Genomic DNA, 55,063 nt, shown 5'->3' on the forward strand with positions numbered 1-55,063 from the left:
ATGTCGTCGGCCACCGAAGCACACGTGCCTCGCCGAAGACGAGCCCACCGAAGGCAGGCAGCGTGTTTGCCGAGCGGGGCGCCAAGGCCGGCATCGCCCGCGCGGCGGAGAAAGGCCGCCCGTCAGTCGCGGGTCTGGATGGTGCCCCGGATGTCGCGCAGCAGCGCCGCGGACTCGTCCACGGGCCGCCCGGGGAACATCGCCATCACCACACTGCCGTGGTCGGCCCAGCCGCAGACCGCCATGTCGGCGCCCTGGCCCCCGCTGACCGTCCCGCACTTCATGACCCCGCCCAGCGCGCCGGCCTCCACCTCGCGCAGCCCGGTGACCGTACCCTCGCCGTCGGCGACCAGCGCGAACAGCCGGTCCAGGTCGCGCTCGGGCTGCCAGACCAGGGCGGTGCCGCCGAAGAGCAGCACACTGCGCTCCGCGGCGGCCGGGTCGGCGTACACGACACCGATGCTCTGTTCGGCGTTGATGTCGGCGGCGAACCCCGTCCGGAGGTAGTCCGCCGTGCTCACCGCCCGCTCGCTGTCGTCCCGGGTCAGTCCCGCCACCTCGGGCGGAGTCCCCAGGCTGGCGTCCTTCTCCTGCGCGATCCGCCACCCGACGGTGCCGAAGACCGCGCCGCCGGCGAGCGCCACCGCCAGCACGGAACCGAGCACGATCACCCGGCGGCGTGACGGCCGGCCGCCCGGCGTACCGGACGAGTCGGGCTCGGGGGTGATGTCGACCGGGGACTCACCCGGGCCACCCGGCCCGCCGAGCGTGATCGGCTCCGAGCTGACCTCGATGGGCCGGGAATCGGCCGAGGAGGGCCGATCTGAGAGGTGCGCGTCCGACATGCCGGCCACCGTACGCGAACAGGCCGGTGGCGGACGACGGGCCCGGCAGCGTGGCTCGTAAGATTTACCGGTGACCGAGACACTGGATGCCCGAACCGGGCCCGCCGCGTCCCCGACCCTCCCCGCCCAGTACCAGCCGGGCGAGGTAGAGGGCCGCCGGTACGAGCAGTGGGTGTCGGCGGGGCGCTTCCGGGCCTCGGCCGACAGCGACAAGCCGCCGTTCACCATCGTCATCCCCCCGCCGAACGTCACCGGTTCGCTGCACATGGGGCACGCGTTCGAGCACACCCTGATGGACGCGCTCACCCGGCGGCGGCGGATGCAGGGCTACGAGGCGCTCTGGCTGCCCGGCATGGACCACGCCGGCATCGCCACCCAGAACCTCGTCGAGCGCCAGCTCGCCGGCGAGGGCCTGTCCCGGCACGACCTCGGGCGGGAGAAGTTCGTCGAGCGGGTCTGGCAGTGGAAGGCCGAGTCCGGCGGAAAGATCCTCGGCCAGATGCGCCGGCTCGGCGACTCGGTGGACTGGGACCGCGAGCGCTTCACCATGGACCAGGGCCTGTCGCGGGCCGTACAGACGATCTTCAAGAAGCTGTACGACGACGACCTGATCTACCGGGCGGAGCGCATCATCAACTGGTGCCCCCGCTGTCTGACCGCGCTGTCGGACATCGAGGTGGAGCACACCGACGACGATGGCGAGCTCGTCTCGATCCGCTACAGCGACGACGTGGTGGTGGCGACGACCCGGGCCGAGACGATGCTCGGCGACACCGGGGTCGCGGTGCACCCGGACGACGAGCGCTACCGGCACCTGATCGGCACCGAGGTGGAGCTGCCGCTCACCGGCCGGCGCATCCCGATCGTCGGCGACGAGCACGTGGACCCGTCCTTCGGCACCGGCATGGTCAAGGTGACCCCGGCGCACGACCCGAACGACTTCGAGATCGGCCAGCGGCACAACCTGCCGTCCCTGACGATCATGGATGAGCGGGGGGTCATCACCGCCGCCGGCCCGTTCGAGGGACTGGACCGGTTCGAGGCGCGGCCGGCGATCGTCGCCGCGCTGCGCGAGCAGGGCCGGATCGTCGCGGAGAAGCGGCCGTACGTGCACGCGGTGGGGCACTGCTCCCGGTGCCGTACCACCGTCGAGCCCCGGCTCTCGCTCCAGTGGTTCGTCAACACCGGCCCGCTGGCCCGGGCGGCCGGCGACGCGGTGCGCGACGGCCGGGTGCGGATCGAGCCCGCGGACATGGCCAAGCGCTACTTCGGCTGGGTCGACAACATGCACGACTGGTGCATCTCCCGGCAGCTCTGGTGGGGCCACCGCATCCCGGTCTGGTACGGCCCCGACGGCGAGGTGCGCTGCGTCGGCCCCGACGAGGAGCCGCCGACCGGCGAGGGCTGGCACCAGGACGTCGACGTGCTCGACACCTGGTTCTCCAGCGCGCTGTGGCCGTTCTCCACGCTGGGCTGGCCGGAGCAGACCTCCGACCTGGCCAGGTTCTATCCCACCAGCGTCCTGGTGACCGGCTACGACATCCTCTTCTTCTGGGTCGCCCGGATGATGATGTTCGGCCTGTACGCGATGGACGGGCGGCAGCCGTTCGACGTCATCGCCCTGCACGGCATGGTGCGTGACCAGTACGGCAAGAAGATGTCCAAGTCCTTCGGCAACGTGGTCGACCCGCTGGACTGGATCGACCGGTACGGCGCGGACGCGACCCGGTTCACCCTGGCCCGGGGCGCCAACCCCGGCCAGGACGTGCCGGTCAGCGACGAGTGGTGCCAGGGCTCGCGGAACTTCTGCAACAAGCTCTGGAACGCCACCCGGTTCGCCCTGATGAACGGCGCGCACGTCAGCGGGGAACTGCCCGATCCGGCCCGGCTCTCGACCGTGGACCGGTGGATCCTCTCCCGGCTCCAGCGGGTCACCGCCGAGGTCGACGAGCAGTTCGAGGCGTACGAGTTCGCCAAGGTCTGCGACGTGCTCTACCACTTCGCCTGGGACGACGTCTGCGACTGGTACGTGGAGCTGGCCAAGCCGGTGCTGGCCGCCGGGGGTGAGCGGGCCGAGGCGACCCGGCGGGTGCTCGGGCACGTGCTCGACCAGCTGCTGCGGCTGCTGCACCCGGTGGTGCCGTTCGTGACCGACGAACTCTGGACGGCGCTGGTCGGCCCGGGTACCCCGGGAGCCGCCGACCCGGCCGGGGTGTCGGTGATGACCGCGGCCTGGCCGAGCGCGGTGCCGGCCCTGACCGACGCCGACGCGGAACGGGAGGTCGCGGAGTTGCAGCGGGTGGTGACCGAGATCCGCCGGTTCCGCTCCGACCAGGGCCTGCGCCCCGCCCAGCGGGTGGCGGCCCGACTCGACGGGCTGGCCGACGCCGGCATCGCCGCGCACGAGCCGTTGATCCGCTCGCTCGTCCGGCTGGACGAGGCCGGGCCGGACTTTGAGCCGAGTGCCACGCTGGCGGTCTCCGGAGCGGTGGCGGTGGCGCTGGACACCCGGGGCTCGATCGATGTCGGCGCGGAGCGGGCCCGGCTGGAGAAGGACCGCGCGGCGGCCGAGAAGGAGGTCACCCAGGCCCGGGCGAAGCTCGGCAACCCCGCCTTCGTCGACAAGGCGCCCGCGCCGGTGGTCGACAAGATCAGGGGTCGGCTCGCGGCCGCGGAGGCGGACCTGGAACGGATCAGCAGCGCGCTGGCGGTGCTGCGATGAGCGGCACCGCGATGACCGGTGTCGCGGTGAGTGGCCTGGCGGGCCCGACCCGGCGGGGTGCCCGTGGCTGACCGGAACCGGCGTACCCCCGAGTTCGCCGCGGTCGAGGCCGAGCTGGCCGAGCGCGGCTTCACCCGGATGGTCTTCGACCTCGGGCGGATCGAGGAACTGCTCGACCTGCTCGGCAGCCCTCAGCGGGCGTACCCGTCGATCCATCTGACCGGCACGAACGGCAAGACCTCCACGGCCCGGATGATCGACTCCCTGCTCCGGGCGTTCGGCCTGCACACCGGCCGGTACACCAGCCCGCACCTGGAGACCGTGCGGGAGCGGATAAGCCTGGACGACGAGCCGGTCAGCGAGGAGCGGTTCGTGGCGGTCTACCGCGAGGTGGCGCCGCTGGCCCGGCTGGTGGACGAGCGCGGGGCCGAGCCGCTGACGTACTTCGACATGACCACCGCGCTCGCCTTCGCCACCTTCGCCGACGCGCCCGTCGACGTGGCCGTCGTCGAGGTGGGGCTCGGCGGGGCGGAGGACTCCACCAACGTGCTGGGCGCCGGGATCTGCGTGATCACCCCGATCGGGCTCGACCACACCGAGTGGCTCGGCGACACCGTCGAGGACATCGCCCTGGCCAAGTCGGGCATCATCCACGCCGGGGCCACGGTGATCTCCGCCGCCCAGGACGAGGAGGCGGCCCGGCCGATCCTGGAGCGGTGCGCCGAGGTGGGCGCGACCATCGCCCGGGAGGGCGGCGAGTTCGGCGTACTGCGCCGCGCGGTCGCCGTCGGTGGGCAGGTGCTCTCGTTGCAGGGGCTCGGCGGGGTCTACGACGAGGTCTTCATACCGCTGCACGGGGCGCACCAGGCGCAGAACGCGGCCATCGCCCTCGCCGCCGTCGAGGCGTTCCTCGGCGCCGGCGCGGCCCGCCAGCTTGATGTCGAGGCGGTCCGGGAGGGCTTCGCGTCGGCAGACTCACCCGGCCGGCTGGAGCGGGTCCGCTCGGCGCCGACGATCCTGCTGGACGGCGCGCACAACCCGCACGGGATGGCGGCGACGGTGCACGCCCTCCAGGAGGAGTTCGCGTTCAGCCGGCTGATCGCGCTGGTCGGCGTGCTGGCGGACAAGGAGGCGGAGAGCCTGCTCGAGCTGCTGGAGCCGGTGGTCGACTCGATCGTGGTCACCCAGAACACCTCGCCCCGGGCGATGCCGGTCGCCGAACTGGCGGCGATCGCCGCCGAGGTCTTCGGACCGGACCGGGTCGAGGTGGCGGCCGAGCTGCCCGACGCGATCGAGGCGGCGGTGGCGCTCGCCGAGACGGACGTGGTGGGGGAGCTGAGCGGGGTCGGCGTGCTGATCACGGGCTCGGTGGTCACCGTGGCCGACGCGCGACGGCTGCTGAAGCGGTGAGCACCGCGGGCGGGCAGGTGGATCCCACCGACCGGCGGGGCGAGGTCGACCAGCCGGAGGTCGACCGGCCGGGGACCGGGTCGCCGGAGGTCGGGCGGACCGGGCCGGAGCGGCGCTCCGGGCTGCGTGATCCGCACCGGGCCGTACGCGGACTGGGCGCCATGACGTTGAGCGTCGAGACGCTCGTGCTGCTGCTCGCCATCCAGCCGATCCGGCTGCTCGGCGGCGAGTTCGGCGGCGCGGCCATCGGCACGGTGGTCGGACTCGCCGTACTCGCGGTGCTGCTCATCGGGTTCCTGCGCCACCCGTGGGCCTGGTACGCCGCGGCGGCGTTGCAGGGCCTGCTGATGCTCGCCGGCTTCCTGCACTGGTCACTGGCGGTGCTGGGGATCATCTTCGGCGCGGTCTGGCTATACGTGCTGCACGTACGGCGGGTCATTCTCGGCTGAGGACCGGATGCCGGGCCGGTCAACCGGTCGCGCGGTCCCGCCACTGGGTCAGCGCGATGCCGTGCCCGTCCGGGTCCCGGAACGCGGCGGCCCAGAGTTCGAGCTTCGCGCCCCGGTTGACGGCGCGCGGCGCGTAGGTGAACCGGACCCCCTTGGCCAGCAGTTCCGCGTGGACCGCGTCCACGTCCGCCACCTCCAGGTTGAGGTGCACCAGCCGCCGGTTGATCGGGGCGACCTCGGGGATCGCCCGGAGCACGAGGCGGGTCGAGTTGGACGCGAGTACCGCGTTGCCCTCGCCGCCGTCGATCTCCAGGAAGCCGAGCATGTCCCGGTAGAACGCGACCGACCGGTCGAGGTCGGTGACCAGCAGGGTGATTCCGACACCGGCGATCGGACCGGACCGACCGGCGCCGGGGCCGGCGGGGGCCGCCGGCCGCGACGTGGCGGCGAGGTCGGCGAGGATCGCCTCGTCGTCCGGGGCCGTCGACGGCTCGTCCGACCCGGGATGCGGGCCGGGACGCCCACCCGGCTGGCCGGAGCGCTGGGTGGGCAGCGGCTCGGGGTCGTCGAGGTCCATGTCGACCCCGTCGCGGGGCGCTCCCGGACGCCAGCCGAAGATCCCGGTCCGGGACAGCGGGTCGGTGCCGGACGACTCCGGCGCCCGGGGCTCGGGAATCGGGATCCCGGTCGCCGGCGCCTCCGCCGCGGGGGACACCGTGCCGGCCGGCGTCCCGTCCGGGCCCGGGGACTCGTCCAGGTCGCCGGAGTCGGCGGCCGCGCGGTCGTGGATCGGCTCGTCCCGCGCCGGTACGTCGTCGGCCGGCTCCGCCCGGCCCGGTGTCGGCCGGGGCGACATCCCGGCCGGCTCCACGTCGATCGTCTCTACCTCGATCGGCTCCACCCGGTCGATCGGCTCCACGCGGGCCGACACCACCTCGATCGTCTCCACGTCGACCGGCTCCGCGCGGGTCGGCTCCACGTCGACCGGCTCCGCGCCGGGGGACGGGGCGACTCCGGCCGGCGGCGCCTCGGGATCGGCCGTCGGAGCGGGCACCCGCCACCGCGGTGGCGGATCCCGTTCGATCCGCTGCTCCTGCTCGGTCCGCTGCCCCACCGGCGCGTCGAGGTCGGTCGGGTCCCCGCTGACGGGGTCGGCGACCAGCCGCTGCCCGCTGGACGTGTCGGGGTGCGACCGGGGGGACGGTGTCGCGTCCTCCTGCGCCGGCGGCACGGTCGGGGCCGCGACACCCGTACCGGTCTCCGAGGTGGGGCTGGGCGCGGGCCGCCTGGGCCGGCCACCCGGACCCGGCGTGGGCCTCGGCCGGCGGGGCAGGGCGGTCGGCGGCGGTTCGACCAGGGTGCCCTCCAGCACCTTCGTGCCGCCCGGAGTCTGCCGGATGATCACCGGCTCCTCGCGCAGCGGGGCGAGGTCGTCGGTCAGGTCGTCGCCCCTCGGATCGCCGAGTGGCGGGCCGGGGAACGGGTCGTCCGGGCCGCCCTGGGCCCACGGCGGGGCGTCCTGCTCGATCAGGATGTCGTCGCCCAGCGGGTCGAGGTCGTCGAAGGCGGGCGGCAGATCGGTCGAGGCGGCCGCCTCGGCGTGGGTCAGCACCTCGTCCCAGAGGATCCGTACGTGCCGCTGGTCGTCGATGGCCACCATGATCGGCAGGGTCGCGCCCGGGTCCGGCCACTTCGACACCGGTACCCGGGGGTCGCGGATCTTCACCGAACGCCCCGGCACCCCTGGCGCGTCGATCACGATCTGCAGCTCGCACCGGCCGAAGGCGGACGACGGGGGCGGCTCCGACACGCTGTGCACGTGTCCGATGCCGGCGACCCAGGCCCGCGCCCCGGTGCGGATCGAGCTGACCGCGACCAGGCCGATGGCCAGGATGAGCAGGGCGACCCCCAGCGCGGCGATGGACCAACTGGTCATCCCGAGGCCGAACAGGATGACGAAGGTGGCGAGGGTGCCCAGCACCGCGGCGATGAGCTTGCGCACGGGCGCGATCTGGCGGCGACGACCATCTGCCACAGTGGACCTCCCTGGTTAAAGGCCAGGCTAGGCCGGATCCGCCGGGAATGGAACGACCCCGCCAGGCGTACTCCGGCCGTCGCCGGGGCCCGCCCGGCTCGTCCGGCCGTCCTCCCCGCCCTCCTACCCGGGGCGGGCGGGGAGGACACGCCGGCGCGGAGGACACGCCGGACGCGGGGCGGTTCAGACCTCCAGCGGCGGCTGGTTCCGGGTACTCACGCTGAGCCGGTTCCAGACGTTGATCGTCGCGATGGCGAGCAGCAGGTCAGCCAGCTCCCGCTCGGTGAAGATCTTGCTGGCACCGTCCCAGACCTCGTCCGGGACGCCGTGCTCGCCCAGCCGGGTGACGGCGTCGGTGAGCGCCAGTACGGCCCGTTCCCGCTCGTCGAAGAAGGGGGCGTCGTGCCAGGCGGAGAGCGCGAAGAGCCGCCGGCTGGATGCGCCGGCGGCGAGCGCGTCCCGGCTGTGCATGTCCACGCAGAACGCGCAGCCGTTGATCATCGAGGCCCGCAGCTTCACCAGCTCCAGGAGGGCGTGCTCGACGTTCTCCCGGACGTAGCGCTCCAGCCCGAACACCGCCTGGTACGCCTCCGGTGCCACCTGGCCGAGGTTGAGTCGCGCGGTCATCACTGCTCCCGTTCGTCGCCAATCGGTTGTCACCGGGTGGACGGGGCGGGCGCCGCCGTCGTGACCGCGAGCCGGTGTGATCCCGGCCATGCCGCCGCGCCGCCGCCTCGGGGGCATATCGGGTGAGGAATACCGCAGGGGTCGAGTATCGTTGACCACGACAAGGCGACGACCCGGCCATCACCGGCGAGCCTCCGGAAGAACGGGCGAACCGCCCTAGTAGAACCGGACGGGTCCGGCCCGTCACAGCCGGCCAACGAGCGGGTGGTCGATCCGACCACCAAGCGGGGTGGTACCGCGGGTCCCGCGGCGCGCCGGATGACGGCGTACCGGAGGGCTCGTCCTCGCAGACCACTGACAGTGAGCTGCCCGAGGAGAGCGACCCGCGATGGCGTACCCGATGAACGCGTCCGCCGGCACCGGCGTGCCGGCCAGTCCGGACCTGCCGGAGGTCGAGCGTCGCGTGCTCGACCACTGGGTGGCCGACAAGACCTTCGAGGCGAGCGTCGAGGCCCGCGACCCGGGCCCGGACGGCGGCAACGAGTACGTCTTCTACGACGGCCCGCCCTTCGCCAACGGCCTGCCGCACTACGGCCACCTGCTGACCGGCTACGCCAAGGACGTGGTGCCGCGCTACCAGACGATGCGCGGGCGGCGGGTCGAACGGCGCTTCGGCTGGGACTGCCACGGCCTGCCCGCCGAGGTGGAGGCGGAGAAGCAGCTCGGCATCTCCACCAAGGCGGAGATCCTCGATCTCGGGGTGGCGAGGTTCAACGACGCCTGCCGCACCTCGGTGCTGGCCTACACCCGGGACTGGGAGCGCTACGTCAACCGCCAGGCCCGCTGGGTCGACTTCGCCAACGACTACAAGACGCTCGACCTGGACTACATGGAGAGCGTCATGTGGGCCTTCAAGCAGCTCCACGACAAGGGGCTGATCTACGAGGGCTTCAGTGTGCTGGCGTACTGCTGGCGCTGCGAGACGCCGCTGTCCAACACCGAGACGCGGATGGACGACGTCTACCGGGACCGGCACGACCCCACGCTGACCGTCTGGTTCGGGCTGACCCCCGACGAGGACGCCGCCGAGCTGGTGCGGGGGCCGGTCAGGATCGGGGTCTGGACCACCACCCCGTGGACCCTGCCGTCCAACCTGGCGCTCGCCGTCGGCCCGGACATCGAGTACGCCGTGCTGGAGCGCGACGGTCAGCGCTACCTGCTCGGCGCGGCCCGGCTCGGCGCGTACGCGAACGAGCTGGAGGGTTTCGAGCGGGTCGGCACGGTGTACGGCCGGGACCTGGTCGGGCGCCGCTACACCCCGCTCTACGACTTCCTCGTCGACCAGGCGGGGCCGAACGCCTACCAGGTGCTCGGCGCGGACTTCGTCACCACCGAGGACGGCACCGGAGTGGTGCACCTGGCCCCGGCCTTCGGCGAGGACGACCAGAAGGCCTGCAACGCGGCCGGCATCCCCACCATCGTCACCGTCGACGACCACACCCGGTTCACCGCGCTGGTCCCGCCGTACCAGGGTGAGCAGGTCTTCGACGTCAACAGGTCGGTGATCCGCGAGCTGAAGGAGCGCGGCGTGGTGCTCCGGCAGGACACCTACACGCACTCGTACCCGCACTGCTGGCGCTGCGACACCCCGCTGGTCTACAAGGCGGTCTCCTCCTGGTTCGTCGCGGTGACCAAGGTCAAGGACCGGATGGTCGAGCTGAACCAGCAGATCAACTGGACCCCGGGGCACGTCCGGGACGGCTCGTTCGGCAAGTGGCTGGCCAACGCCCGGGACTGGTCGATCAGCCGGAACCGCTTCTGGGGCTCGGCGATCCCGGTCTGGAAGTCCGACGACCCGGCGTACCCCCGGGTGGACGTCTACGGCTCGCTCGCCGAGCTGGAGGCCGACTTCGGGGTGCGGGTCACCGACCTGCACCGGCCCGGCATCGACGAGCTGACCCGGCCCAACCCGGACGACCCGACCGGGCGCTCGACCATGCGCCGGGTGGCGGAGGTGCTGGACTGCTGGTTCGAGTCCGGCTCGATGCCGTTCGCCCAGGTGCACTACCCGTTCGAGAACGCCGAGTGGTTCGACGACCACTACCCGGGGGACTTCATCGTCGAGTACCTCCCCCAGGTGCGGGGCTGGTTCTACACCATGCACGTGCTGGCCACCGCGCTCTTCGACCGGCCGGCGTTCCGCAATGCCGTGGTGCACGGCATCGTGCTCGGTTCCGACGGGCGCAAGATGTCCAAGAGCCTGCGCAACTACCCGGACGTCTACGAGATGTTCGACCGCTACGGCTCGGACGCGATGCGCTGGACGCTGATGGCCTCGCCGGTGCTGCGCGGCGGGGACGTGGTGGTCAGCGAGACGGCGATCCGCGACTCGGTACGGCAGGTGCTGCTGCCGTACTGGAACGTCTGGTACTTCTTCTCGCTCTACGCCAACGCGGAGGGCTACTCGGCGGTGCGGCGTACCGACTCCACCCACCTACTGGACCGGTACGTCCTGGCCAAGACCCGCGAGCTGGTCGAGGCCGTCGGGGCGCAGCTCGACGTGTACGGCATCTCCGGTGCCTGCGGGTCGGTCCGGTCCTTCCTGGACGCGCTGACCAACTGGTACGTCCGCCGCTCCCGGGACCGGTTCTGGTCCGGTGACCGGGACGCCTTCGACACCCTCTACACGGTGCTGGAGACGGTGAGCCGGGTGGTGGCCCCGCTCGCCCCGCTGACCAGCGAGGAGGTCTGGCGCGGGCTGACCGGCGAGCGCTCGGTGCACCTGACCGACTGGCCGGACGCCACGGAGTTCCCGGCCGACCACGAGCTGGTGGCCGCGATGGACGCCACCCGCAACGTCGCGTCGGCGGCGCTGTCCCTGCGCAAGGCGAAGGGGCTGCGGGTACGGCTGCCGCTCGCCTCGCTGACCGTCGCCACCCCGGCCGCGAGCACCCTGGAACCCTTCGCCGAACTGGTCGCCGACGAGGTCAACGTCAAGGCGGTGGTCTTCAGCGACGAGCTGGCCAGCTACTGCGAGCAGGTGCTCACGGTGGTGCCCCGGGCGCTCGGGCCCCGGGTCGGCGGGCAGGTCCAGTCGGTGATCCGGGCGGTCAAGGCCGGCGACTGGGCACTGGTCGACGGGGTACCGGAGGCCGCCGGGGTCCGCCTTGAGCCCGGCGAGTACGAGCTGCGGCTGGTGCCCGCCGACGCCGAGCACTCCGCCCCGCTCCCCGGTGGGGAGGGCGTGGTCGTGCTGGACACCACCGTGACCGCCGAACTCGCCGCCGAGGGGCTGGCCCGGGACGTCGTACGGGTGGTGCAGCAGGCCCGCCGGGCGGCCGGGCTCGACGTGTCGGACCGGATCGACGTGTCGCTCTCCGGTCCGGCCGAGGCGGCGGCGGCGGTCGAGGCGTACCGGGACTTCGTGGCCCGGGAGGTGCTGGCCGACTCGCTCATCTTCACCTCGGCCGCCGACCCGGCCGCGCCGACCGACGTCGCCGGGCCGGTCGGGGTGCCGGCGGGCGTCGACGGTTTCTCCGGTGAGGTGGGCGAGGGCGAGCGGGTGACCGTGACGGTGACCCGCAGCTGACGACGGTGGGCCGACCGGCCGGGACCTGGTGCCTGGCTCCCGGCCGGCCCGGGCTCCGGGCTGGCCTGGTTTCCGGCTGGCCCGGCCTCCCGGCCGGTTGCCCGAATGAGGGTTTGGCCACACCGGCCACTCGCGCGTGCCAGCCGGGCGTCGGCTACCGTGACAGCGCCCACCCAACCGACCGGAGGTCCCGTGCCGCTGCTCTACTCCATCGGCAAGCTCACCGTGGGCGTCGCGATGCGGCTGGCCTGGCGACCGACCGTCGAGGGACTGGAGAACATTCCGCCGACCGGTGGTGCGATCTTCGCCGGCAACCACCTCTCCGTCGCCGACGAGCTCTTTCTCGGCTCGGTGGTGCCCCGGCACATCGCCTTCTGGGCCAAGGCCGAATACTTCACCGGCAAGGGCGTACGGGGCTGGGTGACCAGGTCGGTCGTCGGCGGGCTCGGCGCGATCCGGGTCGAACGCGGCGGTGGGCGCGCGGCCCTGTCCGCGTTCGACGGGGCCGTCCCGGTGCTGCGCGGCGGCGACCTCATCGCGATCTACCCGGAGGGGACCCGGTCGCCGGACGGCCGGCTCTACCGGGGGCGCACCGGTGCGGCACGGCTGGCGATGCAGGCCGGGGTGCCGGTGATCCCGGTCGGCGTCATCGGCACGGAGAAGGTGCAGCCGATCGGCGCCCGCCTTCCCCGGCTGGGCGCGGGCGAGGTGATCGTGCGGTTCGGCAAGCCGATCGACCTCACCGGCCGCTCGGCGGACCGGACCTCGCTGCGGCAGGTCACCGACGAGATCATGGCCGAGATCCAGAAGCTCACCGGGCAGGAGTACGTGCCCCGGTACGCGCCGGCACGGACGGACCCGAACGGCGGGGGCGAGCTCCCCGGCTCCTGATCCCTACCGACCCCACGGCTCTCGGCGCACGATCCCGGCACGCAGGTCGGTGAGCAGGTCGGCGCTGTCCTGCACGGAGAGCCGGGTGAACAGGGCTGTCGCCAGGCTGCCGTGATCGGCCCAGGTGCAGACGACCACGGACTCCCCGTCGCGCCGGCCGGCGCCGCAGCGGCGGTACTCGCCGCGTTCCGTCGCGTCCACCGCCTGCTCCTCGGTGATCCCGTACTGCTCCCGGAGCCGGGTGAACTCCGATTCCACATCGGACTCGGGGCGGTACCGGAAGCCGGTCGTACCGAAGACCGTGACCCGCTTGCCGGACCCGTCGCGGGACGCCGGCGAAGGGCTCGCCGCCGAACCAGTGCTCCGCCCGCACCTCCGCCTTCAACTGTTCGGCGGCCTGCCGGCCGTCGGAGTTGTCCAGCAGGCGCAGGTCCCGGACCTCGGCGGGCAGGGGATCCTGCGGGTGCGCCGGATACTGCTCCCAGACCGGCTTGGCGTAGTACCCCGGCAGGCCGCAGCAGCAGGCGACGGTGAGCAGGGTCAGCATGAACATCACCCGGGGCCAGCGCCGGCGTCGCCGTGCCGGCCGGGGGGCGGAGTCGCGCGGCGGGCGCCGGCTCGACGGCGGAGGCGGCGGCGGGACCTCGGGTCGCCGCTCGCGCCGCCGGGGCGGCGCCGGCGGCTCGGCGGCTCCTGGGCGCGGCGCGGCGGTGCCGGCGCGGGCCGGGGGCCGGTGGACGGGTCGCGCGACGCGGCTGGGGTGCGCGGCGGCGGCCCGGCGCGGCGGCGGTGCCGGCGCGGCGCGCGGCGGTGGTGGTGGCGGGCCCGGGGGCCGGCCCTCCGGGGCGGGGAAACGGCGGGTCGCCGGCAACTGACCGGCCGGCCACTGCGGCGCGGTGGGTGGGTGCGGCGCGGCCGGTGGCACCGGCGGGGCCGGTGGATGCGGCATGGCGGGCGGGTGGTCGCCGAGGTCCGGGTACGGCATCGGCGCGGCCCACGGGTCGTGCGCGGCCCCGGCCCACGGGTCGACCGGCGTGGGCACGTCCGGCTCGTCCGCCTCGACGCTCGGCATCCGCAGCGTCGGGTCCGGTGGCGCCGCCGGCCCGGCCGGCTCGGGTCCCGCCCCGGCGCCGAACCAGCGCCGCTTGCGCGGCTTCGGCGGCGGTACCGACGCCGAGCCGGTCCAGCGCGGCGCGGCGACCGCGGTCGGCGGCACGTCTCCGCGCCTGGTCGGGTCGGCCCCCGGCACGTCGTCGCGCCTGGTCGGGTCGGCGCCCGGCGTGGCGGCGGGGGCGTCGCCCTCCGGTGTCCGGTCCACCGCGGTGCCGGTCCCGGCCGCCGTGTCGTCGGGCCGGGGCGCCTGCGCGGTGGGCTCCTCGGCCCGGGGCTCCGGTGCGGTCTTCCCCTCGGCCCGAGCGGGCCTGCCGGATTCGTCCGGTCCCGCAGCGGGTGCGGTGGGCTCGTCCGCCTCGGCGGCCGCGTCGACCGCCGTCGGGTCCGGGTCACCGGCGGGCGGCGGCACGGGAACCGTCGGGTCCGGCGGGTCCCCGGCCGCAGGGCCCGACGCCGCCCGGGAACCGGCCTCCGGGCCCGGGTCCGGGTCCGGGTCCGCACCCGGGTCCGGGTCCGCACCCGGGTCTGGGTCCGGGCCCGGGTCCGGGTCTGGGCCCGCGCCCGGTTCCGGGCCCGCCGAGGGGACCTCCGAGGGCCCGTCCGAGCGGGAAGGGACGGCGCCCGGCTCGGCCCCGGTCCCGGTGAACCGGCTGTCCCGGCCCTCGTCGACCGCCTCGCGGATGGGTGGCACCGCCGGCGACGGCTCGGACGGGGTGGCTCGGCCCGCCGGTTGAGCGTCGCCCGGCTGCGGCTGGGACATTGTGCGGATCTCCTCTCGGCCCGTCCGAGGTTAGTACCGCCGAGCCAGGAGTCGGGTGTCGGCGGGGTCGGGTGCTGATCGGGCGCGCGAGTCGGCGGGGCGCCGCCCTCCCTACCCGATCGGGTCGGGCGTGCGGCGCGTACCCTGAATGGTTGGTCCGTCCGTGTTCCAGTGGGTCGTCCCGGGAGGTTCCATGAGCGCCGCGAGCACGTCGGCGGTGAAGTCCGTCTGGCCGCGGCTCGAACCACTGCTGCCACGGGTGAGCAAGCCGATCCAGTACGTCGGCGGCGAGCTGGGCGCGGTGGTCAAGGACTGGGAGTCGGCGACCGTCCGGTGGGCGCTGATGTATCCCGACGCGTACGAGGTGGGCCTGCCCAACCAGGGCGTGCAGATCCTCTACGAGGTGCTCAACGAGCTGCCGGACGTGCTGGCCGAGCGGACCTACGCGGTCTGGCCCGACCTGGAGGCGCTGATGCGCGCCGAGGGCGTGCCGCAGTTCACCGTCGAGGCGCACCGGCCGGTCGCGGCGTTCGACCTGTTCGGCATCTCGTTCTCCACCGAGCTGGGCTACACCAACCTGCTCACCGCGATCGACCTCGCCGGCATTCCGCTGCTGGCCGCGGAGCGCACCGACGAGCACCCGGTGATCGTGGCCGGCGGGCACGCCGCGTTCAACCCCGAGCCGATCGCCGACTTCGTCGACGCCGCCGTGCTCGGTGACGGCGAGGAAGCCGTACTGGAGATCACCGGGATCGTCCGGGAGTGGAAGGCCGAGGGGAGCCCCGGCGGGCGCGACGAGCTGCTGCTGCGGCTGGCCCGCACCGAGAGCGTCTACGTGCCGCGCTTCTACGACGTCGACTACCTGCCCGACGGGCGGATCCAGCGGGTCGTGCCGAACCGGGCGGACGTGCCGTTCCGGGTGCACAAGCGGACGACGATGGACCTGGACGCCTGGCCGTACCCGAAGAAGCCGCTGGTGCCGCTCGCCGAGACCGTGCACGAGCGGTACGCCGTGGAGATCTTCCGGGGTTGCACCCGGGGCTGCCGGTTCTGCCAGGCCGGGATGATCACCCGGCCGGTCCGGGAACGCTCCATCACCACGGTGGGACAGATGGTCAAGGAGGGGCTGGAGTACTCCGGCTTCCACGAGGTGGGTCTGCTGTCGCTCTCGTCGGCGGACCACTCGGAGATCGGTGACATGTGCTCCGGTCTGGCCCAGCAGTACGAGGGCACGAACGTCTCCCTCTCACTGCCCTCCACCCGGGTCGACGCGTTCAACATCGAGCTGGCCCAGGAGCTGAGCCGCAACGGCCGGCGTACCGGACTCACCTTCGCCCCCGAGGGCGGGTCGGAGCGGATCCGCAAGGTGATCAACAAGATGGTGTCGGAGGAGGACCTGATCCGCACCGTGGTCACCGCGTACACCAACGGGTGGCGGCAGGTGAAGCTCTACTTCATGTGCGGCCTGCCGACCGAGACGGACGAGGACGTCCTCCAGATCGCGCGGCTCGCGCACGAGGTGATCAAGGCGGGCCGGGCGGCCACCGGGTCGAAGGACATCCGCTGCACCGTCTCGATCGGCGGGTTCGTGCCCAAGCCGCACACCCCGTTCCAGTGGGCGAAGATGGAGACCCCGGAGGTCATCGACAACCGGCTGCGGCTGCTCAAGCAGGCGATCAACGCCGACCGCTCGCTGGGCCGGGCCATCGGGTTCCGCTACCACGACGGCGAGCCGTCGCTGATCGAGGGCCTGCTGAGCCGGGGCGACCGGCGGGTCGGCGCGGTGATCCGGCGGGTCTGGGAGAACGGCGGCCGGTTCGACGGCTGGAGCGAGCACTTCTCCTACCGCCGCTGGGTCGACGCCGCCACCGAGGTGCTGCCGGGCTTCGGCGTGGACCTCGACTGGTACACCACCCGGGAGCGGGAGCCGGCCGAGGTGCTGCCCTGGGACCACCTCGACTCCGGCCTCGACAAGGACTGGCTCTGGCAGGACTGGCAGGACTCCATGTCGGAGTACGAGCAGGACGACTGCCGGTGGACCCCCTGTTTCGACTGCGGCGTCTGCCCGTCCATGGACACCGAGATCCAGATCGGGCCGACCGGCCGTAAGCTGCTGCCGCTGACCCCGGTCAACGCCGGGCTCACGGTGCCGGTCGCCCCGGTTCCGTCCCCTTGATGCCCCGTTCCGGGTCGTTGGTCACGTGATCCTCTCCGTCCGGTACGCCGGGCGGAGTGGCACCACGTGACCCACCGGAGCCGTCGCTAGGAGCGCCACGATCAGCAGGAAACCACAGCCGGAGGGCGGACAGGCCCCGGTCGTACAGCGGATCCGCATCAGGTACGCCAAGCGTGGGCCGCTGCGGTTCACCTCGCACCGCGACTTCGCCCGCGCCTTCGAGCGGGCGTTGCGCCGGGCCGGTGTCCCGATCGCGTTCTCCCAGGGCTTCACCCCGCACCCGAAGATCTCGTACGCCAGCGCGGCGCCCACCGGGGTGGCCAGCGAGGCGGAGTACCTGGAGATCGGCCTCCGCGAGCCGGTCGATCCGCCCGCGCTGTGCGCCGCGTTGGACGCCGCGCTCTCGCCCGGGCTCGACGTGCTCGACGCCGTGGTCGCCGGCGGCGGGAGTCTGGCGGACCGGATCGAGGCCTCGCGGTGGCGTGTCGAGTTGCCCGGAGTCGAACCCGCCGTCCTGCGTGCCGCCGTCACGGCGTTCCTGTCCGCTCCGGAGGTGCTGGTGGAGCGGATGACGAAGCAGGGCCGGCGGGTGTTCGACGCGCGACCTGCGGTGACGAGCATCGATGTAATAGACCAGACCGGGGCACCTTCCGAGGTCGCGGGCGGCACCAGGCGCGAGGCACCGAATGGTCGTCCGGCAGGTCACCCCGTCCGTACGACCCGATGACGTCCTTTCCGGCCCGCCTCCGCGTGGTGGCCGACCTGGAGCAGCCGGTGCCGCCGAGGGCGACCCGGCTGGCGCAGGGCACGCTGACCGCGCAGGGGGAGATCGTCGATCCGTTGGAGGCGGATCGCGACGGGACAACCATCGGCGAACGCTAGCCGGGAGTCCGGCCGGCGGGCAGGCAGGCAGACTTCGGTGGCCCGGTCACTAGACCAGTCGCCGGAAATACTTTGCGGCAACCCTGCGTGGCAGCGCTCACCCGCGCCCGGGGAAGCCAGAACTGGAGACGTCCATGCTCGACAACGAGCCCGAGGGCGACGAGCGGACCGGCGAGCAGCCGGCCGTCGAGCCTACCCAGAGCGGTGACACCACCGCTTCGAACAGTGGGAACAACGACCTACCGGGTGCCGGCGACGCGGCCTCGGCGGGTCGCGGTGACGCCGTGGCCGGTGCCGCGGACGTGCCGGGCGACGGTGCCGAGGCACCCGCGCGGCGCACCCGCACGACGCGCCGGCGTACCTCCTCCACCTCGACCGAGCCGCCGGCGACCGGCGTACCGATGGAGGCGCCCACCGCGACCCGGTCGGTCAGCGGGGAGGCGGCCGACGCCGAGGTGTTGACGCCGCGGGCCGGGGACACCGAACCCGCTCCCAAGACACCCCGCCGACGCCGCAAGGCCACCACGGCGGACAAGAAGGACGAGTCCACCGCGATCCAGGCCGGAGGCGCCCGGATCGGCGACATCGGCTCGGCGGCCGCTTCCGACCAGCTGGCCGACGACCGGACCATCTCGGCCGACGCCGCCCCCGACGGCGCCGGTGGCGCCGAGCCGACCAGTGGCTCGGACCCGACGGATGGCGCCGAGGTCACGCCGCCGGTCAAGGTGACCCGTACCCGCCGGAAGAAGGCCGCCGCACCGGCCGCCGAGGCCGGTGACGAACCCATCGCCGACGCGACCGGGGCCCCCGCCACCGCGGCTCCGGCCATCGGCCCGACCGCCGGCCCCGACGCCGCACCATCGGATCCCGCCGCGCCGGAGCAACCGGTGGCCGAGACGGGCCCCGCCGATGGCACCGAGCCGGGCGAAGCGCCGACGGAGGCCCCACGGGTCCGTCGGCGCCGCGCCGCGCTCTCCGCGCCCACCGTGCTGTTCATGGCGCCGGAACCGGAGACCCCGGTCGTGGTGGCCGAGACGGCCGTCCCGGTCCGGAGCACGAGCGCCGCCGCCGAGGCGGAGGTGCCGGGCGAGGACGCCGAGCAGACCGAGCCGGTACGGCGTCGCCGTCGCGGCCGCCGGGGGAGTGAGCTGCCCGAGACCGAGGTCGAGGTCGAACTGGAGGTCGTCACCGACGCGGCAGTCGCCGAGGCCGAGATCGAGACCGAGGACGAGGACGACGACGAGGACGAGGAGGCGGCCGCCCGCCGCCGCCCGTCGTCGCCGTCGTTGCCGGGCCGTTAGCGGGGACCGCGGACGACGCCGAGGACATCGCCGACGACGCCGAGAGCTTGCCGGCGCAGGTCGGGCCCGAGGCCGCGGCCGACGAGGACGAGGACGGCGACAGCGACGCCGGTGACGGGGTGACCCGCCGTCGCCGCCGTCGCCGCCGCAAGGGCGCCGGGGACGCCGACGGTGCCGCCGAGGACGGCGTACCCACCGTCGTGAAGATCCGTGAGCCCCGGAAGAGCGCCGACGAGGTGCAGGGCGTCTCCGGGTCGACCCGGCTGGAGGCCAAGCGGCAGCGCGCCGGCCGACGAACAGCGGCGCGCACCACGTCGATCCCAGCGAGTCGGAGGTGCTCCTGGCCCGGCGCGAGGCGGTCGACCGGGTGATGGCGGTGCGCCAGCGCGGCGACCGCACCCAGATCGCCGTACTCGAGGACGGGGTGCTCGTCGAGCACTACGTCACCCGCGCCTCGGCCGGCACCATGGCCGGCAACGTCTACCTGGGCAAGGTGCAGAACGTCCTGCCCAGCATGGAGGCGGCCTTCGTCGACGTCGGGCGCGGACGCAACGCCGTCCTGTACGCCGGTGAGGTCAACTGGGACACCACCGGGCTGGAGGGGCGGGCCCGCTCGATCGAGCACGCACTGCGCTCCGGCGACTCGGTGCTGGTGCAGGTCACCAAGGATCCGATCGGGCACAAGGGCGCCCGGCTGACCAGCCACATCGCCCTCTCCGGCCGGCACCTGGTCTACGTACCGCACGGCAACGCCTCCGGGATCAGTCGCAAGCTGCCCGACACCGAGCGCAAGCGCACGTGGACGTCCTCGGCAAGGCCGACCTGGACGGCGGCGTCGAGTTCGTCCGTACTGCCGCCGAGGGCGCCGCGAGGAGGCCGAGCCTGCCCTGGACAAGCGGTCGGCAAGCAGTGGGAGGACATCCAGGACAAGGCCACCGAGGGCGGTGCGCCGGTGCTCCTGTACGAGGAGCCGGACCTGGTCATCCGGGTCGTCCGGGACCTGTTCAACGAGGACTTCCGCGAACTGGTCGTGCAGGGCGACGAGGCGTACGACATGGTCGACTCCTACCTCTCGCACGTCTCCCCGGACCTCGTGCCCCGGTTGCGCCGGCACACCGGCACCGGGGACGTCTTCGCCGAGCGGCGGATCGACGAGCAGATCCTCAAGGGCCTGGACCGCAAGGTCTTCCTCCCCTCCGGCGGTCACCTGGTGATCGACCGGACCGAGGCGATGACGGTGATCGACGTCAACACCGGCAAGTACACCGGTGCCGGGGGCAACCTGGAGGAGACGGTCACCCGCAACAACCTGGAGGCGGCCGAGGAGATCGTCCGCCAGCTCCGGCTGCGGGACCTGGGCGGCATCGTCGTGATCGATTTCATCGACATGGTGCTGGAGTCCAACCGTGACCTGGTGCTGCGCCGGCTCACCGAGTGCCTGGGCCGGGACCGTACCAAGCACCAGGTGACCGAGATCACCTCGCTCGGCCTGGTGCAGATGACCCGCAAGCGGATCGGCGCCGGCCTACTGGAGGCGTTCAGCGAGACCTGCGACTGCTGCAAGGGCCGGGGCGTGATCATCCACACCGAGCCGGTGGGGGAGAAGTCCCGCCCGGGAGCGGGGGACAAGGTCAAGGCGGTCGCCTCGGCGGCCGCCCCCGCCCCCGCCGTCACGCCGCCGGCCGCAGAGCCGTCCGGTGCCGCCGCGGGCCGCCGTCGCGGCCGGCGGGGCGCCGCGCCGGAGCGGGTCGTGGTGGAGGTGTCCGACGACGAGGACACCATGGGCTACGACCTGTCCCGGTACGAGGCGGAGACGCCCACCAGCGGAGACGTCGCGGAGGCCGAGCCGGCCGGGTCGATGCGGCTGGCCGGTGCCGGCGATCCGGACGGCATCGAGGACACCGGGGACCTCGGCGAGGAGAGCGACGCGGTGGACGTCGGTGGGAGCCGGCGCCGGACGCGTCGCGGAAGTTCCCGCCGCCGTACCCGCCCCTGAGACACCAACAGCGCGCCGGGCCGGGTGGGAGCTCCCGCCCGCCCGGCCAGCTCCGTGCCGAACCCCGGGTATGACCGGCCCGGCCCGGTCCGGGGCGCCCGTCCGGACACCGGCGACCGGCACGGCGGCGATCCGCAGCTCCGCGACGTATCCTTCGCCAACAGCGACCTCCGCACCCCGAGGAGAAGACATGCGACGCCTGCTGGTCACCGCCGCCATCGCCGCCGCGCTGTTCAGCACGGTCGGCTGCTCGGGCGAGCGGGACGGCGCCGCCGGCACCGCCTCGCCGGGCGCCGGCCCCTCCGCCGGCGCGACGGCCTCCGGCAGCCCGAGCCCCGGTGGCAGCGCGCCCGGCGCGCCGGCCGGGGAGACCGCCCCCGCCGGGGGCAACGCCAAGGAGGTCTGCGCCGCGGCCACCAGGTCCAGCTCCGAGTCCGTGCGGACCTTCGTCGAGGAGCTCGGGAAGTCGTTGCAGGCCGCCGGCGCCAACGACACCAGGGGCGCCCAGGAGGCCCAGCGCAAGGCGGAGGCCGCGCTGAGCGCCTGGGGTGCGACGATGCGGGAACAGTCGTCCCGGGCCACCGACGAACGGCTCAAGACCGTACTGGCCGAGATCGCCACCGAGGTGGGGACCATGAAGGCCAGCGTCGAATCCGTCGACGAGAACAAGCTCGACCAGCTGCAGCAGCGGCTGGACCAGCTCTGCGGCAGCTGACCGCCGAGCCCGGTTTGGGCAGCGGACGCGCTATGGCGTACGCTTGCCTGCGGTGCATTACGCGCCACGTTCTCGCGTGCCCGACCCCGCACCTGCGGTCGAGACGGGCCCTCGCGAACACCATCCGCAGCCTCAACGACAGGGAGCACGCGTCCGATGTACGCGATCGTCAAGACCGGCGGCAAGCAGTACAAGGTCGCCGAGGGCGACGTGATCGAGGTCGAGAAGCTCGCCGGCCAGCCCGGTGACTCGGTCAAGTTCGCGGCGGTGCTCCTCGTCGACGGCGACGACCTGGTGACCGACGCGGCGCAGTTGGCCAAGGTCGCGGTTTCCGGCGAGATCGCCGCCCACACCAAGGGTCCGAAGATCCGGATCCACAAGTTCAAGAACAAGACCGGTTACCACAAGCGCCAGGGGCACCGCCAGCCGCTGACCCAGGTCAAGGTGACCGACATCACCAACGGTAAGTAAGCGTCCAGCGGAAAGTTAGGTCGTCCTCAGATGGCTCACAAAAAGGGTGCGTCCAGCTCGCGGAATGGTCGCGACTCCGCGGCGCAGCGTCTCGGTGTCAAGCGCTTCGGCGGACAGCGGGTCAACGCCGGCGAGATCCTGATCCGGCAGCGGGGCACGAAGTTCCACCCCGGTGACCTGGTCGGCCGGGGCAGCGACGACACGCTCTTCGCCCTGGCCGCCGGTGCGGTCCAGTTCGGCACCAAGCGCGGCCGCAAGGTCGTCAACATCGTGCCGGCGACCCAGCCGTAGCGTCAGCTTCCGGCGGAGCGGGCCGCGGACCTGGTGTCCGGGCCCGCTCCGCCGTTTTGCGCGTCCGGCCGGTCAGCTCCCAGCAGTGATCCGGCCCTCCCCGGCGCTGGTCCGGGCGGATCGGCCCTCCCCAGCGCCACCCCGGCAGGCGGGCCGGCTCCCCCCCAGCGTGGTCCGACCGGCGGGCCGGAACGAATTTGCGCGCCGACCTGCGGCGCCGATGGAAGGATTGGCAGCGTGACGACGTTCGTTGACCGGGTCGTACTGCACCTGCAGGCCGGTGACGGCGGGCACGGCTGCGCCTCGATCCACCGGGAGAAGTTCAAGCCGTTCGGCGGCCCCGACGGTGGCAACGGCGGGCACGGCGGCAGCGTGTCCCTGGTCGTCGACCCGCAGGCGCACACCCTGCTCGACTTCCACTTCCGGCCGCACGTCAAGGCCGAGAACGGCCGCGGCGGCGCCGGCTCGAACCGGGACGGCGCCAACGGTGCCGACCTGGTGCTCAAGGTGCCCGACGGCACCGTCGTGCACGCCATGGACGGCACGGTCCTCGCCGACCTGGTCGGCGCCGGCACCACCTACGAGGTGGCCCGGGGCGGCCGGGGCGGCCGGGGCAACGCCGCGCTCGCCAACGCCCGGCGCAAGGCACCCGGCTTCGCCGAGCTGGGCGAGCCGGGCGACCAGCTCGACGTCGTACTGGAGCTCAAGAGCGTCGCCGACGTCGGCCTGGTCGGCTTCCCGTCGGCCGGCAAGTCCTCGCTGATCTCGGTGATCTCCGCCGCCAAACCGAAGATCGCCGACTACCCGTTCACCACGCTGGTACCGAACCTGGGCGTGGTCCGGGCCGGCGAGCAGACCTTCACCGTCGCCGACGTGCCCGGCCTGATCCCCGGCGCGGCCAGCGGTAAGGGGCTCGGCCTGGAGTTCCTGCGACACATCGAGCGCTGCGCGGTGCTGGTACACGTGGTGGACTCCGCGACCCTGGACCCGGGCCGGGACCCGCTCGCCGACATCGACGCCCTCGAAGCCGAGCTGACCGAGTACGGCGGGCTCGCCGACCGGCCACGGCTGGCCGTACTCAACAAGGTGGACGTGCCCGACGGCCGCGACCTCGCCGAGATCGTCCGACCGGACATCGAGGCCCGGGGTCTGCGTGTCTTCGAGGTCTCGGCGGCGACCGGCGAGGGGCTGCGCGAGCTGACCTTCGCGATGGCCGACCTGGTCCGGCAGGCCCGGGCGGCGGCGCCGGCGGCGGAGCCGACCCGGATCGTCATCCGCCCGACGGCGGTGGACGACGCCGGTTTCGTCATCGAGACCGCCCCCGACGGCGCGTACGTGGTGCGCGGGCAGCGGCCGGAGCGCTGGGTCCGGCAGACCAACTTCGACAACGACGAGGCCGTCGGCTACCTCGCCGACCGGCTGGCCCGGTTGGGCGTGGAGGAGAAGCTCGCCAAGGCGGGCGCCGAACCGGGCAGCCTGGTCCGGATCGGCGAGCGGGAGTTCGACTGGCGACCGACGCTCTACGCCGGGGTGGACTACGTGCCCAGTTCACGCGGCACGGACCGCCGGCTGGAGGAGGCCTCCTCCCGGCCCAGCGCGGCCGAGCGGCTGGCCGCCCGCAAGGCCCGCCGACGGCGCGCGCCGGAGGAGGTGGCGGACGGTCCGGTGACGAGCGGGGTCGACGGCCCGGCCGGGGCGCCGGTGGAGACCCTGGGTGGGCGGACCGACGACGACGAGGACGCGAATTAGCCCACCTTGCTCCGTATCGGGGCCACCTGGGGGAAACCTTGCTGAAATGCCCCCCGGCTAGCTTCGACGGGTGTTGATCGAGTCGCGTGTGTCGTCGGATCCGGAGCTCGGCGCCCTGATGGTGGCCCAGCAGCGTGAGCTGCGGGAGGCCGGTGGCGGCCTCGTCGGGCAGCTCTTCGAGCCGCACGACGAAGCCCGTCACCTGGTCGGCGTGCTGAGCGGCCGGGCGGTCGCCTGCGGCGCGATCCGCGCGCTCGACCGGGACACCGCCGAGCTCACCCGGATGTACGTCCGCCCGGCGTACCGGGGCCGGGGGTTGGCCCGGCAGCTGCTCGGTGCGCTCGAGGAGCTGGCCCTCCGGGGCGGGCACACCGTGCTGCGGCTGGAGACCGGCACCTACCTGCCCGCGGCGCTGCGCCTCTACGCCTCGTCCGGCTACGCCGAGATCCCCGGGTACGGCGGGTACGTCGGCCACCCGCACCGGCTCTGCCTGGAGAAGCGGCTGCCGATCCCGGCCTGACCGGCTGCTCCCCCCGGGTCCGACCGAGGGGACAGCCGCGCCGCGCCGGGCCTGCCGGGTCGGTTCGGCAGGCCGGGGTCCCGCGCTCAGCAGAGCAGCCCGATCGCCCGCTTCGCCCGGTACACGGTGTCCTCGGCCCCCTCGCGAGCCCGTTCGGCGCCGTCGGCGAGCACCCGTCGCACGTACCCGGGGTCGCGGGCCAGCTCCGTGTGGCGGAGCCGGATCGGCCGGAGCAGCCCCTCGACCGCCTCCACCACGGCGCCCTTGAGCTGCGCGTACGACCGGTAGTCGGCGGCCAGTCCGGTCGGTGAGCCGCCCACGCAGGCGGCCAGGATCTCCAGCAGGTTCGCCACCCCCGGACGCCGCCGCGGGTCGTACCCGACGGTGCGGCCGGGGTCCGTCACCGCCCGTTGCACCTTGCGCCGGATCACCTCGGGCGGGTCGAGCAGGAAGATGGTGCCGGCGTCGCTGCTGCCCGTCTTGCCCATCTTCCGGGCTGGATCGGACAGGTCCATCACCCGGGGCGACACCTCCGGGAGCGCCGCGCGGGGCATCGTGAAGGTCTGGCCGTACTGGGCGTTGAACCGGCCGGCCACGGCCCGGGCGAGTTCGAGGTGCTGGTTCTGGTCGTTGCCGACCGGTACCTCGTCCGTGTCGTGCAGCAGGATGTCGGCGGCCATCAGCACCGGGTAGCTGAGCAGGCTCAACCGCACCTGCTGCTCGGCCGTGGACTTCTCCCGGAACTGGATCATCCGGTGCGCCTCCCCGTAGCCGGTGGTGCACTCCAGCAGGTAGTGCAGCTCGGTGTGTTGCGGCAGCTGGGACTGCACGTAGAGCAGCGAGCGGTCCGGGTCGAGCCCGGTGGCGAGCATCAGGGTGGCCTGCTCCAGGGTGAGCGCGCGGACCCGGGCCGGTTCGTGCGGCACGGTCAGCGCGTGCAGGTCGGCCAGGAACACGATCGTCTCGGCCCGGTACTGCGTACCGACGATCGGCCGGATCGCGCCGAGCAGGTTGCCCAGGTGCAGGTGTCCGGTGGGCTTGAGGCCGGTGAGCCGCCGGATGCCGCGGGCGCCGGCGGGTCCGCCGCCGGCACCGGCCGGTGCCGGGTTCGTGGTCAGGGTCGCAGTGGTCGGGGTCATGGTCAGCTCCCTGGGTACGCCGACCGCCGCCCGGGTTGCGCGCATGCGAAACGGCCGCCCGGGAGGGCGGCCGTCAGGTGGTTTCGGGGTACGCGGATGCGATGGCCGCCCGTCAGGGCGCCCACCAACCGTTCGCGCTCATCCGCATGCCGTCCACGGTAGCAGGGGTTGGCTCGGAGTTGACGGCGTTAATGGGGGGCCCTTCCTATACCGAAAACGATAGGAAGGGCCCCCTCCTTACACCTCAGCCGGTGGGGACCACGCCGACGTTGAGTTCGGCGACGGAGGTCCACCGGTTGCCGCTCACCTCACCGAGGGCGCGGAGCCGGATGTAGCGGCCGTTGGTCGGTGGGATGGTCACGGTCTGCTCCGCCGTGCTGTTCGGGAACGTGCCGGTGGCGACCGGGCTGCCCCAGGTGGTGCGGTTGGCGGAGACGTACACCTCGTAGCCGGTGATCCGGCCGGCGGTCGAGTCCTGCCGGGGCAGGTAGTAGAGCCGGTTGACCGCCCGGGTGGTGCCCAGGTCGAGGTCGATCCAGTGCGGGTGCGCCGGGTTGGAGAGCAGCCGCTGGGTGTGCCAGATCGACGAACTGCTGCCGTCCCGGACGTTGGTCGCCCGACCGTTGACCAGCAGGGTCTCCTGACTGTCCGCCCCGGCCACGCTCCACTGCGACTGGGGCAGCCGGACGCTGCCCGCCTGCGGGTTGTAGGTCGCGGTGTAGCGGGTTCCGGTGGTGGGTGCGGTGATGACGTGGGACTGGGCTCCGCCGTCGGACCAGGTGCCGAAGGTGTACGAGGTGCCGGCCATGGTCTGCGGGGTGACCGCGCTGACGGTGTTGCTGGAGCCCTGGATGACGGTACGGGTGAACGGCGTCGCCTGTGCGCCCGAGCCGAAGACCAGTTGCAGGCCGCTCGGGGTGGTGTCGAAGGTCAGGTCCACGGTCTTCGGGTCCAGCCGGCGGCTGGTGGTGTGGCTGAGACCGCCGCTGTCGGTGGCGGTGAGGACCAGTTCCAGGTAGGACGGGTATTCGTGGTCGGGGCCGAACATGCTGCCGCTGGTCCCGGTGAAGTCCTGCAGGGTGTGGGTGTGACAGTTGTCGAGGGTGTAGCAGTGGTGCAGCAGCATCCGCCAGTGCAGCGCGCTGCCCGCCAGGGTGCCCTGGTCGGGGTCGGTGGCGTGGCCGGTGAAGCTGATCGGGTCGTTGACCTTCCAGGTGAAGCCGTCGGCGGGGGTGTCGATGACGGCGGTGGGCATGCTGTTGCCGGTCTGGATCGGGACGGTGGCGGTGGCGGAGGCGTTGAGAGTGTCGTAGACGCGGAGTCGGGCCGTGTAGGGGCCGCCGGCCGGATACGTGTAGGTGGCGGTCGCGGCGGTGGAGTCGACCGTCCCGTCGTTGGTGAAGTCCCACTCGTAGCGCAGCCGCCCCTGGTCGGCGGGGTCGGCGTCGCTGCTGCCGGTGCCGTCGAAGCTGACGGTCAGCGGTGCCGTCCCGGAGGTGGGGGTGGCGGCGATGTTGGCCACGGGTGGTTGGTTGCCGGGGTAGTAGCGGATCCGGCGTACCGAGCCGGCGTGGTCGACGTAGTAGAGGTCGCCGCCGGGTCCGACGGCCAGGTCGACGGGGTTCGCCGCCGCGCTGCCGAAGGTGCGCCGGCTGGTCGCCACCGGTAGCCCGCCGGGGGCGCTGGGGAGCATGGCCCAGATGCAGTCGCGGGAGTAGTCGGAGAAGAACAGCGCCCCGGAGTACTCCGCCGGGTAGCTGCCGCCGGTGGCGGGGTAGAACGCGGCCCCGGAGACCGAGGAACTGCCGGTCGGGCAGGCTTCCCCGGCCACCACGGTGGCGGCGTGGTCGTAGGTGTAGAACGGGTTGGTCTGTCCGGCGCCGGTGTAGAGGGTCTCGCACATGTCGAGGTTGGCGCCGTCGTAGCCGGACTGCCGGCCGGTGCCTTCGTAGCAGGGCCAGCCGAAGTTCGCGACGCCCGCGGTGGGGTTGACCACGCGGTTGATCTCTTCCCAGCGGCTCCAGCCGACGTCGCCGGTCCAGACCTCGCTGGTGCCGGGTCGGATGGTGAACCGGTAGGGGTTGCGCAGCCCCTGGGCGACGATCCGCCGGGTGTTGAGGTCGGGGCTGGCGGCGGAGGGGTTACCGGGTGCCGCCGCACCGGTGGACGGGTCGAGGCGGATGACCGTGCCGTCGAGGCTGGTGGGGTCGCCGGTGGTACGGGAGTCCTGCGAGCGCAGCGCGCCACCTTCGGCCGTCGGCGGGGTCATCGTCCCGCCGGGTGGGTCGGCGCAGGGGTTGGGTGGGGTGCCGAGGTGGCCGTAGTCGACCAGGTCGTAGCTGGCGCCGTCGCCGGCGGTGGCGTAGAGCATGCCGTCGGCGCCGAAGCGCAGGTCGCCGGTGGCGTGCGAGGCGTACTGCTGGCACCAGTCGGAGACGAACACCTGCTCGGTGCCGGTCATGCTGTTGCCGTTGGCGGTCAGCCGGGAGAGCCGGCCGGTGACGATGCACCGGCCGCCGTTGGTGCCGCCGACCGAGGCGCAGTTGTCGTTCCAGTAGGGGGCCGTCTGCCCGGGTGGGGCGTCGTAGGCGTAGAGGACATAGAGGTAGGGCTGGGTCGGAAACTGGGGATGCAGGGTCAGGCCGAGTAGGCCGCGGTCGTGTTGGTTGTGGACGTTGGCGGACAGGTCGGCGAAGACGGTGGCGGTGGTGTCGGCGAGGTCGTCGAATACCTTGATCCGGCCGCCTTTCTCCGCGACGAAGACCCGGCCGTCGGCGGCGAACTCGATATTCGTGGGCTGGTTCAGGCCGGTGAACACGACCTGTTCCTGAAAACCGGTGGGCAAGACGACAGCCGCCGCCGGTGACGGCTGCCCGGCCGGCACCGCCAACGCGGCGACCAGCCCGACCGCCAGACCGGTACGGATGACACGAACGATTTTGCGTGGTTGCGCGGGTGATGGCATGCATTCCCCCTACTTGGCGCAGCTCCAAGTGCACAAAGGATCTGTCACGCTAGGGGGAGTGGCGCGTCGGGGCATCCCGGTCGCGGCCAGAGTGAGCATGTCGTGACTACGGGCCAACCGCTCGTCGCCCATCCAATAGGGATGATGCCGCCCGGACCCCGACGCACCGTCTCGGCGAATCAGCGTAGGTAACCTGACCGGTCGGCGGACCGCCCGGGCCGACGGGCTGAGCAGGACTGACGTCCGGTTGAACCGGTACGCCCACTCGGCGATCGGACATTTTCCCGCCTATCGGTCGGCGGTTCGCAAATAAGGACTGCGACGGAACCGCCACCATTTTCCGGCGGGTCCTGCCATGCCGATGCCGGCCGATGCACCGAAACCCGTCCGGCCCGTTGCGCGGTCACCTCGCGACGATCCGGGTGCCCGACCACGAGGCCACGAAGGCGAAAGACGACGAATTGCACATCGAATCGGTCGGCGATCGGACACCATTTGCGCAGGAGGCCCTCGACAACCCTGATATCAGCCTTCGATACGGCGGATATCAGCACATGTGGTGGAATCAGTCGAGGTCGAACTCGCCGTCCTGGGCGCCGGCCACGAAGGCGTCCCACTCGGCCTGGGTGAAGACCAGCACCGGGCCGTCCGGCTCGGCGGAGTTGCGCATCCCGATGAGGTCGTCGACGAACGCGATCTCGACCGCGCCCTCCGAGTCGTCACCCTCGGCGCGCTGCCACACGGCGCGGGACAGGTCGAAATCGCCCTTGGGGTTGCGCCATCGTCAGTTCCTCCATCGCTCCGATGCGTCCGGGCCGGGCCGGACACGCGTCATCGTGCAGGATAAGCGGATGCCGAGCCTGACCCGGGCAGCGGCGGCGGAACGCGCCGCCCTGCTCACCGTCGAGTCGTACGACATCGCGCTGGATCTGACCGGCGGTGCCGACCGGTTCCGGTCCACCACGACGGTCCGGTTCCGGTCGGCCATACCGGGCGCCGGCACGTTCGTCGAGGTCAGCCCGGTTCGACTGCTCGGCGTACGGCTCAACGGGGTGGCCCTGGACCCGGCCGCGCTGGACGGGAACCGGTTGCCGCTTCCCGGGCTGCTCGCCGGTAACACCCTGACGGTCGAGGCGGAGATGGCGTACTCGAACACGGGGGAGGGGTTGCACCGGTTCGTCGACCCGGCCGACGGCGACACCTACCTCTACGCCCAGTCGTTCCTGGACAACGCCCAGCGCATCTTCGCCTGCTTCGACCAGCCCGACCTCAAGGCCCCGGTGACGCTCGCCGTGACCGCACCGCCGGGGTGGACGGTGGCCGGCAACGGGTCGCTGGCGGAGACGCCGGCCCCGGGCGTGTGGCGGTTCGCGCCGACCCCGCCGCTGGCCACCTACCTCGTGACGTTGATCGCCGGGCCGTACCACGTGTTGCGGGCCGAGCACGACGGCATCCCGCTCGGCCTCTACTGTCGCCGTTCGCTCGCCGGGCACCTGGACCGGGACGCCGAGGAGATCCTCACGGTGACCCGGCAGTGCTTCGACCGGTTGCACGAGCTCTTCGACGTGCGCTATCCGTTCGGCAAGTACGACCAGGCGTTCGTGCCGGAGTTCAACGCGGGGGCGATGGAGAACCCGGGACTGGTCACCTTCCGGGACGACCTGGTCTACCGCTCGGCGGTCACCGACAGCGAGCGGGAACTCCGGGCCACCGTCGTGGCGCACGAGCTGGCGCACATGTGGTTCGGTGACCTGGTCACCATGCGCTGGTGGGACGACCTCTGGCTGAACGAGTCGTTCGCCGAGTACCTCGGCACCCGGGTGACGGCGGAAGCCACCCGGTTCGACCGGGCCTGGACCACCTTCGGCCTGCGGCGCAAGGCCTGGGGGTACGCGGCAGACCAGCGTCCGTCGACCCACCCCGTGGCGCCGACCGAGGTGGCCGACGCCGCCCAGGCACTGCTGAACTTCGACGGCATCTCGTACGCCAAGGGCGCCTCGGTGCTCCGCCAACTCGTCGCGTGGCTCGGCGACGAGGTGTTCCGGGCCGGCCTGCGCGACTACTTCACCGCCCACCGGTTCGGCAACGCCACCCTCGCCGACCTGCTCGCCGCGCTCTCGGCCAGCAGTGGACGGGACCTGACCGACTGGGCGGAACTCTGGTTGCGCCGGGCCGGCGTTAACACGCTGCGTACCGAGGTCCGGCTCACCGACGACGGCCGGTACGCCGAGGTGGCCGTGGTGCAGACCGCGCCACCGGAGCACCCGGTGCCGCGTCCGCACCGGATCGGCATCGGGCTCTACGACGCTCCCGGCAACGCCGACGGCAACGGGTCCACCGGAACCCGGCCCCGCCGGCGCGTCGAGGTGGACCTCGCCCCCGCCCGGGACGGGGGCCGGACCGTGGTCGGCGAGCTGGCCGGCGAGCGGGCGGCGCGGCTGCTGCTGCCCAACGACGGGGACCTGACCTTCGCGAAGGTACGCCTGGACCCCGGCTCCGCGGCCGCCGTACCGGCGATGTTGCCCGGCCTGGTCGACCCGCTGGCCCGGGCGGTGCTCTGGAGCGAGGCGCTCGACGCGGTGACCGACGGGGACCGGCCGGTGGCCGAGCTGCTGGCGCTGGTCGAGGCCGCCCTGCCGGCCGAGCCGGAGGTGATCCTGGTGGCGGACGTGCTGAGCATGGTGTGCTCGCTGGTCGACCGCTACCTCGACGCCACGGCCCGGCCGAGCGCGCTGGCCCGGCTGGCGACGACCTGCGACCGGTTGCTGAGCGTCGCCGAACCGGGTGGCTCGCGGCAGCTCGCCGCCGCCCGGGCGCTGGTCGCGACGACGGTGCAGGAGGCCCGGCTGGTCGGCTGGTTGTCCGGCACCGGTGTGCCGGCGGGCCTCGCCGTCGACGCCGACCTGCGCTGGGCGGTGCTGGGCCGGCTGGTCGTGCTCGGTGCCGCGGGCGAGGCGGAGATCGCCGCCGAGGAGGCGGCCGACCGGAGCGCGACCGGTGCGGAGCGGGCGGCGGCCTGTCGCGCCGCCCTGCCCGACGCCGCGGCCAAGGAGCGGGCCTGGCAGGTGGTCACCATGGACGGTACGGCGTCCAACCGGCTGGTCGAGGCGAGTGCCAGCGGGTTCTGGCAGCCGGAACAGGGCGAGCTGACGCAATCCTATGTGGAGCGGTACTTCGCGGAGATGCCGGCGATGACGAGCCGCCGTACGCCCTGGGCCGCCGACCGGGTCGCCCGGCTCGCCTACCCCCGTTACGCCGTGGCGGAGCGGACCCGGGAACTGGCCGCGGCGCTGCTGGCCCGCGACGACCTGGTCCCCGGCCTGCGCCGGGTGGTGACCGACGCCGACGACGACCTGCGCCGGGCGCTGGCGGCGCGGGCGCTCGGCTCGTCGCCGGCACCACCGTCCTCCGCCGCCTCGACCGCGCGCCGCGGAGGCTGAGCCGGCGCGGGGGCGGGGCGGCGCGGGGTCGGCGGGCCGGCGCGGCCGGCGAGGGGGCCCGGCCCGGTCGGTGCCCGGGGGTGACGGCCGGGTCGGTGCGATCTGGCTCATGCCGGGGCGTCCGGGGCGTGCGCCGGGCCTACGATCAAGGGCGTGGAGGAAGACATCCGGCGGGTAGGGATCATGGGGGGCACCTTCGACCCGATCCACCACGGGCACCTGGTCGCCGCGAGCGAGGTGGCCGACCGGTTCGAGCTGGACGAGGTGGTCTTCGTACCGACCGGACAGCCCTGGCAGAAGGCGCAGGAGCCGGTCAGCTCGGCCGAGGACCGCTATCTGATGACGGTCATCGCGACCGCCTCCAATCCACGCTTCCAGGTCAGCCGGGCCGACATCGACCGGGGCGGCCCCACCTACACCGTCGACACCCTGCGCGACCTGCACGCCGAGTACGGCCCGAAGGTGCAGCTCTTCTTCATCACCGGCGCCGACGCGCTGGAGAAGATCCTTTCCTGGAAGGATCTCGACCGGATGTTCGAGATGGCGCATTTCATCGGGGTGACCCGGCCCGGCTTCGTGCTCTCCGACGCGCACCTGCCGGCCGACACGGTCAGCCTGGTGGAGGTGCCGGCCATGGCGATCTCCTCGACCGACTGCCGCACCCGGGTCGCCGCCGGAGAGCCGGTCTGGTACCTGGTGCCGGACGGTGTGGTGCAGTACATCGCGAAACGCGGTCTCTATCAGCGGTGATTTCGCCCGGTTTGGTGCTTTTCGTTGGTCAACCGGCAGACCGTAGAGCGCCGCCGTGTGAGAGGCTAGAAGAGTCCGAGGAGTTGATCGAAGGAGAATGGTGACAGCTTCCGACCGGGCCCGTGAGCTGGCAACGGCCGCCGCGCAGGCCGCCGCCGACAAAAAGGCGCAGGACATCGTCATCATCGACGTCGGCGACCAGCTGGCGATCACCGACGCGTTCCTGCTCGCCTCCGCTCCCAACGAGCGCCAGGTGATCGCGATCGTGGACGCGATCGAGGAACGGCTGGCCGCCCTGCCGGAGAAGGCCAAGCCGGTCCGGCGGGAGGGTGAGCGGGCGGGCCGGTGGGTCCTGCTCGACTACATCGACGTGGTGGTGCACGTCCAGCACCGCGAGGAGCGGGAGTTCTACCAGCTCGACCGGCTGTGGAAAGACTGCCCGACGATCCCGTTCGTCGATCGTGACCTGGTGGAGGCCGAGGCGGGCCCCGCCGAATGACCCGTCTGATCGTCTGGCGGCACGGCAACACCGACTGGAACGCCGTCAACCGGGTGCAGGGGCAGCTCGACGTACCCCTCAACGACCTCGGCCGTGAACAGGCGGCCAGCGCCGCCCCGCTGCTGGCCGCGCTGCGTCCGGACGCCGTCGTCGCCAGTGACCTGCGCCGGGCCGCGGACACCGCGTCGGCCCTGGTCGCGGTGACCGGCCTGCCGGTCCGCACCGATCCCCGCCTGCGCGAGCGCTTCTACGGCGAGTGGCAGGGGCTCACCATGACCGAGGTCGCGCAGCGGTTCCCGACCGAACACGCCCGCTGGCGGGCCGGGGAGCCCGATCCGGGCTGTTCGGTGGAGAGCCTGGAGGAACTCGGCAAGCGGGTCGGCACCGCGTTGCAGGAGGCGGCGGACTCCGCCTCCGGCGGCACCATCGTGGTGGCCACCCACGGCGGCGGCGCCCGGCAGGGCTGCGGCTACCTGCTCGGCTGGGACTCGACGGTGCTGCGCTCGGTCGGACCGCTCAACAACTGCCACTGGACCGACCTGCGCTACGACGAGGTGCGGGGCTGGCAGTTGCGCGGGCACAACGTCGGCCTGATCGCCCAGGGCCCGCCACCGACGGCCATCTGACCCGGCCGCCGCCCGGGTCACGCCCTCGGCGCCCGCTCCGGTGATCGGCTACCGTGCCGGCATGCCCGTCGCGGTCGTCACCGACTCCACCGCCTACCTGCCGACCGAGCTGGTCGAGCGGGACCGGCTCACCGTCGTACCGCTCACCGTGGTGCTCGACGGAACGGAGGGCCTGGAGGGGATCGACGTCTTCCCGGCGGACGCGGCACGGGCGCTGGGCGCGCGCCGGGCCTCGGTGAGCACCTCCCGGCCGGCGCCGGAGCAGTTCGTCCGGACGTACCGCCGGCTCCTCGCCGCCGGTGCCACCGGGGTCGTCTCGGTGCACCTGTCGGCGGAGCTCTCCGGCACGGTGGCGGCGGCCCGGCTGGCCGCCGCCGAGGTGGGCGAGCGGGTCGACGTGGTGGACGCCCGGTCGACCGGGATGGGCCTCGGGTTCCCGGCGCTCGCCGCCGCGGCGGCCGCCGCCGGAGGCGCGAAGCTGACCGAGGTACGGCGCGCGGCGGTCGACGCGATCGGCCGGACCAGCACGTTCTTCTACGTCGACACGCTGGAGTTCCTGCGCCGGGGTGGCCGGATCAACGCCGCCGAGGCCCTGCTCGGCACCGCGCTGTCGGTCAAGCCGATCCTGCACGTCGCCGATGGCACCATCGCGCTGCGCGACCGGGTCCGCACCGCCGGCCGGGGGCTGGCCCGACTCGTCGACCTGGCCGTGGCGGCGGCCGGGGAGGCCGAGGTCGAGATCGGGCTGCACCACCTCGCCACCCCGCGCCGCGCCGCCGAACTCGCCGAGGCGCTCGGCTCGCGACTCGGCGAGCGGCTGCGCGCCACGTACGTGACCGAGGCCGGTGCGGTGATCGCGGCGCACGCCGGGCCGGGCCTGGCCTGCGTGGTGGTGCACCGCCGGTCCTGAGCCGCGCCGCTGCGGGCAGGGGTTGACTCGGATCGATCCGAATGATCGTATTGGGACAGTAAAGCTTCCTAATAATAACTGGTCCCGCCAGTTGGAGGAGCGCTGTGTCCAGGTCACGTTTCCGCGTCCTACTGCCCCGGGCGATCGCCCTCGGGGCCCTGCTCGCCACCACCGCCGCCGTGCCGCACGCGGGTCCCGCCGCGTCCGCGGCCGCGGTGCCGACGGTGGTCGCCGCCGCACCGCCCACGTTCACCCACCCCGGTGTGCTGGTCAGCCGCCCCCAACTCGACTTCGTCCGGTCCCGGGTGAACGCGGGGGCGCAGCCCTGGCGGGCCGCCTACGACCAGATGATGGGCAGCGCGTTCGCCTCGCTGTCCCGTACGCCCAAGCCGAGGGCGGTGGTGGAGTGCGGCTCGTACTCCAACCCCAACAACGGCTGCACCGACGAGCGGCAGGACGCGCTGGCCGCGTACACCCTGGCCCTGGCCTGGTACATCACCCAGGACAGCCGGTACGCGGAGAAGGCCATCCAGATCATGGACGCCTGGTCGGCGACGATCCAGGACCACACCAACAGCAACGCCCCGTTGCAGACCGCCTGGGCGGGATCGAGCTGGCCCCGGGCGGCGGAGATCATCCGCTACACCTACGGCGGCTGGTCCTCGACCGGCATCAACCGGTTCGGCACCATGCTGCGCAACGTCTACCTGCCGGAGATCGTCAACGGCAACATGACCAGCAACGGCAACTGGGAACTGAGCATGATGGAGGCCGCACTCGGCATCGCGGTGTTCCTGGAGGACCGGGGCGTCTACGACCGCGCGGTGGGCAAGTTCCGCGACCGGCTGCCGGCCTTCCTATACCTCACCAGCGACGGTGCGTACCCGCGCGGCCCGGTCGGCAGCAGCATCGACACCCGGGCCGAGGTCGTGTCGTACTGGCACGGCCAGGACGTCTTCCTCGACGGGCTCTCCCAGGAGACCTGCCGCGACTTCGTGCACACCGGGTACGGCATCTCCGCCATCTCCCACGTGGCGGAGACCCTCCGGCACCAGGGCCAGGACATCTACCCGGAGATCCAGGACCGGCTGCGCCACGCGCTGGGCCTGCACGCGAAGTACGAACTGGGCGACGCCGTCCCGGGCACGCTCTGCGGCGGCAGCCTGACCCTCGGCCTCGGCCCGGTCACCGAGGTCGCCTTCAACGCGCTGAGCAACCGCCGGGGCATCGCCATGACGCGTACCCAGCAGCTCACCGAGCGGCAGCGGCCGGCCGGTACGAACTATCTCTTCGTGGCCTGGGAGACCCTGACCCACGCCGGGAACCCGAACTGATCCGCCGACCCGGAGCGCCCCGCATCGACCGGCGGAGCGCTCCGGGTCAGCCGCAGCGCGGGCGCAGTGCGGTTCACCACGGATGATCACCCGCCGTGATTCCGTCTGGACAGTCAGTGCAAAGCCCGGCCCAGCTGCCGCATATACCACCTCAGCGCTTGATCAGGGCGTTTTCCACAGAGCCCCCCGCTGTCCACAGCCACCCGCTTCCGACCGGCCCGGACGACGGTTCCGTGGCTAGGTTCGGCGCGTGTCCGACGACGAGACGATGGTGCGGGAACGGTTGTCACGGCTGCTCCGCGCCGGCCGTACCGCGCCCACCGCCCGGCCCGCCACCCCGGCCCGGGACGGCGCACCGCCGCCCGCCGCCGTACCAGCCGGGGAGGAGGTCGTGCCCGGCCCGAGCGGGTTGGCCGGACCCGGCGCGTTCGACCCGGGCCGCCGCGGGGTCCGGGCGCTCGCCGTGGTGGCCGTCGTGGTCGCGCTGGCCGCCGCCGGGTGGGCGTGGACCTCCCGGCCACGGGCCCAGCCGGTCGCGGTCGCACCGTCCATGGTGGCCACACCACCGCCGGCGTCCGACCCGGCCGCCGCCGAGGTGGTGGTCGCGGTCGCCGGCAAGGTGCGGCGTCCCGGTCTGGTACGCCTGCCGGCCGGCGCCCGGGTCGCCGACGCGCTCCAGTCCGCGGGAGGTGCGCTCCCCGGGGTCGACGTGGCCCTGCTCAACCTGGCCCGGAAGGTGACCGACGGCGAACTGATCCTGGTCGGGATCACCGCCCCGCCCGGAGCCGCCGGGCAGCCGGGCGGCGCATCCGCCGGAGCCGCCACCGGGGCGCAGGGCGGCGGAAAGGTCAACCTCAACACGGCCACACCGGCGCAGCTCGACGCGCTGCCCGGAGTGGGGCCGGTGCTCGCCCAGCGCATCGTCGAGCACCGGGAACAGCACGGCGGGTTCCGCTCGGTGGGCGACCTGCGGCAGGTCAACGGCATCGGCGACGCCCGGTACGAGGACCTGAAGGACCTGGTGACGGTGTGACAGCGGGCAAGGCGCGCCCCGCCGTCGTACCCGAGCCCGCCGGGGCGGCGCCCGACCGGCAACCGCCGGACCTGCGGCTGGCCGGGCTGGCGATGGGCACCTGGCTCTCCGCGCTGGCCGGCCTCCTGCTCTCCGCCCGCACGGCGCTGGCGGTCGCGGCGCTGGCCGCCCTGGGCGTACTGGCGATCGCCCACCGGCTCGTCCGGGCCCGCCAGCCCGGGTGGCGCTGGCCCGGGCCGGTGGCGCGGTCGCGTCCGCCGGGACCGCTCGACCGGCACGGCTGGGTCGTGGCGACGGTGCTGCTCGGCGTGGTGTGCGGCAGCGTGGCCACCGGCGCCCGGCTCGCGGTACGGGACGCCGCTCCCCTCGCCGAGCTGGTCGAGGCCCGGGCCCGGGTCACCGTGGAGCTGGTCGTGAGCGACGACCCCCGGGCGGTCGGCGCGGCGGCGGGCCGCCCGTCGACCTACCTGGTCGCCACCCGGCTGCGCTGGCTGGAGGGCCCGGACCGGGTCCGGATCGAGGCGCCGGTCCGGGTCCTGGTGCTGGCCGGCGATCCCGGCTGGCGGCACCTGCTGCCGGGGCAGCGGGTGGGCGCCGTCGGCCGGCTCGCGGTGCCCCGTGGCGGCGACCTGACCGCCGCCGTCCTGACCGCCGGCATGCCGCCGGTGCCGATCGGCCGCCCCTCCTGGGCACAACGGGCCGCGGGTTCGCTGCGGGCCGGGTTGCAGCGGGCCTGCGCACCGTTGCCCCGCGAGCCGGGCGGGCTGCTGCCCGGCCTGGTGGTGGGGGACACGAGCCGGCTCGACCCGGCCGTCGAGGACGACTTCCTCGCCACCGGCATGACCCACCTGACGGCGGTCTCCGGGTCCAACGTGGCGATCGTGCTCGGGCTGGTCCTGCTGCTGGCCCGGTGGGCCCGGGCCGGGCCCTGGCTCGCCGCCGCCCTCTGCGGGGTGGCCCTGGTGGGCTTCGTCATCCTGGCCCGCCCCTCGCCGAGCGTCGTACGGGCCGGCACGATGGGCGCGATCGGGTTGATCGCGCTGGCCACCGGGCGACCCCGGGCGGCGGTACCGGCGCTGGGCGGAGCGGTCACCGTGCTGGTGGTGGTCGATCCGGAGCTGGCCGGCGACGCCGGGTTCGCCCTCTCCGTACTCGCCACCGCAGGGCTGCTGCTGCTCGCCCCACGCTGGCGGGACGGGCTGCGCCGCCGTGGCGTACCGGCCGGGGTGGCCGAGGCACTGGCCGTCCCGGCTGCGGCCCAGCTCGCCTGCGCGCCGGTGGTGGCCGGGCTCTCCGGGACGATCAGTTTGGTGGCCGTACCGGCGAACCTGCTCGCGGTCCCCGCGGTCGCCCCGGCCACGGTGCTCGGGGTGACGGCGGCGGCGCTGTCTCCACTCTGGCCGACGGGTGCCGAGGCCGTCGCGTGGCTCGGTGGCTGGGCGGCCTGGTGGCTCGTCCTGGTGGCCCGGTACGGCGCACGGTTGCCGGCCGGCACACTGCCCTGGCTGGACGGGGTGGCCGGTGGACTGCTGCTCGGCGTGCTGACCGTCGCCCTCCTGGTCGCCGCCCGCCGGCCGCTCGTCCGTCGCCTCGTCGCGGTGATCGCCCTCGGCGTCGTGGTCGGCGCGCTCCCCGTACGACTGGTCGCCACCGGTTGGCCACCGCCGGGTTGGCTGGTCGCGGTCTGTGCGGTCGGCCAGGGCGACGCGGTGGTGCTGCCGGTCGGGGCCGGCCAGGCGGTGGTGGTGGACGCCGGCCCGGAGCCCGCCGCCGTGGACCGCTGCCTGCGCCGGCTCGGGGTACGGTCCGTGCCGCTGCTGGTGGTCAGCCACTTCCACGTCGACCACGTGGGCGGCCTGGACGGGGTGTTCCGGGGGCGGCGGGTGGGTGCGGTGCTCACCCCGCAGTGGCCGGAGCCGGGTGAGGGGCGGGCCGCGGTCGAGCGGGTGGCCGCCGCGAACGCGGTCCCGGTGGTGGCGATCGGTGCCGGCTGGACCCGGGCGGTCGGTCCGCTGGCGCTGACCCTGCTCGGCCCGACCTATCCGATCCACGGCACCCGTTCGGATCCGAACAACAACTCGGTGGTGCTCCGGGCGCAGGTGCGCGGCACCGTGGTCCTGCTGACCGGCGACGCGGAGTCCGAGGAGCAGCGGGCGCTGCTGGACCGGTTCCCGTCCCACCTGCTGCGGGCGGATGTGCTGAAGGTCGCGCACCACGGCTCCGCGTACCAGGAACCGGCCTTCCTGGACACCGTGGCGCCGGCCGTGGCCCTGGTGCCGGTGGGCGCCGGCAACGGGTACGGGCACCCGAATCCCGGGGTGCTGGCCCGGTTGACCCGATCCGGCGCCCGGGTGCTGCGTACCGACCTGGACGGGGACCTGGCGGTGCTGACCGGCGGGAAGGGGCTCGCGGTGGCGGTACGCGGGCTGGATCCGGTCGAGGCCGGTCGATGACCCGCGGATGCCCTGTTCGGCGTTCCGGGCGGGACCGGTTGGCCGGCGGGGCGATCGGGGTGGCTCGGTCTCCGAGCTGGACCTGGAGGGCCTCGGCGGCTGATCGGCACGGTGCGGGGCCCGGTGATCCTGCCGGGCCCCTGATGCTTCCCGGTGACCGCGCCGGGTCCGACGCCGACCGGTCCTGAGTGGATCGCCCGGGACCCCCCGGTCGGCCTCCCCCGGGCGGACCGCCGGCGGCACTGCGCCAGTTCGGGCGGAGTGCCGGTGGCCCCGGCCACTCCCCGGCGGACCGGTCCGGCGGCGGGCCAGCGTCCGGCGGGCGGGCCGGCCGCGCCGCGAGGAGCTATGCCGGAATTAAGATAGATGTCTGGATTTGCGCTAAGTGCGGGGTCAGCCACGGCGACCGGGGTGACCAGGCCCGATGCGCCGGTGGGGCGTGCGACGATGACGGCGTGATCCCTGCCAGCCTCGCTCCTGTCCTGCTCGTGCTCGGCGACGAGGAACTGCTCGCCACCCGGGCGATCGCCGCCGCGGTCGACGCGGCCAGAGCCGCCGACCCCGCCGTCGACGTACGGGAGCACGAGGCGGGCACGTTGAGCCCGGGTGAGATCGCCGAGTTGCTCGGTCCGTCGCTGTTCGGTGGCCGTCGGGTGCTGGTCGTCCGATCCGGTCAGGACACCCGCAAGGACCTGGCGGCGGCGCTGCTGTCGTACGCGAAGAATCCCGACCCCGACGTGCAGTTGGTGGTGGCCCACGCCGGTGGGGCGAAGGGCAGGGCGTTCGCCGACGGGCTCCGGGCCGCCGGTGCCGAGGTCGTACCGGCCACGAAGCTGAAGGGGCACCGGGACCGGGTGGCCTTCGTGCGCGACGAGATACGCCGGGCTGGTGGACGATGCACCGAGGAGGCGGCCGAGGCGCTGATCGCGGCGGTCGGCAACGACCTGCGGGAGCTCGCCTCGGCCTGTTCCCAACTGGTCGCCGACACCGACGGGCGGATCGGGGTGGACACGGTCGCCCGCTACTACCGGGGGCGGGCGGAGGTCACCGGGTTCACGGTGGCCGACGCGGCGATGGTGGGCGACCTGCCGGGCGCTCTCGAAGCGCTGCGCTGGGCGCTGCACGTCGGCGTCGACCCCGTCCCGATCGCGGACGCGATCGCCGACGGCGTACGGACGGTGGCGCGGGTCAGCTCCGCCGGTCGGGGCAACGCCTACCAGCTGGCCAGCAGCCTCGGCATGCCGCCCTGGAAGGTCGAGAAGGCGCAGCGGGTGAGCCGGGGCTGGAGCCCGGAGGGCTTGGCCGACGCCATGCACGCCGCCGCCGAGTGCAACGCCGCCGTGAAGGGCGGGGCCGACGACCGGGGCTACGCCCTCGAACGAGCCGTCTTCGCGGTCGCCGCCGCACGTCAGGCGAGCAACCCCAGATGACCTGGTCGGCCGCGCTGTCACCCGAGGAGGAGCGGCTACGCCCGCTCTACGCCCGGGTGCTCCGGCTGCACCACGTCGACCCGGGCGGGATCCTCTGCTTCGTCTTCTTCGAGGGCACCGTGGTGCTCGGCCTGCTGCTCGCCCTGGCCGAGCTGGTGAGCTGGTGGGGGGTGCTGATCCTGCCCGCGACGGTGGCGGTGATGGTCAAGATCAACGATGTGGTGGCCGCCGCCGTGGTCCGCTCCGCGGCCCGGGTGCCCGCCGTCGAGCGGGAGCGGTTCCGCCGGGAGATGCAGCCGGCGGTTGGCCGGGCCACCGTCCCACGGCGTTCCCGGGCCGAGGTCGAGCGGTCGCCGGCCGGCTCCGTCGCCGCCTCGACGGGTACCCCGACGACCGGCCGCCTGCCGGCCCGGCTCGGCTCGGCGGGGCGTCCGCTCAGCATCACCGCGCTGATGCGGTCGCGGCCGGAGCTGGGCGGACAAGCCCGGCCCCGCCAGGAGTTGACCGCGAAGCCCCGGCCCTACGCCCTGCCGCCCGGGGAGCGGAAGCCCTACCCCGTCCCGGCGTCCGCCACCGGCCGGCCGCCCGGCCGGCAGGGCGGCGACGAGGGGGCGGGGGCTTCCGGCGTCGAGCGGGCGGACACCGATGGTGACCGGCCGGGTACCGGCGACGGGTCGACGGCGCCCGGAGCCGGCGCGGCCGAGCCGCGGTCGACGGCGACCCGTGCCGACCAGGTGGAGCCGCTGCCGGGGCCGGAAACCAGGCCCGGTAAGCCGCGCAACAGCCAGCCGTCCGAACGGTTGGACCAGCGGAGCGACCGCCGGTGGCCGAACCGGTTCGATCCGATGGACGCCCGGCAGCGGGCACGCCAGTCCGCCCGGCGCCGGTACGAGTGAGCACGCCCGCCGCCGGGACCATGGGCGCGGCGGCGGTCAGCGGAGCCGGCGATGGCCCTGCGTCAGTCCGTGGGCACAGCGAGTTGCCCCCGAGCCGGCGGGCTCGAGGGCCATCGTCAGATCGCGGATCGCCTCAGGAGGCGAGCGTCTGCAGGCGCTTGGCGATCGCAGACTTCCGGTTCGCCGCCTGGTTCGAGTGGATCACACCCTTGCTGGCCGCCTTGTCGAGGCGGCGTGCGGCGTCGCGCATCAGCTCGGTGGCCTTGTCGACGTCTCCGCTCTCGCTCGCCTCGTTGAACTTGCGGATGGCGGTCTTCAGCGACGACTTGACCGACTTGTTGCGCAGCCGGCGCTTCTCGTTCTGCCGGTTGCGCTTGATCTGGGACTTGATGTTCGCCACGCGACAGCCTCGTCCTGGTAGCTAGGGTTTCGTTTGCCTGATGCGCGGGCGACGTCGCACTGTCACGATGCGGCCGTGTCGGCACGCGCGAAGAGCTACGTTACCAGGTGAGCAGCGGGGGCAGCAAAACGCCTCGACCACGCACGGGGTCGGCTCACCGCCAACCCTGCCGCTCCGCCAGCCAGGCCAGCGCGGTCTCCCCGCTCCAGCGTTGGTGGGCGTGGATGTGCGGGGAGGCGGTACTGGGACCGGCCGCCGCCCGGATCAGCCAGTAACCGGAGAGTGCGGCGAGGGCGGCGTCCAGGGCGTCGGCGGGTGCGCCGTACGCCGCCGGATGCGCGCCGAAGAGCCCGTCGGCGTCCAGCCCGCTGGCGTACGCGGTGACCAGCAGGCCCGCCAGGTCGAACCAGGCCGGTCCGTAGCAGAGCCAGGTCCAGTCGCAGAGCCAGGCCGCGCCCGCCGCGTCGATGAGTACGTTGTCGACGCGCAGGTCGCAGTGGATCATCGACCTGCTTTCGGCGTACGCCGGCAGCAGGGACTCCAGCGCGGCCAGCTCGTCCAGCCGGGATCGGGCGGTGGTGGGCAGGTCGGGCAGCGCCTCGCGTCCGGCGGCCAGCTCGGCCCACCAGGCGAGATCGGCGCGGGCCAGGTCGGCGAGCTGGGGCGCCCCGAGGGCGGCCAGTGTGACGGGCGGTTCGCGCAGCGCGTCGGCGACGGCCGCGTACGCCAGGAGCGTCGCGTCCAGTTCGGCGGGGCGCCAGGGCAGGGCCGGCATCCGCCCCTCGATGGCGTCCATGCAGACGACGTGGTGCCCGGCCGCGGTGAGGGTCCAGCGGGGGCGGGCGACGGCGAGGCCGGACGGAAGCGCGGAGGTGACCGCCGCCTCGCGGGCGTACCAGTCACTGAGGTGGCGCTGGTCCACCAGGGAGGCGGCCTTGACGAAGACCCGGTCCCCGGCGGTGGTGTGCAGTACGGCCGCGAAGCCCCGGGTGAAGCCGCCGCCGGCCGTACCGGCCCAGGTGACCGGGGCGCCCAGTCGGGCCGCGATCGCGGCTCGCAGCTCCGCGGGCAGGTCGGCCCAGTCGGGGCGCACGGCGGTCGCGCCGTACGGCACGGGCGGCAACGGGATCGCACGCATGGGGACCATCCTGCCCCGTGCGCCGGCCGGCGCCGCCCCGGCCGCGCGGGGGTGCGGACCGCGGGTGGTCCGGGTCACGCCCGGGGGCGGCGGTCCGGTTGGTTCGACGCGTCCGCGCCCGGGAGGGCCGGAGTCGGTCCTGGCCGAGCAGACGGCCGGCGGGCCAGGGCGCTGTTCCCCGGGCGCCGCCAGCGGGCCGGGCGCGGCGGCGGGCCGGGCGGCGGCAGCGGGCCGGGCGTCCCGGCTGGCAGACTGCCCGGTCATGCGGACCGACGAGTTCTGGGCACTGATGGACGCGGCGCGGGCGGGCGCCGACGGAACGGCGGCAGCCGTGGCGCAGCGGGTGGTCGCGGAGCTGTCCCGCCGCGACGCCACCGAGATCGTCGGATTCGACCGGCACCTGGACCGCGTGCTGACGGCCTCGCACCGGGAGGATCTGTGGGGTGCCGCGTACCTGATCAACGGGGGCTGCTCCGACGACGGCTTCGACCACTTCCGTGGCTGGTTGATCACTCAGGGGCGGACGGTCTTCGCCCGGGCGGTCGCCGAACCGGACTCGCTGGCGGAGCTGCCGGTGGTCCGCCGGGCCGCCGAGACGGGTGCCGAGTTCGAGGCCGGGGAGATGCTCTCGGTGGCGGAGAAGGCGTACCACCGGGTCACCGGGGAGGACCTGCCGGCGGCGGCCGATCCGGCGCCGCTTCCGCAGGTGGGTGACTTCTGGGACTTCGACGACGAGGAGGAGGCACGTCGCCGGCTGCCTCGGCTCGCCGGCCTCTTCCTGGAGCCGCCGGGGGAGTGACGCCGAGCCGCCGGGGGAGTGACGCCGAGCCGTCGGGGGAGTGACGCCGATCCCGCCGCCGGGGCAGTGACGCCAGGACGGGGCGGACGGGCGGACCGGCGGGGCGAGGCCGCCGGAGGAGTGTGCTGATTCCCGTCCGGGCGGCGTGGGATCATAGAGGGCGGCCGGTGCATGCCGGCCGTCGCTCACCGCCAGTCGGCGACCAGACCAGCCACGCGACGAGAACGGACTGCTGTGCCACCGACGCTCGACCCCGGCATGAACACCCCCGGTGCCACCGACCCCGGTCGGATCAGAAACTTCTGCATCATCGCCCACATCGACCACGGCAAGTCGACCCTGGCCGACCGGATGCTGCAGCTCACCGGTGTGGTCGACCCCCGGCAGATGCGCGCCCAGTATCTCGACCGGATGGACATCGAGCGGGAACGCGGCATCACGATCAAGAGCCAGGCGGTCCGCATGCCGTGGACCATCCGCGAGGGCGACCGGCAGGGCGAGCAGGCCGTGCTCAACATGATCGACACGCCGGGGCACGTGGACTTCACCTACGAGGTGTCCCGCTCGCTGGCCGCCTGTGAGGGCGCCATCCTGCTGGTTGACGCCGCGCAGGGGATCGAGGCCCAGACGCTGGCCAATCTCTATCTCGCGATGGAGAACGACCTGCACGTCATCCCGGTGCTCAACAAGATCGACCTGCCGGCCGCCCAGCCGGACAAGTACGCCGAGGAGTTGGCGCACCTGATCGGCGGAGACCCGGGCGACTGCATCCGGGTCTCCGGCAAGACCGGCGAGGGGGTGGCCTACCTGCTCGACGAGATCGTCCGGCAGTTCAAGCCGCCGGTCGGTGACGCGGCGGCGCCGGCCCGCGCCATGATCTTCGACTCGGTCTACGACGTCTACCGGGGAGTGGTGACCTACGTCCGGGTCATCGACGGCCGGATCGAGGCGCGCGACAAGATCAAGATGATGTCTCTCGGCACGGTGCACGAGCTGCTGGAGCTCGGGGTGATCTCGCCGGAGATGGAGAAGGCCGGGGCGCTCGGCGTCGGCGAGGTGGGCTACCTGATCACCGGCGTGAAGGACGTACGCCAGTCCCGGGTCGGCGACACGGTGACCATCAACGCCCGGCCGGCGACCCAGGCGCTGGGCGGCTACAAGGACCCGAAGCCGATGGTCTACTCCGGCCTCTACCCGATCGACGGCTCTGACTACCCGGCCCTGCGGGACGCGCTGGACAAGCTCAAGCTGAACGACGCCGCGCTCAACTACGAGCCGGAGACCTCGGCCGCCCTCGGCTTCGGCTTCCGGTGCGGCTTCCTCGGCCTGCTGCACCTGGAGATCATCGGGGAGCGGCTGGAGCGCGAGTTCGGGCTGGACCTGATCTCGACCGCGCCGAACGTCGTCTACCGGGTCGCCCTGGAGGACGGCTCCGAGGTGACGGTCACCAACCCGAGCGAGTACCCGACCGGCAAGGTCGCGGAGGTGTACGAGCCGGTGGTCCGGGCCACCGTGCTGACCCCGAACGACTACGTCGGCGCGGTGATGGAGCTGTGCCAGGGACGCCGCGGTTCCCTGAAGGGGATGGACTACCTCTCCGCGGACCGGGTCGAGCTGCGCTACACCCTGCCGCTCGGCGAGATCATCTTCGACTTCTTCGACCAGCTCAAGAGCCGTACCAAGGGCTACGCCTCGCTGGACTACGAGCCCTCGGGCGAGCAGGAGTCCGACCTGGTCAAGGTCGACATCCTGCTCAACAGCGAGCCGGTGGACGCGTTCAGCGCCATCGTGCACAAGGACAAGGCGTACAACTACGGCGTCGGGATCGCGGCGAAGCTGCAGAAGCTGATCCCCCGGCAGCAGTTCGAGGTGCCGATCCAGGCGGCGATCGGCAACCGGGTGATCGCCCGGGAGACGATCCGGGCGATCCGCAAGGACGTGCTGGCCAAGTGCTACGGCGGTGACATCACCCGGAAGCGCAAGCTGCTGGAGAAGCAGAAGGAGGGGAAGAAGCGGATGAAGATGGTGGGCCGGGTCGAGGTGCCGCAGGAGGCCTTCATCGCCGCGCTCTCCACCGGCGACTCCGGCGACGGTAAGGCCGGCGGCAAGAAGTGAACCCCCGGGGGTACGGGCCCGGCGCCTCTTTCTGCCCCCGGTGCGCCGCACCGCTGTCCGGCCCGCCGCCGACGACCTGCGTCGGCTGCGGGTACCAGCTCTTCGTCAACCCCCGTCCCACCGTCGGCCTCTTCGTCCTCGACCGCGACCCCCGCCCGGCGGAGGGTGCCGGCGGGTCGGCGCCGCGCTTCCTGGCTCTCCGGCGGGCGTCGCCGCCGATGGCCGGACGCTGGGAGACGCCGGGCGGCTTCTGCGACGGCTGGGAACACCCCGCCGACGCCGCGGTGCGCGAGGCCCGCGAGGAGCTCGGGGTGGAGGTCACCCTCGGTGACTTCATCGGGATGTACGTCGGCAGTTACGAGTTCCAGGACGAGCTTCTGCCGGTGCTGGACAGCTTCTTCCTGGCGACTTTGGGTGATCAAGAAATCACGTTGGACCCTGCCGAGTCCTCCGAGATGGCCTGGTTCTCCCTGCTCAGCCCGCCGCCGCTGGCCTTCTCCACGATGGATGCGGCCGTTCGGGACGCGGCGCGACGTCTGGGGCAACTGGTCGGTTTGGTTTCTCCGGCCGCCGGGAATCTAGCAGTCACCACAACAACGTGTGACGACTGAAGGAGGACGGCCGTGGAACTCACCGTCTGGGGTATCATCACCGCGCTCATCGTTGGCCTCGTCATCGGCGCCCTCGGCCGTCTGGTCGTACCGGGTCGTCAGGACATCCCGATCTGGCTGACCATGCTGATCGGTGTCGGCGCCGCGCTGCTCGGCACGGTCATCGCCCGGGCCACCGGAGTGGCGACGACCCGCGGGGTCGACTGGATCGAGCTGCTGATCCAGATCGCGCTGGCCGCCATCGCGGTCGCGCTGGTGGCCGGGGTCGGCCGACGCCGCCGGGTCACCCGCTACTGACACAACCCCCAGCAGATCCGCGGCGAGGGGCGCCGGGCCGATCGGCCCGGCGCCCCTCGCCGTTGTGCGCGTGCCTGTAAGGAGGGGGCCCTTCCTATACAAAAAACGATAGGAAGGGCCCCCTCCTTACCCGGCCGTGCTCAGCGCAGCCAGGGGATGCTGCGGTCCAGCAGACCGCGTTCCTTCAGCTCCTTGCGCAGCGGGATCTCGTCGTCCACGTAGCCGTTCCAGTTGATGCCCCAGTAGTTGGCGGTGTGCGTACCCTCGCCGATCAGCTGGCGCTGCACCGGGGTGCGGTTCGCGTACCACTCGCCGTTCACGTCCGGGTGCAGCTCGTCCAGCGGCCGGATCCACCGGTAGGTGTAGCCGACGAAGAGCATCTTCCGGGTGATGTTGGAGAGGTTGGTGGACCGGGAGTGCCACTGCCGCCGGTCGAAGATGAACGCGTCACCGGGGTTGGCGGTGATCTCGACGGTGCCCTCCGGGTCGGGGTTGTGCACCGAGAGGTCGGCCGGGCGGGGCAGCGAGTTCCACAGGTGGCTGCCCGGGATCACCTTGGTGGCGCCCCGGCCCGTCTCCGACAGGTCGGAGAGCACGTAGGCGACCTTCAGCGAGAACATCGGCCGCGGCAGGTTCGGGTCCATCGTCTCCGGGTCGGAGTTCTGCCGGTAGCCGTCCTGGTGCCAGCCCCAGTACGGCTTCTCGGGCTCCAGTGCCGGCGGCGTGACGTCCAGGTGGTTGTGGTGGGTGTAGATGTTCCAGCCCGCCAGGCCCCACATGTACGGGAACGCGATCGGGTGGGTGAGCAGGTTGCCGAAGAGCTCGTCCCGCTCCAGGAAGCCGAGCAGGTGCAGCGTGCCGTCCTTGGTGGTGTTGCCGGCGGCCTTCTCCTCCGCGTAGACCCGGTCCACCGCCGCCTCCAGGGCCGCGCGGTGGTCCTCGGTCAGGACGTTGCGCAGCAGCAGGAAGCCCTGCTCGTGGAACTCCTTGCGGTCCGTGTCACTGATCGGCTCGTAACCCGTCCGGCCGCCGTAGTCGAACACCGCGTCCATCCCTCCCCATAGGGTGAAACTTTCTCTGAGCACACAGGCTGCCGATCGTAACGTGCGGGGCAAGACCCGCAAGGGCGTGCTCAGCCCGGGTGCGCGGCGGGCCCGGTTGGTCCTACGCACGGAAGCTGCGATCTCACGGGACGTCACGGAAAGGTGATCTGGCCCGACGAAATCGAGCGCTATGTCCCGTTGTGCAGTCACCGCGAGTCAAACATCGTGGGTCTGGGCAAGCGCGTGGGGCGCGAGGGCGTGGCGGGCGGCCGGCTCAGTCCGCGAAGACCTCGGCGACCACCCTGTCGGTGCTGGGCGGCGCGTCCCGCACCGGAGCCCAGGTCCCCTCGTCGGCCGTCCACTGCAGGTCGGCGTAGCGCACCCGGCGGACGCCATGGTCCCCGGCGTGCGACACCAGCCAGTGCGCGTACCGCCAGCCGGCCTGCGCGTCCGCGGTCGCCACGGTCAGGCCGACCAGCTCGGCCGCCGCGGCGGTCTCCAACCGGCCCCAGTCCAGCCTCAGGCCGGCGGTGAGGGCGGTGGTCGCGGCGGTGCCCCGCAGCACCGGCTCCCGTTCGCCGGAGCAGGCCACCGCGCCCGTCGCGTTGCCGAGCAGGGCCCGGGTCAGCACCGCCGAGTCGTCCGCCCACTGCTGGTAGGCCCGGGGGAAGGCGGAGCGCTGCACCGCCTGGGCGGCGACGGTGACCTCCATCGACTCCCAGCCGCGCACCTTCCGCAGGGCGTTGTAGAACTTGGTCGCGGCGTAGCGCGGGTCGCGGATCTGCTCCGGCGTGCCCCACCCCTGGCTCGGCCGCTGCTGGAACAGCCCGATCGAGTCGCGGTCACCGCCGGCGAGGTTGTGCAGTTGGGACTCCTGGAACGCGGTGGCGAGCGCGACCACGACCGCCTGCTCCGGCATCTTGCGCCGGATCCCCACCGCCGCGATCGTCGCCGCGTTCGCCATCTGCTCGGCGTTGAGGGCGACCCGGCCGTCCGCCTCGACCACGCAGCCCCGGGAGATCCTCGGCAGCGTGAGGGTGTCGCCCAGCTCCCGCGCCCCGAGGTAGAGGCCGAAACCGGCGACCGCTGCCAGGGCCACTCCCGCTGCCACCATCGACCGAGCCCGCACCGCCACCCCCTGCTCGATAATGGACACAGCGTACGTCGCCCGCCCAAAAACTGTGCCTACCGCTGTGACGAGTCCCACCCGGCCCGTTCGACCCGGGCGGGGCTAGTCCCCGGATACCCACCGTGGCGGCCGTTTCTCCCGGAACGCCGCGACGCCCTCGCGCCCCTCCTCGGAGTGGAAGTACCGGACGGACAACTCGGTCAACTCGGCGAGATCGGCGCGGAACCCGGCCGCCGGGGGGCGGCGCAGCAGTTCCTTCACCCCGACCGACGCGCCCGGCGCGCCGCGTAGCAGGGCGGCGCAGTACGAGGCGACCGTCTCGTCCAGCGCCTCCGCCGTGGTGACGCCGGTGACGAGCCCGATCTCGGCCGCGCGGCGTCCGTCGAAGGTGTCACCGGTCAGGTACAGCTCGGCGGCGGCCCGCGGGTGCAGCCGGGGCAGCACGGTCGCGGAGATGACCGCCGGGATCACCCCGATCCGTACCTCGGTGAAGGCGAATGTCGCATCCTGCGCGCAGATCGCGATGTCGGCCGCCGCGATCAGCCCCAGCCCGCCGGCCCGGGCCGGGCCGCCGACCCGGGCCACCACCGGCTTCGGGCACTCCCACACGGCGGTGAGCAGGTCGCCCAGCATCGCCACCGGGACCGTGCCGCTCTGGTACGCCGCGGCGGTCTCCTTCAGGTCCGCTCCGGAGCTGAAGACCGGCCCGGTGTGCGAGAGCACCACCACCCGTACGACGTCGTCCGCCACCGCGGCGGCCAGCCCGGCGATCAGCTCGATCATCAGCGGCGTGGAGAGCGCGTTGCGGTTGTGCGGGCTGTCCAGGGTGAGCGTGGTCACCCCGTGCGCGGTCGAGACCCGGACGAGCGGGGCGGGGGCGGAGGTCATGCCGGCACACTAGTCGTATGCCCGGCACCCTCCCCGCAGGCCGACCCGTACCCGTCGACGGCGCGCTGCCCGAGACCGCGCTGGCCCAGGCCGGTGCGCGCGGGTTCGGCGTCTACGTCCACGTCCCGTTCTGCGCCAGCCGGTGCGGCTACTGCGACTTCAACACGTACACCGCCGGTGAACTGGGCGGGGGTGTGAGCCGGGAGGGCTACGCCGACCAGGTCCTCGCCGAGCTGGCGCTGGCCGGCCGGGTGCTCGGCGGGCGCCCCCCGGCCCGGGTCGACACGGTCTTCGTCGGCGGCGGCACGCCGACCCTGCTGCCCCCGGACGACCTGGCCCGGATCCTGGACGGCATCGACCGGCTCTGGGGTCTGGCCGGCGACGTCGAGGTGACCACCGAGGCCAACCCCGAGTCGGTGACGCCGGAGTCGCTCAAGGAGCTGCGGGCGGCCGGCTACAACCGGATCTCGCTGGGCATGCAGTCGGCCGCGCCCGGGGTGCTCGCCATCCTGGACCGCCGGCACTCCGCCGGTCGGGCGACGGCCGCCGCCCGGGAGGCCCGGGACGTCGGGTTCGACCACGTCAACCTGGACCTGATCTACGGCACGCCGGGGGAGAGCGCCGAGGACTTCGCGGCCTCGCTGGACGCCGCGATCTCCGCCGGGGTCGACCACGTCAGCGCGTACGCCCTGATCGTGGAGGAGGGCACCCGGCTGGCCGTCCGGATGCGGCGCGGCGAGCTGCCGTACCCCGATGACGACGTGGCGGCGGACCGTTACCTGGCCGCGGAGGCCGCGCTCTCCGGTGCCGGTTTCTCCTGGTACGAGGTCTCCAACTGGGCCCGGACGCCGGCCGCGCGGTGCCGGCACAACCTGCTCTACTGGACCGGCGGCGACTGGTGGGGCCTCGGGCCGGGCGCGCACAGCCACGTCGGCGGAGTCCGCTGGTGGAACGTGAAGCATCCGAGCGCGTACGCGGCGCGGCTCGGCGCCGGGGAGTCACCCGGGCAGGGCCGGGAGCTGCTGTCGGCGGCGGACCGGCGGGTGGAGGACGTGATGCTGCGGCTCCGGTTGGCCTCCGGGTTGCCGCTGGCGGTGCTGGACGACGCGGGCCGGTCGGGAGCGGCCGAGGCGCGCGACGCGGGGCTGCTCGACGGGGCGGAGTACGACGTGGGCCGGGCCGTGCTCACGCTGCGCGGGCGGCTGCTCGCCGACGCGGTCGTCCGGGACCTGCTGCCCTGAACCGCGGATGCGTCCGTGCGGGATCCGCTGCCGGACCCCGCACGGGTCACCTCGACCGGTGCCCGACGCCGGTCAGGTCACCATCCGGTAGCTCATCGGGTAGCGGTAGAGGCTGCCCTCGTTGGCCTTGATGCCGCCGACGATCGCGAAGATCACCATGATCGCCAGGGTGATCAGGGGCAGGAAGGAGAGGATGCCGAAGCTGCACACCGCGAGGATGCTGGCGGCGATGGTGGCGATCCCCCAGGTGATCTGGAAGTTCAGCGCCTCGACGGCGTGCGCGCGGACCGTGGGTGATTCGTTCCCCTTGGCCAGCATCGCGACGAGCGGGGCGATGAAGCCCACCAGGACGCCGCCGAAGTGCGCGATCAGTGCCCAGGTCTTCTCGTCGCTGTTCGCGTAGCCGGCCGGCGCCGGTCCGCCGGGGTGGCCGCCCGGTCCGCCGGGGTAGCCGCTCGGGCCCGGTCCGCCGGGGTAGCCGCTCGGGCCCGGTCCGCCGGGGTAGCCGCTCGGGCCCGGTCCGCCGGGGTAGCCGCCCGGTCCGCCGGGGTAGCCGCCGCCCGGGGGGTAGCCGCCGTCCGGGGTGGGCGGGGGATAGGCGCCCCCGCCCGGGGTCGGCGGCGGATAGGCCGCGCCGCCGGAGCTGGGTGGCGGGTATCCCTCGCCCGGCATCGGATGCGATCCGGGAGGCGGCGGCGAGGTCGGGTCGGGCCAGGGGCCGCCCTCTCCGGGCGGGCGGGGCGGTTCGGTCATGGGGCCACCGTAGGGGGCCGGATCAAGGCGCGCCAGACGGGCCGGCTGATTGAATCTGGACAATAGCCGGCCGCGCCTGGTATGTGCCCCGAGGTAGGGTGAGCTGGCCGGCCGGATTGTCGGGGCCGGGGGGTGGCCGGCCAAATGATCATCGCCTACGGGGGGTTCTTGGTCGTAGACTGGCACTCGCTACAGTCGAGTGCCAAAGATGGGTGTCGTGATCCGACCGTCGGGGCCGCTCCGGTCGCGCCGGCTCCGGAGTCGGCGCGTCGCAGGGAGGTGAGGATGGGTCTCGACGACCGCAAGCTGGACGTACTCCGGGCGATCGTGGAGGACTACGTCGCCACCCAGGAGCCGGTCGGCAGCAAGGCGCTGGTCGAGCGCCACCAGCTCGGGGTCTCCCCGGCCACCGTCCGCAACGACATGGCAGTGCTGGAGGAGGAGGGCTACATCCGGCAGCCGCACACCAGTGCCGGCCGGGTGCCCACCGACCGCGGCTACCGACTCTTCGTCGACCGGCTCTCCCGGGTCAAGCCGCTCACCCCGGCCGAACGCCGGGCGATCGAGCGCTTCCTGGTCGGCGCGGTCGACCTCGACGACGTGGTGCACCGTACGGTGCGGCTGCTGGCCCAGTTGACCCGCCAGGTCGCCGTCGTGCAGTACCCCAGCCTGACCCGCTCCTCCGTACGACACCTGGAGCTGGTGCCGATCTCCACGACCCGGCTGATGCTGGTCATGATCGCCGACACCGGCCGGGTGGAGCAGCGCCTGGTGGAGCTGCCCGCGCCGGTGGGTGCGGACGACGTGACGGACCTGCGCCGGATCCTCAACGAGAAGCTCTGCGGCAACCGGCTCTCCGACACCCCGCCGCTGGTCCAGGTGCTGGTCGACGAGGTGCCGGCCGAGCTGCGCGCCACGATGGCCACGCTCTCCACCGTCCTGCTGGAGACGCTCATCGAGCGCTCCGAGGAGCGGATCGCCCTAGCCGGCACCGCCAACCTGACCCGGGCCGGGCTGCTGGACTTCCAGGGGTCGCTGCGGCCGATCCTGGAGGCGCTGGAGGAGGAGGTCATCCTGCTCAAGCTGATCGGCGAGGTCGAGCCGAGCACGCTGCGGGTCCGGATCGGTGACGAGAACGAGTTCGACAACCTGCGCGCGACCTCGGTGGTCAGCACGGGATACGGTCCGGGGGCCACCATCGTCGGCGGGCTCGGCGTCCTGGGCCCGACCCGGATGGACTACCCGGGCACCATTGCCACGGTGCGCGCCGTGGCACGCTACGTCGGCGACGTGTTGGCGGAGAACTGAACACCGACCGACGTGACCAGCAGACTGATCCGACGAGACACTGACCTGACGACCGGCGGACGGTAACGCGAGACATGAGGACACGGAACGCAGTGGCCAAGGACTACTACGGAATTCTCGGCGTCAGCCGGGACGCCTCCGACGACGAGATCAAGCGCGCCTACCGGAAGCTGGCGCGGCAGTTCCATCCGGACGTGAACCCGGACCCGGAGGCGCACGAGAAGTTCAAGGACATCAACGCCGCGTACGAGGTCCTCTCGGACGACCAGAAGCGGCAGATCGTCGACCTGGGCGGCGACCCCCTCGCCCCCGGTGGCGGTCCCGGGGCGGGCCCGGGTGGCGCCGGCGGGCCCTTCGTCGGCTTCCAGGACATCATGGACGCGTTCTTCGGTGCCGCGGGCGGCTCCCGGGGGCCCCGTCCCCGGACCCGGCCGGGTGCCGACGCGATCCTCCGGCTCGAACTGGACCTGCATGAGACGGCGTTCGGCGTGGAGGCGCCGATCGCGGTCGACACGGCGGTGCTCTGCACCACCTGCTCCGGTGCCGGTACGGCGGCCGGCACGCACCTGGCCACCTGCGAGGCGTGCGGTGGTCGGGGCGAGGTGCAGTCGGTGCAGCGAACCTTCCTCGGCCAGGTGGTGTCGTCCCGGCCGTGCACCGTCTGCCAGGGCTACGGCACCGTCATCCCGCACCCCTGCCCCACCTGCGCCGGTGACGGGCGGGTGCGTACCCGCCGCTCGCTGACCGTCAAGATCCCGGCCGGGGTGGAGGACGGCATGCGGATCCGGCTCGCCCAGCAGGGTGAGGTGGGCCCGGGTGGCGGTACGGCCGGTGACCTCTACGTGGAGATCCACGAGCGCCCGCACGACGTCTACTCCCGCAAGGGCGACGACCTGCACTGCCGGGTGACCGTGCCGATGACCGCGGCCGCGCTGGGCACCCGGCTGACCATCAAGACGCTGGACAGCGAGGAGCCGGTGGACGTCAAGCCGGGCACCCAGCCGGGCAGCACGCTGCGGCTGCGGGCCCGGGGCGTGCCGCACCTGCGCGGCACCGGCCGGGGCGACCTCTACGTGCACCTCGACGTGCGCACGCCCACCAAGCTCGACGCCGACCAGGAGCGGATGTTGCGCGACTTCGCCAAGACCCGCGGCGAGGAGGTCGCGGAGCTGAGCAAGCAGGGCGGCTTCTTCTCCCGGATGCGCGACGCCTTCAACGGCCACGCCTGACCCCCGCCCCCGCGCAGGATCGTCGTGATCAGGGACCTTTCCGCGCGTGTCGTCGGCCTGTCCCGATAACGGCTCCCTGATCACGACGATCATCG

The 55,063-nt window shown here is 73.2% G+C and carries 43 protein-coding genes and 3 pseudogenes; 33 read left to right on the plus strand and 13 right to left on the minus strand.

Going from position 1 to position 55,063, the window contains the following annotated elements; genetic code table 11:
• Positions 1–122: 122 nt before the first annotated feature.
• Complete coding sequence (locus tag ACQEUR_RS22125) at positions 123–845, minus strand: hypothetical protein (protein ID WP_433034382.1); 723 nt, start codon at positions 843–845, stop codon at positions 123–125.
• 70 nt (positions 846–915) lie between these two features.
• Here ACQEUR_RS22125 and ACQEUR_RS22130 point away from each other — a divergent pair, with 70 nt between their 5' ends.
• The 3 genes from ACQEUR_RS22130 (at position 916) to ACQEUR_RS22140 (ending at position 5,426) form a co-directional block, all read left to right on the plus strand.
• Entirely contained in the window at positions 916–3,567 is a 2,652-nt protein-coding gene (locus ACQEUR_RS22130) for a valine--tRNA ligase (RefSeq protein WP_433034384.1), read from the plus strand.
• A gap of 138 nt (positions 3,568–3,705) precedes the next feature.
• Complete coding sequence (locus tag ACQEUR_RS22135) at positions 3,706–4,977, plus strand: bifunctional folylpolyglutamate synthase/dihydrofolate synthase (RefSeq protein WP_433034461.1); 1,272 nt, start codon at positions 3,706–3,708, stop codon at positions 4,975–4,977.
• 17 nt (positions 4,978–4,994) lie between these two features.
• On the plus strand, positions 4,995–5,426 hold the full coding sequence (locus ACQEUR_RS22140) for a DUF4233 domain-containing protein (RefSeq protein WP_433034463.1): 432 nt from the start codon (positions 4,995–4,997) through the stop codon (positions 5,424–5,426).
• A gap of 19 nt (positions 5,427–5,445) precedes the next feature.
• Here the strand turns inward: ACQEUR_RS22140 and ACQEUR_RS22145 are convergent.
• Positions 5,446–6,036 (minus strand): annotated as a pseudogene (locus ACQEUR_RS22145) (VOC family protein); the annotation flags it as partial.
• Between the two features lie 1,608 nt (positions 6,037–7,644).
• Entirely contained in the window at positions 7,645–8,088 is a 444-nt protein-coding gene (locus tag ACQEUR_RS22150) for a carboxymuconolactone decarboxylase family protein (protein WP_433034386.1), read from the minus strand.
• A gap of 388 nt (positions 8,089–8,476) precedes the next feature.
• Here ACQEUR_RS22150 and ileS point away from each other — a divergent pair, with 388 nt between their 5' ends.
• Together ileS and ACQEUR_RS22160 are read left to right on the plus strand one after the other, a co-directional pair.
• A complete protein-coding gene (ileS, locus tag ACQEUR_RS22155; RefSeq protein WP_433034388.1) occupies positions 8,477–11,677 on the plus strand; it encodes an isoleucine--tRNA ligase in 3,201 nt (1,066 codons plus the stop codon).
• A gap of 192 nt (positions 11,678–11,869) precedes the next feature.
• Entirely contained in the window at positions 11,870–12,568 is a 699-nt protein-coding gene (locus tag ACQEUR_RS22160; RefSeq protein WP_433034390.1) for a lysophospholipid acyltransferase family protein, read from the plus strand.
• A 3-nt stretch (positions 12,569–12,571) separates the two neighbouring features.
• Here the strand turns inward: ACQEUR_RS22160 and ACQEUR_RS22165 are convergent, their stop codons facing one another.
• The gene (locus tag ACQEUR_RS22165; protein WP_433034392.1) at positions 12,572–12,826 is read right to left on the minus strand and encodes a hypothetical protein; all 255 of its coding nucleotides are present in this window, start codon (positions 12,824–12,826) and stop codon (positions 12,572–12,574) included.
• Between the two features lie 272 nt (positions 12,827–13,098).
• Between ACQEUR_RS22165 and ACQEUR_RS22170 the strand changes: the two genes are divergently transcribed.
• The 11 genes and pseudogenes from ACQEUR_RS22170 (at position 13,099) to ACQEUR_RS22220 (ending at position 24,542) form a co-directional block, all read left to right on the plus strand.
• Positions 13,099–13,443, plus strand: a complete 345-nt coding sequence (locus ACQEUR_RS22170; protein WP_433034394.1) for a hypothetical protein — start codon at positions 13,099–13,101, stop codon at positions 13,441–13,443.
• Positions 13,444–14,634: 1,191 nt separating this feature from the next.
• Entirely contained in the window at positions 14,635–16,617 is a 1,983-nt protein-coding gene (locus tag ACQEUR_RS22175) for a TIGR03960 family B12-binding radical SAM protein (RefSeq protein WP_433034396.1), read from the plus strand.
• A 181-nt stretch (positions 16,618–16,798) separates the two neighbouring features.
• A pseudogene (locus ACQEUR_RS22180) lies at positions 16,799–17,499 on the plus strand (TIGR03936 family radical SAM-associated protein).
• A gap of 134 nt (positions 17,500–17,633) precedes the next feature.
• Positions 17,634–18,800 (plus strand): hypothetical protein, encoded by a 1,167-nt coding sequence (locus ACQEUR_RS22185; protein ID WP_433034398.1) that lies wholly within the window; start codon positions 17,634–17,636, stop codon positions 18,798–18,800.
• Positions 18,801–18,847: 47 nt separating this feature from the next.
• Positions 18,848–19,171 (plus strand): hypothetical protein, encoded by a 324-nt coding sequence (locus tag ACQEUR_RS22190; protein WP_433034400.1) that lies wholly within the window; start codon positions 18,848–18,850, stop codon positions 19,169–19,171.
• Positions 19,135–20,796, plus strand: coding sequence for an Rne/Rng family ribonuclease (locus ACQEUR_RS22195; protein WP_433034401.1), 1,662 nt, complete (start codon positions 19,135–19,137; stop codon positions 20,794–20,796). The genes ACQEUR_RS22190 and ACQEUR_RS22195 overlap by 37 nt, the downstream gene beginning before the upstream one ends.
• Before the next feature lie 190 nt (positions 20,797–20,986).
• Positions 20,987–21,511: a hypothetical protein gene (locus tag ACQEUR_RS22200; protein ID WP_433034403.1), complete on the plus strand. Its 525-nt coding sequence runs from the start codon at positions 20,987–20,989 to the stop codon at positions 21,509–21,511.
• 156 nt (positions 21,512–21,667) lie between these two features.
• Positions 21,668–21,982 carry a 50S ribosomal protein L21 gene (gene rplU, locus ACQEUR_RS22205; RefSeq protein ID WP_433034405.1) on the plus strand — a complete coding sequence of 105 codons (315 nt, stop codon included), beginning with the start codon at positions 21,668–21,670 and terminating at the stop codon, positions 21,980–21,982.
• 30 nt (positions 21,983–22,012) lie between these two features.
• Complete coding sequence (gene rpmA / locus ACQEUR_RS22210; RefSeq protein ID WP_433034407.1) at positions 22,013–22,273, plus strand: 50S ribosomal protein L27; 261 nt, start codon at positions 22,013–22,015, stop codon at positions 22,271–22,273.
• Between the two features lie 237 nt (positions 22,274–22,510).
• Positions 22,511–24,022 (plus strand): GTPase ObgE, encoded by a 1,512-nt coding sequence (gene obgE / locus ACQEUR_RS22215; protein ID WP_433034409.1) that lies wholly within the window; start codon positions 22,511–22,513, stop codon positions 24,020–24,022.
• Between the two features lie 70 nt (positions 24,023–24,092).
• Positions 24,093–24,542 carry a GNAT family N-acetyltransferase gene (locus ACQEUR_RS22220; RefSeq protein WP_433034410.1) on the plus strand — a complete coding sequence of 150 codons (450 nt, stop codon included), beginning with the start codon at positions 24,093–24,095 and terminating at the stop codon, positions 24,540–24,542.
• A gap of 86 nt (positions 24,543–24,628) precedes the next feature.
• Here the strand turns inward: ACQEUR_RS22220 and trpS are convergent, their stop codons facing one another.
• The 3 genes from trpS to ACQEUR_RS22235 all read right to left on the minus strand — a co-directional run bounded on the left by trpS (position 24,629) and on the right by ACQEUR_RS22235 (position 29,388).
• Entirely contained in the window at positions 24,629–25,681 is a 1,053-nt protein-coding gene (gene trpS, locus ACQEUR_RS22225; RefSeq protein WP_433034412.1) for a tryptophan--tRNA ligase, read from the minus strand.
• A 244-nt stretch (positions 25,682–25,925) separates the two neighbouring features.
• On the minus strand, positions 25,926–28,499 hold the full coding sequence (locus tag ACQEUR_RS22230; protein ID WP_433034414.1) for a PQQ-dependent sugar dehydrogenase: 2,574 nt from the start codon (positions 28,497–28,499) through the stop codon (positions 25,926–25,928).
• Positions 28,500–29,211: 712 nt separating this feature from the next.
• Positions 29,212–29,388 carry a DUF397 domain-containing protein gene (locus ACQEUR_RS22235; protein ID WP_433034416.1) on the minus strand — a complete coding sequence of 59 codons (177 nt, stop codon included), beginning with the start codon at positions 29,386–29,388 and terminating at the stop codon, positions 29,212–29,214.
• A gap of 109 nt (positions 29,389–29,497) precedes the next feature.
• On the opposite strand from ACQEUR_RS22235, the gene pepN reads away from it, so the two are divergent.
• The 10 genes and pseudogenes from pepN to ACQEUR_RS22285 form a co-directional block, all read left to right on the plus strand.
• A complete protein-coding gene (gene pepN, locus ACQEUR_RS22240; protein ID WP_433034418.1) occupies positions 29,498–32,086 on the plus strand; it encodes an aminopeptidase N in 2,589 nt (862 codons plus the stop codon).
• 153 nt (positions 32,087–32,239) lie between these two features.
• Positions 32,240–32,836 carry a nicotinate-nucleotide adenylyltransferase gene (nadD, locus tag ACQEUR_RS22245; protein ID WP_433034423.1) on the plus strand — a complete coding sequence of 199 codons (597 nt, stop codon included), beginning with the start codon at positions 32,240–32,242 and terminating at the stop codon, positions 32,834–32,836.
• 100 nt (positions 32,837–32,936) lie between these two features.
• Positions 32,937–33,335: a ribosome silencing factor gene (gene rsfS / locus ACQEUR_RS22250; protein WP_433034425.1), complete on the plus strand. Its 399-nt coding sequence runs from the start codon at positions 32,937–32,939 to the stop codon at positions 33,333–33,335.
• Complete coding sequence (locus tag ACQEUR_RS22255) at positions 33,332–33,961, plus strand: histidine phosphatase family protein (protein WP_433034427.1); 630 nt, start codon at positions 33,332–33,334, stop codon at positions 33,959–33,961. The genes rsfS and ACQEUR_RS22255 overlap by 4 nt, the downstream gene beginning before the upstream one ends.
• Before the next feature lie 61 nt (positions 33,962–34,022).
• Positions 34,023–34,871 carry a DegV family protein gene (locus ACQEUR_RS22260; RefSeq protein WP_433034429.1) on the plus strand — a complete coding sequence of 283 codons (849 nt, stop codon included), beginning with the start codon at positions 34,023–34,025 and terminating at the stop codon, positions 34,869–34,871.
• A gap of 104 nt (positions 34,872–34,975) precedes the next feature.
• A complete protein-coding gene (locus ACQEUR_RS22265; RefSeq protein WP_433034431.1) occupies positions 34,976–36,205 on the plus strand; it encodes an alginate lyase family protein in 1,230 nt (409 codons plus the stop codon).
• A 250-nt stretch (positions 36,206–36,455) separates the two neighbouring features.
• The gene (locus ACQEUR_RS22270; protein ID WP_433034432.1) at positions 36,456–37,238 is read left to right on the plus strand and encodes a ComEA family DNA-binding protein; all 783 of its coding nucleotides are present in this window, start codon (positions 36,456–36,458) and stop codon (positions 37,236–37,238) included.
• The gene (locus ACQEUR_RS22275; RefSeq protein ID WP_433034434.1) at positions 37,235–39,691 is read left to right on the plus strand and encodes a ComEC/Rec2 family competence protein; all 2,457 of its coding nucleotides are present in this window, start codon (positions 37,235–37,237) and stop codon (positions 39,689–39,691) included. The genes ACQEUR_RS22270 and ACQEUR_RS22275 overlap by 4 nt, the downstream gene beginning before the upstream one ends.
• A 455-nt stretch (positions 39,692–40,146) precedes the next feature.
• A complete protein-coding gene (gene holA, locus ACQEUR_RS22280; protein WP_433034436.1) occupies positions 40,147–41,121 on the plus strand; it encodes a DNA polymerase III subunit delta in 975 nt (324 codons plus the stop codon).
• A pseudogene (locus ACQEUR_RS22285) lies at positions 41,118–41,441 on the plus strand (hypothetical protein); the annotation flags it as partial. The gene holA and the pseudogene ACQEUR_RS22285, both read left to right, overlap by 4 nt.
• A gap of 709 nt (positions 41,442–42,150) precedes the next feature.
• On the opposite strand, the gene rpsT reads toward ACQEUR_RS22285, so the two are convergent.
• Both rpsT and ACQEUR_RS22295 read right to left on the minus strand, forming a co-directional pair.
• Positions 42,151–42,417, minus strand: coding sequence for a 30S ribosomal protein S20 (rpsT, locus tag ACQEUR_RS22290; RefSeq protein WP_433034438.1), 267 nt, complete (start codon positions 42,415–42,417; stop codon positions 42,151–42,153).
• A gap of 154 nt (positions 42,418–42,571) precedes the next feature.
• Positions 42,572–43,555, minus strand: a complete 984-nt coding sequence (locus ACQEUR_RS22295; protein ID WP_433034440.1) for a phosphotransferase family protein — start codon at positions 43,553–43,555, stop codon at positions 42,572–42,574.
• A gap of 262 nt (positions 43,556–43,817) precedes the next feature.
• On the opposite strand from ACQEUR_RS22295, the gene ACQEUR_RS22300 reads away from it, so the two are divergent.
• The 4 genes from ACQEUR_RS22300 to ACQEUR_RS22315 all read left to right on the plus strand — a co-directional run bounded on the left by ACQEUR_RS22300 (position 43,818) and on the right by ACQEUR_RS22315 (position 47,377).
• Positions 43,818–44,354, plus strand: coding sequence for a DUF4240 domain-containing protein (locus tag ACQEUR_RS22300; protein ID WP_433034442.1), 537 nt, complete (start codon positions 43,818–43,820; stop codon positions 44,352–44,354).
• A 234-nt stretch (positions 44,355–44,588) separates the two neighbouring features.
• Entirely contained in the window at positions 44,589–46,469 is a 1,881-nt protein-coding gene (gene lepA / locus ACQEUR_RS22305; protein ID WP_433034444.1) for a translation elongation factor 4, read from the plus strand.
• Entirely contained in the window at positions 46,466–47,080 is a 615-nt protein-coding gene (locus ACQEUR_RS22310) for an NUDIX hydrolase (protein WP_433034446.1), read from the plus strand. The genes lepA and ACQEUR_RS22310 overlap by 4 nt, the downstream gene beginning before the upstream one ends.
• Positions 47,081–47,092: 12 nt before the next feature.
• Positions 47,093–47,377, plus strand: coding sequence for a GlsB/YeaQ/YmgE family stress response membrane protein (locus ACQEUR_RS22315; RefSeq protein WP_433034448.1), 285 nt, complete (start codon positions 47,093–47,095; stop codon positions 47,375–47,377).
• Positions 47,378–47,517: 140 nt separating this feature from the next.
• On the opposite strand, the gene ACQEUR_RS22320 is transcribed toward ACQEUR_RS22315, so the two are convergent.
• The 3 genes from ACQEUR_RS22320 to ACQEUR_RS22330 form a co-directional block, all read right to left on the minus strand.
• Positions 47,518–48,429: a phytanoyl-CoA dioxygenase family protein gene (locus ACQEUR_RS22320; protein ID WP_433034449.1), complete on the minus strand. Its 912-nt coding sequence runs from the start codon at positions 48,427–48,429 to the stop codon at positions 47,518–47,520.
• A 265-nt stretch (positions 48,430–48,694) separates the two neighbouring features.
• A complete protein-coding gene (locus ACQEUR_RS22325) occupies positions 48,695–49,555 on the minus strand; it encodes a hypothetical protein (protein WP_433034451.1) in 861 nt (286 codons plus the stop codon).
• 96 nt (positions 49,556–49,651) lie between these two features.
• Positions 49,652–50,437 (minus strand): enoyl-CoA hydratase-related protein, encoded by a 786-nt coding sequence (locus ACQEUR_RS22330; RefSeq protein ID WP_433034453.1) that lies wholly within the window; start codon positions 50,435–50,437, stop codon positions 49,652–49,654.
• A gap of 17 nt (positions 50,438–50,454) precedes the next feature.
• Here ACQEUR_RS22330 and hemW point away from each other — a divergent pair, with 17 nt between their 5' ends.
• Positions 50,455–51,678, plus strand: coding sequence for a radical SAM family heme chaperone HemW (gene hemW, locus ACQEUR_RS22335; protein WP_433034455.1), 1,224 nt, complete (start codon positions 50,455–50,457; stop codon positions 51,676–51,678).
• A 72-nt stretch (positions 51,679–51,750) separates the two neighbouring features.
• On the opposite strand, the gene ACQEUR_RS22340 is transcribed toward hemW, so the two are convergent.
• Positions 51,751–52,431: a DUF4870 domain-containing protein gene (locus tag ACQEUR_RS22340; protein WP_433034457.1), complete on the minus strand. Its 681-nt coding sequence runs from the start codon at positions 52,429–52,431 to the stop codon at positions 51,751–51,753.
• Between the two features lie 285 nt (positions 52,432–52,716).
• Between ACQEUR_RS22340 and hrcA the strand changes: the two genes are divergently transcribed.
• Positions 52,717–53,739: a heat-inducible transcriptional repressor HrcA gene (gene hrcA / locus ACQEUR_RS22345; protein WP_433034459.1), complete on the plus strand. Its 1,023-nt coding sequence runs from the start codon at positions 52,717–52,719 to the stop codon at positions 53,737–53,739.
• A 92-nt stretch (positions 53,740–53,831) separates the two neighbouring features.
• Positions 53,832–54,968 carry a molecular chaperone DnaJ gene (dnaJ, locus tag ACQEUR_RS22350; protein ID WP_433034465.1) on the plus strand — a complete coding sequence of 379 codons (1,137 nt, stop codon included), beginning with the start codon at positions 53,832–53,834 and terminating at the stop codon, positions 54,966–54,968.
• Positions 54,969–55,063: the final 95 nt, after the last annotated feature.

Origin of the sequence: Plantactinospora sp. CA-290183 (genome assembly GCF_050936375.1) — a bacterium.
Lineage (GTDB): Bacteria > Actinomycetota > Actinomycetes > Mycobacteriales > Micromonosporaceae > Plantactinospora.

Coding starts and splice junctions, on each gene's coding strand:
- ACQEUR_RS22125 (WP_433034382.1), bottom strand. CDS start 845: ATGTCGGACGCGCACCTCTCAGATCGGCCCTCCTCGGCCGATTCCCGG.
- ACQEUR_RS22135 (WP_433034461.1), top strand. CDS start 3,706: ATGGTCTTCGACCTCGGGCGGATCGAGGAACTGCTCGACCTGCTCGGC.
- ACQEUR_RS22150 (WP_433034386.1), bottom strand. CDS start 8,088: ATGACCGCGCGACTCAACCTCGGCCAGGTGGCACCGGAGGCGTACCAG.
- ileS (WP_433034388.1), top strand. CDS start 8,477: ATGGCGTACCCGATGAACGCGTCCGCCGGCACCGGCGTGCCGGCCAGT.
- ACQEUR_RS22175 (WP_433034396.1), top strand. CDS start 14,635: ATGAGCGCCGCGAGCACGTCGGCGGTGAAGTCCGTCTGGCCGCGGCTC.
- ACQEUR_RS22185 (WP_433034398.1), top strand. CDS start 17,634: ATGCTCGACAACGAGCCCGAGGGCGACGAGCGGACCGGCGAGCAGCCG.
- ACQEUR_RS22200 (WP_433034403.1), top strand. CDS start 20,987: ATGCGACGCCTGCTGGTCACCGCCGCCATCGCCGCCGCGCTGTTCAGC.
- rplU (WP_433034405.1), top strand. CDS start 21,668: ATGTACGCGATCGTCAAGACCGGCGGCAAGCAGTACAAGGTCGCCGAG.
- rpmA (WP_433034407.1), top strand. CDS start 22,013: ATGGCTCACAAAAAGGGTGCGTCCAGCTCGCGGAATGGTCGCGACTCC.
- trpS (WP_433034412.1), bottom strand. CDS start 25,681: ATGACCCCGACCACTGCGACCCTGACCACGAACCCGGCACCGGCCGGT.
- pepN (WP_433034418.1), top strand. CDS start 29,498: ATGCCGAGCCTGACCCGGGCAGCGGCGGCGGAACGCGCCGCCCTGCTC.
- ACQEUR_RS22255 (WP_433034427.1), top strand. CDS start 33,332: ATGACCCGTCTGATCGTCTGGCGGCACGGCAACACCGACTGGAACGCC.
- ACQEUR_RS22260 (WP_433034429.1), top strand. CDS start 34,023: ATGCCCGTCGCGGTCGTCACCGACTCCACCGCCTACCTGCCGACCGAG.
- ACQEUR_RS22295 (WP_433034440.1), bottom strand. CDS start 43,555: ATGCGTGCGATCCCGTTGCCGCCCGTGCCGTACGGCGCGACCGCCGTG.
- ACQEUR_RS22300 (WP_433034442.1), top strand. CDS start 43,818: ATGCGGACCGACGAGTTCTGGGCACTGATGGACGCGGCGCGGGCGGGC.
- ACQEUR_RS22320 (WP_433034449.1), bottom strand. CDS start 48,429: ATGGACGCGGTGTTCGACTACGGCGGCCGGACGGGTTACGAGCCGATC.
- ACQEUR_RS22330 (WP_433034453.1), bottom strand. CDS start 50,437: ATGACCTCCGCCCCCGCCCCGCTCGTCCGGGTCTCGACCGCGCACGGG.
- hemW (WP_433034455.1), top strand. CDS start 50,455: ATGCCCGGCACCCTCCCCGCAGGCCGACCCGTACCCGTCGACGGCGCG.
- ACQEUR_RS22340 (WP_433034457.1), bottom strand. CDS start 52,431: ATGACCGAACCGCCCCGCCCGCCCGGAGAGGGCGGCCCCTGGCCCGAC.
- hrcA (WP_433034459.1), top strand. CDS start 52,717: ATGGGTCTCGACGACCGCAAGCTGGACGTACTCCGGGCGATCGTGGAG.